General features: G+C 57.0%; 45 protein-coding genes (1 of these 45 running past the window's edge). 16 read left to right on the top strand and 29 right to left on the bottom strand.

Translation table 11 applies throughout. The annotated features are described in order from the left end of the window. The 12 genes from FE784_RS17470 to pxpB form a co-directional block, all read right to left on the bottom strand. Positions 1–1,497: the 5' portion of a copper resistance CopC/CopD family protein gene (locus FE784_RS17470; RefSeq protein WP_176706302.1), read on the bottom strand. 138 nt of this gene lie to the left of the window's left edge; 1,497 of the gene's 1,635 nt are visible here — the first part of the coding sequence; its start codon is at positions 1,495–1,497; its stop codon lies beyond the left edge, outside the window. Between the two features lie 38 nt (positions 1,498–1,535). Continuing rightward, positions 1,536–1,934 carry a DUF2203 domain-containing protein gene (locus tag FE784_RS17465; RefSeq protein ID WP_139603514.1) on the bottom strand — a complete coding sequence of 133 codons (399 nt, stop codon included), beginning with the start codon at positions 1,932–1,934 and terminating at the stop codon, positions 1,536–1,538. A gap of 84 nt (positions 1,935–2,018) precedes the next feature. Next, entirely contained in the window at positions 2,019–2,828 is an 810-nt protein-coding gene (locus FE784_RS17460) for a metallophosphoesterase (protein ID WP_139603513.1), read from the bottom strand. Positions 2,829–3,097: 269 nt separating this feature from the next. Further along, positions 3,098–4,834: a response regulator gene (locus tag FE784_RS17455; RefSeq protein WP_139603512.1), complete on the bottom strand. Its 1,737-nt coding sequence runs from the start codon at positions 4,832–4,834 to the stop codon at positions 3,098–3,100. Then, the gene (locus FE784_RS17450) at positions 4,827–7,853 is read right to left on the bottom strand and encodes an ATP-binding protein (RefSeq protein WP_139603511.1); all 3,027 of its coding nucleotides are present in this window, start codon (positions 7,851–7,853) and stop codon (positions 4,827–4,829) included. Before FE784_RS17450 ends, FE784_RS17455 begins: the two co-directional genes overlap by 8 nt. A gap of 22 nt (positions 7,854–7,875) precedes the next feature. Beyond that, positions 7,876–8,256 carry a response regulator gene (locus FE784_RS17445; protein ID WP_139603510.1) on the bottom strand — a complete coding sequence of 127 codons (381 nt, stop codon included), beginning with the start codon at positions 8,254–8,256 and terminating at the stop codon, positions 7,876–7,878. A 72-nt stretch (positions 8,257–8,328) separates the two neighbouring features. Beyond that, positions 8,329–8,721 carry a gamma-glutamylcyclotransferase family protein gene (locus tag FE784_RS17440; RefSeq protein ID WP_139603509.1) on the bottom strand — a complete coding sequence of 131 codons (393 nt, stop codon included), beginning with the start codon at positions 8,719–8,721 and terminating at the stop codon, positions 8,329–8,331. A 98-nt stretch (positions 8,722–8,819) separates the two neighbouring features. Further along, positions 8,820–9,110, bottom strand: coding sequence for a CD3324 family protein (locus FE784_RS17435; protein ID WP_138878799.1), 291 nt, complete (start codon positions 9,108–9,110; stop codon positions 8,820–8,822). A 469-nt stretch (positions 9,111–9,579) separates the two neighbouring features. Further along, positions 9,580–9,795, bottom strand: a complete 216-nt coding sequence (locus FE784_RS43120; RefSeq protein WP_484217483.1) for a DUF6199 family natural product biosynthesis protein — start codon at positions 9,793–9,795, stop codon at positions 9,580–9,582. Positions 9,796–10,263: 468 nt separating this feature from the next. Continuing rightward, on the bottom strand, positions 10,264–11,007 hold the full coding sequence (locus FE784_RS17430) for a LamB/YcsF family protein (protein WP_139603508.1): 744 nt from the start codon (positions 11,005–11,007) through the stop codon (positions 10,264–10,266). After that, a complete protein-coding gene (locus FE784_RS17425; protein WP_246132077.1) occupies positions 11,000–12,043 on the bottom strand; it encodes a 5-oxoprolinase subunit C family protein in 1,044 nt (347 codons plus the stop codon). Before FE784_RS17425 ends, FE784_RS17430 begins: the two co-directional genes overlap by 8 nt. After that, positions 12,027–12,863, bottom strand: coding sequence for a 5-oxoprolinase subunit PxpB (pxpB, locus tag FE784_RS17420; protein WP_246132073.1), 837 nt, complete (start codon positions 12,861–12,863; stop codon positions 12,027–12,029). Before pxpB ends, FE784_RS17425 begins: the two co-directional genes overlap by 17 nt. A gap of 423 nt (positions 12,864–13,286) precedes the next feature. On the opposite strand from pxpB, the gene FE784_RS17415 reads away from it, so the two are divergent. Beyond that, positions 13,287–14,558, top strand: coding sequence for a methyl-accepting chemotaxis protein (locus FE784_RS17415; protein WP_139603506.1), 1,272 nt, complete (start codon positions 13,287–13,289; stop codon positions 14,556–14,558). Here the strand turns inward: FE784_RS17415 and FE784_RS17410 are convergent. Beyond that, positions 14,553–16,145: a bifunctional metallophosphatase/5'-nucleotidase gene (locus FE784_RS17410; RefSeq protein WP_139603558.1), complete on the bottom strand. Its 1,593-nt coding sequence runs from the start codon at positions 16,143–16,145 to the stop codon at positions 14,553–14,555. The two genes, FE784_RS17415 and FE784_RS17410, sit on opposite strands and share 6 nt — an antisense overlap. 194 nt (positions 16,146–16,339) lie before the next feature. Between FE784_RS17410 and FE784_RS17405 the strand changes: the two genes are divergently transcribed. From FE784_RS17405 to FE784_RS17380, 6 genes are all read left to right on the top strand, one after another. Continuing rightward, positions 16,340–17,287: a phosphate/phosphite/phosphonate ABC transporter substrate-binding protein gene (locus FE784_RS17405; protein ID WP_139603505.1), complete on the top strand. Its 948-nt coding sequence runs from the start codon at positions 16,340–16,342 to the stop codon at positions 17,285–17,287. Between the two features lie 160 nt (positions 17,288–17,447). Then, entirely contained in the window at positions 17,448–18,206 is a 759-nt protein-coding gene (locus tag FE784_RS17400; protein WP_139603504.1) for a GTP cyclohydrolase II, read from the top strand. Positions 18,207–18,315: 109 nt separating this feature from the next. Continuing rightward, positions 18,316–19,122, top strand: coding sequence for a glycosyltransferase family 2 protein (locus FE784_RS17395; RefSeq protein ID WP_139603503.1), 807 nt, complete (start codon positions 18,316–18,318; stop codon positions 19,120–19,122). Further along, positions 19,119–20,597, top strand: coding sequence for an ArnT family glycosyltransferase (locus FE784_RS17390; protein ID WP_139603502.1), 1,479 nt, complete (start codon positions 19,119–19,121; stop codon positions 20,595–20,597). The genes FE784_RS17395 and FE784_RS17390 overlap by 4 nt, the downstream gene beginning before the upstream one ends. 135 nt (positions 20,598–20,732) lie before the next feature. After that, a complete protein-coding gene (locus FE784_RS17385) occupies positions 20,733–20,984 on the top strand; it encodes an AbrB/MazE/SpoVT family DNA-binding domain-containing protein (RefSeq protein ID WP_139603501.1) in 252 nt (83 codons plus the stop codon). Beyond that, entirely contained in the window at positions 20,978–21,418 is a 441-nt protein-coding gene (locus FE784_RS17380; RefSeq protein WP_139603500.1) for a type II toxin-antitoxin system VapC family toxin, read from the top strand. Before FE784_RS17385 ends, FE784_RS17380 begins: the two co-directional genes overlap by 7 nt. 251 nt (positions 21,419–21,669) lie before the next feature. Here the strand turns inward: FE784_RS17380 and phnE are convergent, their stop codons facing one another. The 6 genes from phnE to FE784_RS17345 form a co-directional block, all read right to left on the bottom strand. Further along, the gene (gene phnE / locus FE784_RS42425) at positions 21,670–23,211 is read right to left on the bottom strand and encodes a phosphonate ABC transporter, permease protein PhnE (protein WP_281287118.1); all 1,542 of its coding nucleotides are present in this window, start codon (positions 23,209–23,211) and stop codon (positions 21,670–21,672) included. Between the two features lie 32 nt (positions 23,212–23,243). Further along, positions 23,244–24,017 (bottom strand): phosphonate ABC transporter ATP-binding protein, encoded by a 774-nt coding sequence (gene phnC, locus FE784_RS17365; protein WP_139603499.1) that lies wholly within the window; start codon positions 24,015–24,017, stop codon positions 23,244–23,246. 366 nt (positions 24,018–24,383) lie between these two features. After that, positions 24,384–25,910, bottom strand: coding sequence for an extracellular solute-binding protein (locus FE784_RS17360; protein ID WP_139603498.1), 1,527 nt, complete (start codon positions 25,908–25,910; stop codon positions 24,384–24,386). Between the two features lie 22 nt (positions 25,911–25,932). Next, a complete protein-coding gene (locus tag FE784_RS17355; protein ID WP_139603497.1) occupies positions 25,933–26,805 on the bottom strand; it encodes a carbohydrate ABC transporter permease in 873 nt (290 codons plus the stop codon). Positions 26,806–26,829: 24 nt separating this feature from the next. Then, positions 26,830–27,801: an ABC transporter permease gene (locus FE784_RS17350; protein ID WP_425465550.1), complete on the bottom strand. Its 972-nt coding sequence runs from the start codon at positions 27,799–27,801 to the stop codon at positions 26,830–26,832. A 776-nt stretch (positions 27,802–28,577) separates the two neighbouring features. Beyond that, positions 28,578–30,887, bottom strand: a complete 2,310-nt coding sequence (locus tag FE784_RS17345; RefSeq protein WP_139603495.1) for a helix-turn-helix domain-containing protein — start codon at positions 30,885–30,887, stop codon at positions 28,578–28,580. A gap of 253 nt (positions 30,888–31,140) precedes the next feature. Here FE784_RS17345 and FE784_RS17340 point away from each other — a divergent pair, with 253 nt between their 5' ends. After that, a complete protein-coding gene (locus tag FE784_RS17340) occupies positions 31,141–33,531 on the top strand; it encodes a type IA DNA topoisomerase (RefSeq protein ID WP_139603494.1) in 2,391 nt (796 codons plus the stop codon). 110 nt (positions 33,532–33,641) lie between these two features. Here the strand turns inward: FE784_RS17340 and FE784_RS17335 are convergent, their stop codons facing one another. The 6 genes from FE784_RS17335 to FE784_RS17310 are packed head-to-tail and all read right to left on the bottom strand — an operon-like array spanning position 33,642 to position 39,833. Then, positions 33,642–34,787 (bottom strand): M24 family metallopeptidase, encoded by a 1,146-nt coding sequence (locus tag FE784_RS17335; protein WP_139603493.1) that lies wholly within the window; start codon positions 34,785–34,787, stop codon positions 33,642–33,644. After that, the gene (locus FE784_RS17330; RefSeq protein WP_139603492.1) at positions 34,788–35,606 is read right to left on the bottom strand and encodes a carbohydrate ABC transporter permease; all 819 of its coding nucleotides are present in this window, start codon (positions 35,604–35,606) and stop codon (positions 34,788–34,790) included. A 1-nt stretch (position 35,607) separates the two neighbouring features. After that, the gene (locus FE784_RS17325; RefSeq protein WP_139603491.1) at positions 35,608–36,492 is read right to left on the bottom strand and encodes a carbohydrate ABC transporter permease; all 885 of its coding nucleotides are present in this window, start codon (positions 36,490–36,492) and stop codon (positions 35,608–35,610) included. Positions 36,493–36,545: 53 nt separating this feature from the next. After that, entirely contained in the window at positions 36,546–37,850 is a 1,305-nt protein-coding gene (locus FE784_RS17320) for an ABC transporter substrate-binding protein (protein WP_139603490.1), read from the bottom strand. Beyond that, the gene (locus FE784_RS17315) at positions 37,847–39,040 is read right to left on the bottom strand and encodes a diphosphate--fructose-6-phosphate 1-phosphotransferase (protein WP_176706300.1); all 1,194 of its coding nucleotides are present in this window, start codon (positions 39,038–39,040) and stop codon (positions 37,847–37,849) included. Before FE784_RS17315 ends, FE784_RS17320 begins: the two co-directional genes overlap by 4 nt. A gap of 4 nt (positions 39,041–39,044) precedes the next feature. Then, complete coding sequence (locus tag FE784_RS17310) at positions 39,045–39,833, bottom strand: DeoR/GlpR family DNA-binding transcription regulator (RefSeq protein ID WP_139603488.1); 789 nt, start codon at positions 39,831–39,833, stop codon at positions 39,045–39,047. 299 nt (positions 39,834–40,132) lie between these two features. On the opposite strand from FE784_RS17310, the gene fba reads away from it, so the two are divergent. Both fba and FE784_RS17300 read left to right on the top strand, forming a co-directional pair. Continuing rightward, a complete protein-coding gene (gene fba, locus FE784_RS17305) occupies positions 40,133–40,987 on the top strand; it encodes a class II fructose-1,6-bisphosphate aldolase (RefSeq protein ID WP_139603487.1) in 855 nt (284 codons plus the stop codon). Between the two features lie 473 nt (positions 40,988–41,460). Further along, the gene (locus FE784_RS17300; RefSeq protein WP_139603486.1) at positions 41,461–41,682 is read left to right on the top strand and encodes a hypothetical protein; all 222 of its coding nucleotides are present in this window, start codon (positions 41,461–41,463) and stop codon (positions 41,680–41,682) included. A 64-nt stretch (positions 41,683–41,746) separates the two neighbouring features. Here FE784_RS17300 and FE784_RS17295 read toward each other — a convergent pair whose 3' ends face one another. Beyond that, positions 41,747–43,201, bottom strand: a complete 1,455-nt coding sequence (locus FE784_RS17295) for an esterase-like activity of phytase family protein (RefSeq protein WP_139603485.1) — start codon at positions 43,199–43,201, stop codon at positions 41,747–41,749. A 261-nt stretch (positions 43,202–43,462) separates the two neighbouring features. On the opposite strand from FE784_RS17295, the gene FE784_RS17290 reads away from it, so the two are divergent. The 5 genes from FE784_RS17290 (at position 43,463) to FE784_RS17270 (ending at position 51,001) form a co-directional block, all read left to right on the top strand. Continuing rightward, positions 43,463–45,766 carry a helix-turn-helix domain-containing protein gene (locus tag FE784_RS17290; protein ID WP_176706299.1) on the top strand — a complete coding sequence of 768 codons (2,304 nt, stop codon included), beginning with the start codon at positions 43,463–43,465 and terminating at the stop codon, positions 45,764–45,766. A gap of 208 nt (positions 45,767–45,974) precedes the next feature. After that, complete coding sequence (locus FE784_RS17285; RefSeq protein ID WP_139603483.1) at positions 45,975–46,943, top strand: ABC transporter permease; 969 nt, start codon at positions 45,975–45,977, stop codon at positions 46,941–46,943. A 14-nt stretch (positions 46,944–46,957) separates the two neighbouring features. After that, positions 46,958–47,821 carry a carbohydrate ABC transporter permease gene (locus tag FE784_RS17280; RefSeq protein WP_139603482.1) on the top strand — a complete coding sequence of 288 codons (864 nt, stop codon included), beginning with the start codon at positions 46,958–46,960 and terminating at the stop codon, positions 47,819–47,821. A gap of 33 nt (positions 47,822–47,854) precedes the next feature. After that, positions 47,855–49,378: an extracellular solute-binding protein gene (locus FE784_RS17275; RefSeq protein WP_139603481.1), complete on the top strand. Its 1,524-nt coding sequence runs from the start codon at positions 47,855–47,857 to the stop codon at positions 49,376–49,378. A 123-nt stretch (positions 49,379–49,501) separates the two neighbouring features. Next, positions 49,502–51,001 (top strand): sulfatase family protein, encoded by a 1,500-nt coding sequence (locus FE784_RS17270; RefSeq protein WP_139603480.1) that lies wholly within the window; start codon positions 49,502–49,504, stop codon positions 50,999–51,001. A gap of 172 nt (positions 51,002–51,173) precedes the next feature. Here the strand turns inward: FE784_RS17270 and FE784_RS17265 are convergent, their stop codons facing one another. The 3 genes from FE784_RS17265 to FE784_RS17255 all read right to left on the bottom strand — a co-directional run bounded on the left by FE784_RS17265 (position 51,174) and on the right by FE784_RS17255 (position 55,969). After that, the gene (locus FE784_RS17265) at positions 51,174–51,938 is read right to left on the bottom strand and encodes a 3D domain-containing protein (protein ID WP_139603479.1); all 765 of its coding nucleotides are present in this window, start codon (positions 51,936–51,938) and stop codon (positions 51,174–51,176) included. A gap of 810 nt (positions 51,939–52,748) precedes the next feature. Continuing rightward, positions 52,749–53,996 carry a Gfo/Idh/MocA family protein gene (locus FE784_RS17260; RefSeq protein WP_139603478.1) on the bottom strand — a complete coding sequence of 416 codons (1,248 nt, stop codon included), beginning with the start codon at positions 53,994–53,996 and terminating at the stop codon, positions 52,749–52,751. A 41-nt stretch (positions 53,997–54,037) separates the two neighbouring features. Beyond that, positions 54,038–55,969 carry an alpha/beta hydrolase gene (locus FE784_RS17255; RefSeq protein WP_246132076.1) on the bottom strand — a complete coding sequence of 644 codons (1,932 nt, stop codon included), beginning with the start codon at positions 55,967–55,969 and terminating at the stop codon, positions 54,038–54,040. A gap of 247 nt (positions 55,970–56,216) precedes the next feature. Between FE784_RS17255 and FE784_RS17250 the strand changes: the two genes are divergently transcribed. Then, positions 56,217–57,203 (top strand): LacI family DNA-binding transcriptional regulator, encoded by a 987-nt coding sequence (locus tag FE784_RS17250; protein WP_139603476.1) that lies wholly within the window; start codon positions 56,217–56,219, stop codon positions 57,201–57,203. Positions 57,204–57,671 lie beyond the last annotated feature (468 nt).

Below are 57,671 nucleotides of genomic sequence, written 5' to 3'. Positions count from 1 at the left end.
GGCGGTAAAGGCCGCATCCTGAGTATCGTTCTTATGCTCCGTCAGCGGAACGTCGATCGGCGCGATATCCGGCTTGTCCAAATCCTGCAGCCTCAGCTGCACCCGCTTCGGCTCGCCGAGCTCCTTCGGCAGCCAGACGTCGACCCGGAATTGATTGTCTCCCGGCACCTTCGGGGTCACTTGCACGGTCATATGCACCTTCTCGCCCATCACGTGCCAATACATCGGCTCATTCGGCGGAACCGGGCTGATGAAGGTAAGCAGCCCGACGAGCACGACGATAATGCCCATGGCGGCGAAGTCCATCCGCACCATGTCGCGCACGTCGTTCTCCTTGCGCTTTCTCATCGCCAGCCGGACGCCCAGCCCGAGCAAAATCACGATGACGACGAATACGACTTTGGCAATAAGCAGCTTGCCCCATTGGGAATACAATAAATAGTTGAGACCGGGCAAATAAATAAGCGTCATCGCCGTACCCGACAACACGAGCGCGATGATCGAGACTAGCGCCGCATTGGAAAACCTCGGCAAAAATCCGTCTATCCAAGTCCGATTCTTCTTCCACAGCGGCACGATCAGCAGCAGACCGCCTACCCATACGGCCGCCCCGAGCAAATGGATAAAGTCGAGCGGCACGGTAATCCATTGCGGATCGTGTCCCATCGCGTGCCCGTTTACGCTTTTCGCGAGCAGCAGCAAACCGATCCAGATGAAGTCGCCCGCTTTCGAGCGGCCCAGCAGCGCAAAGCCGATCAGCGCCAGAACGAACGCAGCCAGCCAGGAACGGCCGACCCACGTGCCGGTGAACAGCCCGACCAGCTCTCCCAAGCCTTGATCGCCGAGCAAATCCTGGTAGTGGAAATAGACAAAAGCGATCAATGCCAAAAAGTGGGTGCGCTGAACGCCAAGCAGCCCGTTCCGGTAATGCTCCCCGATGGAGGAACGCTGCAAACCGGCGAAAGCTCCCCAGAGCACCCAGCCCACAACGGCCAACAGTCCGAAATAATAGGCGATCCGGGATATATATTTCAAAATATCGTATACGCTCATATCCGCCGACAGCTGATGCCCGCTGTGCAGCGACGAAGAATCGGCGACCAGGCCGCCCTCGGAGCCGGGGCCGATCGACAGCACATACGTCCCTTCGACCGGATGCCCGTCCGCGGAAATGACGTGGTACGTCACCGTAAAACGCCCGTTGCCCAGCTTCGGCAGCTCGAGCGTCATAACCTTCTGATCGCTCGACATCGTCGCTTTCCGGTCGGATATGACTCTGCCGATTTCATCGTATACTTTAATATAGTGGAGCTCCGACTCCAGCCGCTCGTTGAACGTCAATTCGATTCGCTCAGGCGCCGCGTTCATCTGGCTGTTCGCCTCCGGCACCGCCTTCGTCAGCACCGCATGCGCGGATGCCGTATTCGGGGCAACCAAAACGAACGCGCAGACGAGCACAAGCGCGGTCGAAACGATCCATCTAACCATCTTGTCCATGTGTAAGTTCGTTCCCCTCATTCATACAACCGGTTGCACTAATCGATCAGCTTTCTTCCGATAAACCCTTCGCTCAGCCCGTGCCAATAGGCGATCGATTCTTCCCCGAGCCGCCAGCACAGCAGCACCTCTTCGCCGTCTCGCAACGACGGAAAGTCGACCAGCCCCATGTCGAGGTCTTTCAGCTGAGCGCCCTTCATATGAATGCTTTGGACGAGCGTGCGAGCTTCGATTTGCATAAACTCCAGCTCGCTTTCCAGCGTAAAAAACGGATCCGGCTCCTCCGGACGCGGTTTCCCCGCCCGCTCCTTCAGTAGCTTCAGGCGCAGGTAACGTTTCTCGAATTCCCGCTTGATCGATTGCAGTTCGTCGATTTCTTCGCGAATTTTCGGGAGCAGCGCATTCGCTTCCTCCAACGTGAACCATTTTTTCTCCATCCCATGTCGCCTCCTCTTCTCTCGATTGTACCAGAACGAAAGTAGCGATTCCAACTTCCCGGTCCGCTGCCGGAAATGCGGACACTATCTCGCGCCGACGACCCGGATGAGAGCGATCTCCGGTCGACAGCCTATGCGGAACGGGAGGTGAATCGTCCCGAGGCCCCGATTGATATACATGTACCGCTTGGGCGCCATTTCCTTCAGTCCCGTATGGTGGCGTCCGTAACGTCCGATCGCTTTGCCGAAAAATCGGATTTGTCCGCCATGGGTATGCCCCGCCAGCAGCAAATCGTAGCCGATGGAACGTTTGTCCATCCAACGCGCTATGCCGGGAGAATGGGCGAGTGTAAGCCGGAACGCTCCGTCGATATTTTCATTCGGAAGCGTGTGATGCTCCCGACCGTACTTCGAATTGTCGAAACCGTATACATAAACGTTGGACCGCTTCACTTCGATCAACTCGCCTTCGTTGGCGAGCACCCTCATCTTGCGTACGCCGATATCCCGCAGCACGCGGATGTGCTCCTCCTCCGTAAATCTGCGGCGCCTGAAGCCGGAACGCTCTTCCCACTCATGATTGCCGGGGACGAAAAACAAATACTCGCAATCGAGACGCGACAGCTCCTTCACGACCTCGGGCAACTGCTCCAGCCGGTTGAACAAGTCCCCGGTCACGCATACGATGTCCGGCTTCAGCGAATCGACGATTTCGCCGACCGTGCCGGTCCAGAACCGGGTCCGCCCATGCAAATCGGAAATTTGCACGATTTTCAACTCGCCGTTTACGTGCTCGGATTCCACTCTCGTTTCCGTCACTTCGGCATAAACCGTTTCATAAAACAAATAGATGACAGCCGCTACTACGGCGAACATTACTCCTACAAATATCATGTCATTCCCCTTCCGGTCTGTAAAATCCGATTTCTTCCGTCCGGATAGCCGATTCCCGCCTCAACAATATGTCGGCTATCTCAACATCGCTTGGTGATGATCACCCCTCTCCCAATACTGCTATTCTACCATCAAACGACTGGTATTGACGACAAAAATAGGAAAATAATGCATAGTTCCGATAAGAAAGTACGTGAAAGAAACAACCTCCGAGCCGCATCGACAGCGGGGACGGAGGCTTGTTATACGCAGGAGCCGCAATGCGGGATTCACTCGTTTATCCCGAGCAGATGATTCACCCGCATCTCCAGCTCGACAAGGGAAAACGGCTTGGACATGTATTCGTCGGCGCCGAGCTGCAACGCTAGGGCGATGTCCTCCTCGCGCTTTTTGCCGGACAGCATCAATATGCGGGTATTCCTTAACCGTTCGCCGGAATCCGCCTTCATCTTCTTCAACAATTCGAAACCGTCCATTCTCGGCATGACTCCGTCCAAAATGCATAAATCGACGTCATGTTCGTGCAAATAGCGGTACGCTTCCTCCCCGTCCTTCGCTTCGGCGACCTGGACCGACAGCTTCTTCAGACGGGACGCGAGAATGGAGCGGAGAATGCCGTCATCGTCTGCGACCAGTACCCGTTTCGGCTTTAATTCGCCTTCCGGCGCGAACAGCACCGCCGTCTCCGATTTGCCGCCGGCGATCAGCACGCGATCGCGTCCCTGCTGCTTCGCCCGATACATCGTTTCGTCGGCGAGCGCGATCCAGTGCGCCGTAGGCAGCCCTTTCGTCCATTCGGCAACTCCGCAGGAAAATGTAATCGAAAACGGCTGTCCCTCATATTGCGCTATCGGCTGACGATGCGTAAGCTGGAGTACTCCCTCCATGATGCGGGCTGCCTGCTCCCCCGTCGTATTCGGCATGACCGCGATGAACTCTTCACCGCCGAAGCGGGCAAGAAAATCGGTCGAGCGCAGCTGCTGCTGCAGCAAATGGGCCAGACCCTGCAGCACGAGATCGCCTATCGCATGTCCGTACGTATCGTTAATATGCTTAAACCGGTCGATATCGATGAACGCTATCGAAATCGGCGCCGGATAACGGGCGATCCGCTGCAGCTCCTGTTCGATCTGATGATCGAAATAGCGCCGGTTGAATATGCCTGTAAGCGGGTCGCGAAAGGCGAGCTGCTCGAAATTTTTCGTACGGGACAGCAGGCTGAAAATACGCGCGGCCAGTTCGTCGTACTGAAACGGCTTCGTCACGTAATCGTTCGCTCCGAGCATGAGGCACCGTACTTTGTCGTGCACGTCGTTCCGTGCCGACAGGACGATCAATGGAATCCATTTCAGCGTCGGGTCTTCCTTCAAATAATCGAACAACTCGTAGCCCGACTGCGGATGCATCATCAGGTCGAGCAAAATCAGGTCGTACGTATCCTCGCGCAGCTTCTGCTTGGCTTTGGCCACGGAGTCCGATTCGTGAACGATATAACCGTCCAGCTCGAACCGGCGGACGAGAAACGAGCGCAGCACATCGTCGTCGTCGACGACGAGCAGCTTGCCGGTCTGTCCCATTAACGGCGTACGCGCCCCTTGCTCCTTCTGATCGCTGACCTGCAGCTGGCGCTGCAAAATGATCAATTCCATCTTCAGCTGCATCAGGCTGCCCTTGCTGTTCAACGCGCTTTGCCTCGCCGAGGAGGCCGCTGCCGTCTCCGCCTTCGCCTCTTCCTGCGACCACTCCCACTCGGCTGCGAGCAGCCCGGCGACGTCGCCCACGCTGGCGAAGCCGAATACGGGGGCGCTGCCCTTCAGCGTGTGGGCATACCGGTAAAAATGTCCGGGAAGCTCTTCTTCGAAATCCTGCTCCATCCGGCACAGCATTTGCTCCATCGTGTGAATCTGCTTGTGCAGCTCCTCCAGGAAATGGGCTTTGCCTTCCTTCAACAACCTTTCGTTTCTGCGCTGCTTCTCCAATCCGTCCCGCTCCTGCGAATCAGTCATGCTTCTTCACTTCCACTTCGATAATATCCCGTTTGATCTTCAAATCGGTCACGTGAATCCCTTTCTCTTCAAGCTTCGTTGCGATCGCCTCCCGGTCCTGAACCGGAAAAACGACGGTAGGATTGCTCTGGGCGGGCTCCATCAGGCTCGCTGCCAGCTCGAGCAGCCGGTCGATCGTGAACGGCTTGCGCAAATATTTGCCCGTATCCGTCTCATGAAAATGCTTGGGCGGCTCCAGGACGGTCGACACGATGACCGGGGTGTTGCGGTATACCGGATGCTGCAACAGCTCGGCGATGAAATCCCAGCCCAGCTTCTTGCCGTCCAGCTGGATATCGACGATGCAAATAAGCGGAGCCGGCCCGGTCGTTTCCCGCAGCGACAAAACCGCATCCTCCGCACTGCGCAGCTGTACGGTCGATACGTTCAGCTTCTCGAAGGCGACGGCAATGAGCTTGGACAAGTTCTCGTCGTCTTCCACGATGACGACCTTGCCGCCCATCCCGGTCGCGCGATAAGTTTTCATCCGAATGCGGAAGGTGGAGCCGACGCCGAGCTCCGACTCGAACGTCAACGTACCGTGGTGGGACTCGATGATTTCCTTGACGATGGCGAGCCCGAGGCCGGTGCCGCCGATTTGCCGGCGATCGGAGTTGTCCACCCTATAAAACTTGTTGAACAGCTTCTCCTTGGCGTCCTCCGGAATACCCAAACCGAAATCCTGCACCTCGATAACCGCATAGTCGCGGTCCTTGGCGACACGGACTGCGATTCGGTCCGCGGTCGGCGAATATTTCACCGCATTGCTAAGCAAGTTGTGCATCACCTGCGTCATCCGGTCGATATCGGCCGTAACGAACACTTCCGGCTCGATGGCCGTGTCGATGCGATGGTCCTGCTTGCCCTGCCATTGCTCGGAGACGTCCCTCACGACCGCCGACATGTTGACGGGAATGTGCTGGTACGCCTGCTTGCCCGATTCCATCCGCTGAAGATCGAGGAAATCGTTGATCAGGTTGGACAGTCGGCTCGCTTCCTTGTAAATCGTCTCCATATATTTCTTCTGCTTTTCCTTCGGAATATCCCGGTTCAGCAAAATTTCCATAAAGCCGAGAACGCTCGCGAGCGGGGTACGCAGCTCGTGCGACACGATGCTGATGAACTCGTTCTTCATCTCGTCGGCCATTTCCTCATTGGTGCGGTCGCGGAACACGAACAGGAAGCTGCGCGTATTCTCGATCGGGTCCGTTATGGAGTTGACATACAGCTCGAAATGCTCCTCGCGTCCGTCTTCGAGCGCCAGCGTAAACCGTTCCTGCACTTGCTCAAGCGTTCCGTTCAGGACCGCCTCGGCGAATTCGCCCAGCTGCGATTTGTCCGGAGCCCCCGCTTCCAGATGCCGGCAAAAATCCCGGACATTCGATCCGGAGAAACGGTCGAAGCCGAACATCTCGTTCATGCGCTCATTGGAAAACAGAATCCGTCCGCCGCCGTCGCACATGACCATGCCTTCGTGAATCGATTCGATGATGCGCCTAACGAGATCCCGCTGCTGCTGCAAGCTGTCGCGCTCCTGGGACAGCTCCTCGTTCAGCTCTTCCAGCAAGTACGCCTGCTTGCGCCGCTCCTCGTTCGTCGTCTGCGCCAGGAATGCGAGCGCGAACTGCCGGACGAGCCCTTTGGTGAGCCGATGCAGCGTGTCGTCCACCTCGCTTGCCCCATAGGACGTAATGAGGAGCATGCCGATCACGTGCGAATATTCGTCGAGAAGCGGATAGTATTGGTCCAGCGCGGTGTCATAGCCGCCGTGAATGCCCCGTTCGTCCGCATTCAGCTGCCGCTTCCGGTAGATGGCCTGCTTCTCGTGCAGGACGCGCATGCTCGGTCCGAACAACTCTTTATAGGAAGAAGGGAGCGCGCCCTGCGGGTATCCGTACGAGTAAATGACGTCGAAAGCGGACGTCTCCGGATTCTCCGCGATAAGCACGGCCGCATCCTGATGCAGCGCCTGCAGCAGCGCTTTGACCGAATGGTTCAGGAACGCTTTGATTTCCACGTGGCCGGTCAGCTTCTCCTGATAGGTCGTAATCAGCTCCAGCTCGCGTTCCCGATCGGTCAGCTTAAGCAGCATCTCCTGCTGCTCGACCTGCTGGGCGGATATTTCTTCATTCTGCGCCTCCAGAAGGTCGCGCTGGTCGATCAGCTCTTTGTTCGATTCCTTGAGTGCGACGTGACGCTGTCTTAATTCGCCCGACATGAAATTGATGCCGCGCTCGAGCCGCCCCAGCTCGTCGTTGCGGTGGCTGAGCGCGACCTGCACATATTCGCCATCGGCAATCCGGTTGACGGCCGCGTCGGCTTGAACGATCGGGCCGATCACCTTGCGGCGCAAATAAACGACTAGCAGCCCGCCGGCTATCGCGGCGCCCGTAACGACGAGGATCGGCAGCAGGATCAGCATGTCGGTCCGTTTCCGGTTATCGTCGAGCCAGCGCTGCACGGATTCGTTCTGCGAGGACATGATCGTCTGAAAATTGCGGTTCATATCGTTCACGTTGGACGTGGTCGTCGTCTTCGACATATTCTCGATTTCTTCCATGCTGCCGCTTTTTTTAAGCTCGATTACCGTTTCGCTCGATTGTCGGTAGCTTGCCCACGCTTTAAGAATGGCGTTCCATTCGTTGGAAAATTTCTCTCCGTAGTCGCGGCTTTGGAATCGGTCGGATATATCGTTCAGCTTCGCATCGAACGTCTGCCTCATGGCGAGGAATTGGGTCAAAAAATCGGCTCTGCCGAATGCCAAATACGCCCTCAAGTCGGAAACGACCGTTTGCGAGTCGTTATACAAGCTTTCGACAAGCGCCTGGTCCTGCATTTCCAGCTCGAGGTTGTCACGGGCCTCTATGATATGGTTGTTCATCGTCAACCCGGTAGCGAGCACGAAGACGGCGAACAGCAAAATGGTCGTAAAAATCAAAACAGACACGTTCGATGCGATGCTTCTCATTTTGGTCGGCATACTGATCCGTTCCTCTCCCCGACTATTCGCCGTCCCCGAGCAGGCTTCCCACGATATCGATCAATTGGAGCGGACTGAACGGCTTGACGACGTAGGACGTGACGCCGGCCGCCTTCGCTTTTTCCTTGTCTTTCTCGAGCGCCTTGGCGGTCAGCAAAATGACCGGAATGTCGCGGTTCGGCGAATCCGATCCGCGCAGCCATTCGCATACTTCGACCCCGGTTTTCTCCGGCATCATATAATCGAGGATGACCAGATCGTACGACTCTTGCTGCAGCTTGTCTTTCGCTTGCTGTCCGTCCTCGGTTTCCGTAATGGCGTAGCCTTCGTCCGCCAGCGTTTCCGTGAGCAGGAAGCGGAGTGCCGTTTCGTCGTCGGCAAGCAGTATTTTTTTCCCCGTCATGTTGTTCTCTCCGTTCTTTCGACATGATTCTTTCAATTCTCTTCATTATAGCATTTCATTCCAGCCGTTGTACTAGAAGTTTGATTCGCGCTCCCGCCAAAATCCGGAGCGTATTTCCGCGCATCCCCTCGAATTTTGCCAGACGTACGCCCAACCGCGGCGAATGCCGTCGATATCGCGGATATGCACCCGATCGTAGTCGTTTCGGGGATCGCCGGGGCCGTAATAGTCTTCGAGCGCATCCATCGCCGGAAGCCCCTCATCGCTCACGGTCAGCCATTCGCCTCGCACGACGTTGCCGCCATCGTCGTTTCCCGTCGCTTCGACTACTAGAGCCGGATACGGTCCGGCATTGTAAAGTCTTCCTCTCACCGCGCCGGGCTCGACGGAAAACGTATGAGGCGCCGCTATGCCATGGTTCGCCTCTCCCGTCATCAATGTTCCGTACACGAAAACGCGTTTCATCGGCCATCCCTCCGTCAGGTCTCGTTTCATTATACAAACGTTTCCGCGCAAAAATCTCCGCCGCAAAGAAAAAAAGCAAGACGATAAACGTCCTGCTTTCATTTGGCCACATTTTGTACGAGTTCCCGGGTCTTGACGATAATTTTGCGGATGCTGTCCTCGGACAGATGGAAGCGCTGGATCAGCTCGATGACGCTTGCGCCGCCTTTGTACATCTGGTAAATTTCGCGGTTGCGCTTCTCGATCAGCTTGCGCGTTCCGTTATTCTCGCCCCATCCGGCCCTGGTTTGCTCGATTTTCGGAATATAGACAAGTTCGCCTTGAATGTAATTTTGCAGTTCCTTCAATAAGCTAGGCGGAAGAAAATCCTTTCCGTTTTTGTAACTCATTGATGAAAACCTCCTCTAGATTGTTGGATGCCAAAACCGACCCGACTTGAACAATGCTGAGCGCTTTCATCGTCTCACCTCCTATTTAGAATGGTCCGGATTCCCGTCCGGACGCCGCGAGCGGCGGATTAGTCCCGTAAACCTCGGAAAAAAGGGAACAAAAAAACACGATAACCCGCATCGTGCCTGTGTCGAATGTATGTATTCACGCGCATCAGGTGAAGGTTAAGTTTAGGCCGTATTCGGTTAAAAGCGGTACACCTCGATTTTGCCGTTAAACAACATGTTTTGCATGCCGTACGCCTCCTCTCACCTTAGTCGATTTTCATTGCCATTTTGGTAACATTACAATTATATGGGATGACGTTGGATTCATCAAGCCTAACATTTGGGAAAGAATGTTTATAAAGATATTCTCCTGAGGCGAAGGGAAAGGTCTGGTCTTATTGCAATGCAAAAAAACATATTGTCAGGCACCGCAGCCAGGGTAATTTCCAAATCCATTTGTAAAAACTTTGTACAATACATATAAACCGAAGGCTACCCCCGCAATTCCGGAAATCCTATAGTTACTAATGAAGGATTTGGAAGGCTTCCGATGTCGAAGGATATTGCCGAAAGTGTATCTATAAGCGAATTCAGGCTTTATATAGCTGAAAATTCCCCATGGTATTCGATCATTCATATATCCCCCACTGGTTTTAATAAACCGACATCGTTTCACCTATGCGGCAAACTAAGCGCTTCCGTAACCGGTGTGGGGATTATCGACCGGAGCCCGTATAGGAAGGCCCGCAAGGGGGCGCTGCATGAAAGACTGTCCAACCAGGCAAGCGGAACAAAAAGTTCCGTTATGCCCTTCGGAAAGCCGTAAAATGGAGCGTAGAGGAAGGATTAGTTCCTTTATTGGCAGTAACATTGTTGTTTGAATAGCGTTTTGCCCGGATAGAGGAAAAAATTGTTCCGTTCGTGCTGTTCTTACGCCCTTCCCTCGGTATTAGAGGAACTTATGCTTCCCTTCGATTCAAATAACGGAAGTAATTGTTCCGCGCTGCCGCAAGGAAATCGCCATCAAACGGAAATCCCCTCGTTTTCCTATAAAATCCAACTCAATGAAAAAGTGAAGGAGCGTTCTCTGGCCAATCTCCGCACGTCACGCTTCGCCCGCCACCGGCGCAAGCCGCCATCCCGCCTGCTGCAATCCTTGCCGGACCCGGGAAGCGAATTCGAGGGCATGCGGGCCGTCACCGTGTACGCACACTGTCTGCGCCTGTCCCGCCGCGGCGAGACGCAGCACTTGGCCGACCGCCTCGGCGGCGTCTCCGATCATCGCTCCCGGCTCCCGCCTCGGCACGAGCGTGCCGTCCTGCCGGTACCGCCGGTCCGCGAACGCTTCTGCGGCGGTTGCCAGCCCCGCAGCCGCACCGGCGCGGACCAGCTCGCTTCCGGCGAGCCCGACCAAAACGAGCGCAGCGTCCACGCGCCGCACCGCCTCCGCGATCGCTTCGGCCAGACCGGCATCGGCAGCCGCCATATTGTAAAGCGCCCCGTGCGGCTTCACATGCCGCATAACGGCCCCTTCCGCCCGGACGAAGCCGTACAGCGCCCCTAGCTGATATACCGTCATCTCGTAAGCTTCCTGCGGCGAAATCGCCATCTCTCTCCGGCCGAACCCTGTCATGTCCGGCAGCCCCGGATGCGCGCCGATCGCCACGCCGCGCTCCGCGCACAGCCTTACGGTCCGCAGCATCGTCGCCGGATCGCCCGCATGAAAGCCGCAGGCTATATTCGCCGACGTCACGACATCGAGCAGCCGCTCGTCCTCGCCGGTCCGGTATACGCCGAAGCCTTCGCCGATATCGCAGTTCAAGTCGATACGTTTGTCCGATTTATCCATAACGCTCCGTCTCCTCCCGCATCCGCATCCCGATGCCGGCCCGCAGCATGAGCTCCTCCAGCCGGACGGCCAGCAGCCATTGCCGGGATTCGGCATGACCGATCAGCTCGAATCGCACTTGCGCTCCGGGCCTCGCCTGCGCCAGCAGAGGCAGATCCGCCTCGGACACTTGAGCGATGCGCGGATAGCCGCCCGTCGTCTGTCTGTCGGCCATAAGCACGACGGGCAAACCGTCCGGCGGCACCTGAACCGTCCCGGCCGTGACCGGCTCCGACAGCAGGCTTCCGGCCCCGGCGCCAGCCAACTCCAGCCGCGGGCCGTCCAGCCGGTAGCCCATCCGGTCGGAGCGGGACGAGACGACGAACGCCGAAGCGAGGAACAGCCGCAGGCTGTCCGGCGCGAAGCGTTCGTATTCGGGGCCCGGCGTTACCCGCACGACCGGATGGTCGTCGTAAGCCGGCAGCGCGTGCGGGCTGACGCCCCAGGCGGGGGCCGCCCAAGCCGCGTCCCCGGCCTCGCCGCGCAGCTTCGCGAGCAGCGCAGCGGCAGCTGGCTCCGGCGCGCCGACAGGCAGCGCGTCCCCCGCCCGCAGAGGGCGGCCGTCCAGGCCGCCGAGCCGGGACGGGACGTGCGTGCCGCGGCTGCCGAGCACGGCGGGCACGGCGAAGCCGCCCGCGATCGCGAGGTAGGCGCGGCAGCCGGAGGCGGCGGGCGCGAAGGCGAGCTCGGCGCCGCGGCGGACGAAGACGGCGCGCCACGCGGGCAGCGGGCAGCCGTCGACGGTCGGCGAGGAGCCGCCGCCGGTGACGGCGACGAGCGCGTCGGCGTCCAGCCGCAGCGCGAAGCCGGCGAGCGTCAGCTCGAGCGCGGCCGCGCGCGGGCCGTTGCCGACGAGCGCGTTAGCCGCGCGCAGGGCATAGCCGTCCATGGCGCCGCCGACGGGCACGCCGATGCGCTGATGGCCGAAGCGGCCGTCATCCTGCACAGTCGTGAACAAGCCCGACTTAACCACGTAGGCGCTACTTTGATTTTGCATGATCAAGCTGTCCCCCTCTCCGCTCGGCGCCATCAAGGTCAGTCGTCCGTGCGGCGGAAGACGCCAATTCCTCGAACCGTTCCGGCGTAATGGGCTCGAACCTTACGCGATCTCCCGCTTGCAACAGCGAAGGCCGCTCGGCGTCCGGACGAAACAGCGGAAGCGGCGTACGTCCGATAATATTCCAGCCTCCGGGCGTTTTCAGCGAGTACATACCCGCTTGACTACCGGCAATGCCTACGCTGCCGGCCGGAACCTCGCCTCTGGGCGTTGCCCGACGGGGGGTCGCCAGCCGTTCGGGCAGTCCGGACAAGTAAGGAAAGCCCGGAGCGAATCCGATCATCGCTACGGTGTATTCCGCTCCGGCATGCAGCGCAACGGCTTCTTTTACTCCAATGCGGTGGTATGCCGCCAATTCGTCCAGATCCGGGCCGTAGCTCCCCCCATAGCAGACCGGAATCGTCACTACGGTGTCCGTCTCATCGTCATCGTCGACCGATTGCGATGCAAGAAGCGAGCGGACCGTATCGCATACGGCTTCATACACGGCTTCCTCCGCGTCGGCCCGCTTGTAGCGCAATGACCGGTACACGATCCACGGATCGTAGTAAACCGCCAGCGCGGCGTATGACGGCACCGCTTCGATAAAACCGGGAAACGGCTTCGCTTCCAGCTTGCGAACGGCCGCGCGTACTTTCCCGGTCGAGCCCGGCTCGATCCGTTCCCCGAAACGGATCAGCAGCGCCGAGTCGCCGAGCGGGTGCAGAGCTGCCTCATCGTCCTTGCCGAACATGTCCGTCTCCCCTTTCCGTAATTCCAAGTAACCTTATCCCTATTGTAACCCAACCTTCACCATTCGGCCATGCACCCGTATTCCGACCACCGGCATCTCTCGATCGGCAGGCCGGCTCAAACAAGCTCCCGGCTGCATGATGTTCATCGACGTTTAAGAGCTTAACTGGTATGGGACTTTCGTATCCGGCGCCTGCCGGAAACGTGTGATTTCCGTCACATCCCCTCGGCTTGCTCTCCCTTATACTTGGAAAAAAGGCTTCTGATCGAAGCCGCCCGATAAGAGTTCCTTCATTCGGATCGCACGCAGTTTCCGCATTCAATCCGCGAATCCGCACCTCGCTGTCGGGATGTCGCGCTTCGAAGCGATGCTACACAACCGCGAGCCCCGGCAATACAACGCCATAAACAACTGGAAGCGCGACAAACCGCGCGTCAAGGAGGAAACGACATGAAGTTCGGTCTAGTCCGAAAGCTGGTGCTCGGCATCTCCGGCGTTTCGATCATAACGTACGGAACAAGCGGCTTTTTCATCTTCGTGCTGAAGCCGTGGCTTGCCCCGAATATGGCCGACTGGCTCTACATCTGCGGGGTGCTGGCGCTGGGCATCCTGTGGACGAGCTTCCTCGGGTGGCTGGCGGCGCAATTTATTATCCGCCCGCTGCTGCGGCTGTCCGCCGTCGTGGATGAGGCCGCTACCGGGAATTTGAATGTGACGATTCCCGAGTACCGGTCCAACGACGAGATTTTGCAGCTTCACCGGTCGTTCGGGACGATGCTCGGCAACCTGAAGCAGATAATCGCCGAGCTGAAAGACAGCGTCGGCGTCACCGATCAAAGCGCCAATTCCCTCAGCTCCGCGATCGGCCACGCCGCGCATCAAATCGAGACGATCGCCATCACGATCGATCGGGTCGCCGAAGGCGCTTCGACGCAAGCCGAATCGGCGCAGACGATGTTCCGCTCCGTGGAGCGGGTGACGGAGACGGCGGGCGAAGTAAGCCGCCAGGCCGAGCATGCGATCGCCTTGTCGGAAGCGATGGTGAAGACGATTGCATCCAGCGGCGTTACGTTCCGCTCGCTCGTCGGGGGCATGACGGACATTTCCGTCATGAGCGAGCAGACGCTGACGATCGTCCGCAAGCTCGAGACGCATGCAAAGGAAATCGGACAAATTTCCCATCTCGTCGGGGAAATCGCCGCACAGACCCAACTGCTCGCCTTGAACGCTTCGATCGAAGCGGCGCATGCCGGCGAGCACGGACTCGGCTTCTCCGTCGTGGCGGATCAGATCCGCAAGCTGGCGACGGACAGCTCCGAAGCCGGGGAGCAGATCAACCGGCTGGTCCGGCAAATGCAGGAGCAGACTGCCAGCGTCTCCCGCGAAACGAACAATCAGGTGATGCTGATCCGCCAAGAGAAAACCAAAGGCGAAGCGGCCAACCGCGCCTTGTCCGAGATAACGGCCTCCGCGGACGAGTCGGCCCGGGCTTTGCAAAGCATCGTCGTCCATATGAACGGGCAGACGGAGCAAATCCGCCGGACGTTCGGAGACGCCAAAGAGATCGCCGATATTGCGGCGACCATATCCGAAGGCGCCTTCCGCGTCGCCGACGCAGCCCAGGAGCAGACGGCCGTCATGGAGGAAATATCCGCTTCCTCGGACGTGCTCCGCAACCAGGCGGAAGGCTTGAAACGAAAAACGGTCGTCTTCCGCTTATGACGGCGCAGACGACGTAATCACTTCCCAATTGCCGTCCACAGTGGCGGCAACGGTTTTCCGTTCCAGTATATAATTGGCGATCAGCTCGGAAACGTCGGTCGGGATATCTTTCACGACCGGCTTTCCTTGGAACATCGTGTAGTCCCCGCCGCCTCCCGCGCGATAATTGTTCATGGCGACATCGTACTCGCCGTTCGGGTCGACAGGCTCCCCCCGATGCATCAGCCGAACGACGCGGCTCCCTTCCGGACGCGATACGTCGAGCGTATATTCGATGCCTTCCCACATGTCGTAATTGTAATGCTGAGGCTTGGGCACCGCGAACTTCGGGTTGATCGCCGCTTTTCCGTTCCCGTCCGTCGTGAAATAGGTGGCGTTGCGTTCCAGAGCGTCCATCATGTCCCTGCCGGTAATGCGGATCACTTTCAGCGTGTTCGGATAAATGTAGTTCGATACGATATGGCGCATCGTCACTCGAGGCGGGAAACCGGGGGAGTCGTCGGTAAACAAAGCCGTATTGGAAATGGCGGCGCCGGAATTCTCCATCTGCACCTTGTTGATAAACTCGATCATCGCGTTGTCCTTCATGCGGATTTGCATCGGGTCGCGCACCGTCATGTCGCCTTCGATCGATCCGATCGGCGTATCCAGCCATTGCTGCGTCGCGGCTTCGTAAGGCTCGGCGATATCCAACACCTCGGGATCCGGCTCTATCCCGTTCACGGAGAGCAGCTCGGACGCCTTCTCCGCAATTCTCCATCGGTTCCCGTCCGGTACCAGCACCATTCTGACGATTCCGGCCTGCTGCCCCAAATATCCGGGCTGCACGATCGTCACGCCGTTCAACGTCTTTCCCGATATTTCCCTATGCTGGTGTCCCGTCAGCAGTACGTCGATTCCGGGAACTTCCATGCACAACCGGTAGCCTTGATTTTCTCCTGTCGGCGTTTCCGTAGCCTCGCCCGTATCCGGATCCTTCTCGAAGCCCCCGTGGTACGAGACGATAACGACATCGGCCCCTTCCTCCCGGCGCAAATAAGGGACCCATCGGTCAGCCGTTTCTACCGCGTCCAAAAACGCGAGACCTTCGATATTACGCGGGTTTTCCCAATTCGGGATATACGGCGTTGTCAGACCGAGCACGGCGACCTTGACGCCATTGCAATTTTTGATCAAATACGGCTTTCCGAAATAAGGCTCTTCCGTACCCGCCTTGACGGTATTGGCCGACAGCCACGGGAATTCCGATTCCGACACCGCCTTGTCCAGAACGGACATCCCATAGTTGAATTCATGATTGCCGATGACGGCCGCATCGTATCCGAGCCTATTCAAAGCCAGCACCATCGGATCCGCCGGCGCGTTGTCGATCCGGGCGTGATAGTAGGCGAGAGGCGTCCCTTGAATCAAATCACCGTTGTCGATCGCCAGAACGAATCCGCCTTCGCTCCCGGCCCGTTCCCTTTCCCGGCGAAGCAGCGAAGCGACCTTGGCAAGACCGACTTCGTTTTGCTCATTATTTGCATAGCGAATGGGTAAAATACTCCCGTGCAAGTCACTTGTTTCCACCAGCGTAAGGCGGACCATCGCGTTCGCTTCCGGCAAATCGGTTCCCTCCTGCGATCTATTCTCATCCAACTATAGCAGGGTGGTCCCAACAATACAAACGTCGACGGTTTACGACAACTTAACATGCGATTCGTACCAAACAAATGTCGAATTGTGATATATTATTTCTGCGTTTACTCTGGGTAGGGTGTACAAAAGGGAGGACACAAAACATGTTCAAGAAAGCATCGGCTATCGGCCTATCCGTCATTCTGGCCGCAGGTCTGTCGGTAGGCTGTGCGCAAAAGGAAGCGGGCACGTCCGACAACGGCAAAACATCCGCCTCGCAAGGATACGTGCCGAAAGAACTGAAAGTACAGTTCGTGCCTTCGCAAAACGCAGAGACGCTGGAAGCGAAAGCGAAGCCGCTCGAGAAGCTGCTGGGGGACAAGCTCGGCATCACGGTCAAGGTCAGCGTATCGACCGATTACAACACCGTAATCGAGGCTATGGCTTCCAAACAGGTTGACGTAGGCTTCCTCCCTCCGACCAACTATGTCGTCGCCCATGACACGAAGAAGGCGGCCGACCTGCTGCTTCAGGCTACCCGTCTCGGCGTCGACGACAAAACCGGTCAACCGACGCAGGATCTCGTCGATTCGTACAAATCGATGATCGTCGTCAAGGCCGATTCCCCGATCAAAGAAATCAAAGACCTGAAGGGCAAAAAGATAGGCTGGCAAGGCACGACATCCGCCGCCGGTTACACATATCCCGCCCTATTAATGAAGAAGAACGGAATCGATCCCGTTTCCGACGTGCAAGGCGTCCAGTTCCAAGGCCACGACAAAGCGATTATCGGGCTGCTGAACGGTCAGGTCGACGCCGTCGCGGTGTTCCAGGACATCCGCGCGCAAATGCAGAAGGACGTACCGGACGTTATGCAAAAAACGCGGGTTCTCGCGTTTACCGATAAAATTCCGAATGACACGATCGCCGTCCGCCCGGACATGAGTACCGAGTGGAAGAAAAAGATTTCCGACGCCTTTATCGCAATCGGCAAAGATCCGGAGGGCCAAAAAATCATTTTCGACGTCTACACGCACAAAGGGTACGTGGAAGGCAAAGACGAGAACTTCAACGTCGTACGCGACGCGAACAAGCAGCTCGGCGGCAAGTAATCCGCTATCCCGCTTCAACACGCTTGAACGATAAACAGCCATCCCGCATGTGCTTCCGCACATCGGAATGGCTGTTTTAATCCATAAGCATATTGCCGCTTTATGATTTATTCGTCTTGGGGCAACCTACAAGCGATGACAACTCAAAGGAGCGTTCGCCATGTCTGGAGTCAAAAGCCTCGATCCCGCCGTCCTTGCCCTGCTGGAGCCTAAAGTACAAGTGATTCCCGGGGAAAAAGGAGCGATTTATTTGGTCGGTCCGATTCGGCTGCCGGTCGATCTGGATGGGGAAACGGTCGAATTCAAATGGTACTGCTGGCTGAACTGCGAGGAGGTGACCGATCATTTCGAGCGAATCGTCGGTAAATTGTCCTCCGTCAATTTGGCGGAATATCAGCAATCGAGCGTACTCGTGTACGGGGATTTCGAGAACGCGGAGCATGCCTGGATCCGGCTGCATTCGATTTGCCATACCGGCGATATTTTCGGCAGCAAACGGTGCGACTGCGGCTTCCAGCTTAAGCAATCGATGAAAAAGATTGCCGGACACGGCACCGGAGCGCTATTTTATTTGGCCAATCAGGAGGGGCGGGGCATTGGACTTTTCAGCAAAGCCCTTGCCTACATTTTGCAGGAAAACGGATACGATACGGTCGACGCCAACCTGTCGCTCGGCTTTGCCGACGACTCCCGCAATTACGGCGATGCCATCCGCGTTCTCCGGACGCTGCGCAGCAAGCCGGTTACTATAATCACGAACAATCCGAAGAAGCTGGAGGCGCTGCAAAGGTCGGGAATGGCTGTGGAGGGCCGGGTTCCGTTATGGGGAGATGTGTCCGAATACAATGCGAGCTATTTGCAGACGAAAATGACTCGGTCCGGGCATATGGAGCAGGACGGCTGCTGCAATAACGACTGAGTGTTGCCCTGAATCGTTAAGGGGAATAATGGGAATGCTACAACCCATTAACCATTAACGACAAAAAACAGTTCGTCGTACACATCGATGACACTGCGGGAGAATTGACATGGACTGTAAAATCGTAATCGGCATGCCCGTCTACAATGAAGAGGCTGCTCTGCCCAAGCTGTTCGTCCGATTGAAGCAGCTGCGGCGGCATGTTGGCGATTCGCTCCACCTCTGCTTCGTGAACGACGGCAGTACGGACGGGACGGGCTCGCTCCTCGGCGAATTTGTCCGCACGTTTCCGAACGCCACATTGCTCGTTCATCCGGAGAACCGCGGGCTCGGAGAAGCGATGCAAACGATGCTCGCGCATACCGCGCGGCATTTCTGCGGAGCGGATATTTTGATCACACTGGATGCGGACAATACCCACAGTCCGGAGCTGGTTCCTGCCATGGTCCGGAAGCTTCGGGACGAGCGGCTGGAGCTGGTCATCGCCTCGCGATTCACTCCGGGCGGGATCGAACGCGGCGTGCCCTTTCTGCGCAAGCTCTACAGCCGGGGGGCCCGGTTGTTTTTCAAGCTGCTCTTTCCGATTCCGGGCGTAAACGACTATTCGAGCGGCTTCCGGGCTTACACGGTGCAAATCATACAGAAAGCGTTTCAGCACTATGGGGGAAATGTCGTGACGTCGAAGGGGTTCGCCTGCACGGCGGAAATTATAGCCCGGCTCGGCCAAATCGGGGTGAAAGCCGGGGAGCTCCCGCTCAGACTCGATTACGACCTGAAGGAAGGCCGCAGCAAAATGAACGTGGCCCGCACGATCGTCGGGTATTTTCGGCTTATTCGCGCCGTTAAATATACTTCAGCTCGCACTGAGCCGGAAGTATCTGCTTGGATCGAGCGGAACGGCGAAGGCGGAGCATGAAGTCCGTCCCGGTCTCCGTGCGGACTCTGCTGCGCGCAGCCATGCTGGTCGGGCTGTTTGCGCTCGTCTTTGCCGTCCGGCTGCCCTATTTGTCCGATTCCCCCTACGGGTACGACTCTTGGCGGCAGTCCGATACGGAGGCGATGGCACGGAATTTCGCGGAGCACCGGTTCAATGTATGGTTCCCCCAGTTGAACTACCAGGGTCCGATGCCGAATTACGCGCAGCTGGAGCTGCAAATTACAACCGGGCTGATCGCCGTTCTGTACGAGCTCTTCGGCTACCATTACGCGTTGGCTCGCTTGGTGCCGATTTCGTTCTTTATGGGGTCGGCTTTGTTCGTTTACCGGATCGCCCTGCGGCATTTTTCGCCTTTCGTGGCGGGTTTGTCCGTTGTTCTATACGGATTGCTGCCGTTGAACGTCCTGTATTCCCGGGCCATCATGCCGGAGTCCGCCGCTTTGTTTTTCTACACCGGCGCCTTTTATTGGTTTGGCGAATGGATCGCGAGAGGGAAACGCAGCCTGCTCTTCGTCTCGGCCCTCTTCACCGCGCTGGCCGTCTGCGAGAAAGTGCCTGCCGTCTTCGTCGGCATTCCGATGATCGTCATGGTTTTGGTAAAATACGGGTGGCGTGCCGCATTACGCTGGGAGCTATGGGCATTCGTCGCGTTGGCGCTGCTGCCCCCATACACCTATTACCGTTGGCTCGGCACCGTAGCGGAGTCCGCCTTCGTATCCGGCATCGCCTCCAAGCACATCCTGCCGGCCATGGCGAGCGCGACGCACGCGAAGGAAGCATGGGCTTTTTTTGCCTCCGAGCTGCCGAAAGCGTTTACTTGGTGCGGGCTCGCGTTATTCCTGCTCGGTTTGGCGATGGCGCTGTTCCGCCTGCGCTCTCATCTCGCCATATGCGCTTGGACGTTCGCCATGCTCGTCGAACTGGCTACGATCGTTGCCGTTATTCGGTTCAACTACTACCTCGTTTTCATAGGACCGTTAGTGGCGCTGCTCGGAGCGTATGCGCTGGGGAAATTGTTCGAGCGGGCTTGGACATCCGGCCGGGCGCGAAAGCTCCACAAGGCGGCGGCAGTCGGAATCGTTGCGGCCATCAGCGTTTTGACGTTCGAAAGCTTCGCGACCGTCGCTCCTGTCATCGGCCTGCAGAACGAAGAAGTCATCCGTCAGGCTGCCGTCGTCGGACGATATTCTGCCTCGGACGATCTCATTGTCACCGGCACGGACGATCCGTCCCTGCTGAACGCTTCACACCGGGCCGGTTGGCGCGTGACGAATTCGAATCCGGAGGACCCGATCGCCGAGCTCGATTATTTCGTACGCGAGGGGGCCGCCTATTTCGTGCCGCTCAAAGGGTACATCGACGGCGATCCGGAAGGCCGGCTGAAGATGTATTTAAACGAGCGGTTTGTCAAGCTCGAGGCGGATACGGAGTACTATATATACAAGCTCCGATGATCCGAGCGGTTCATCGGTTCGCTGCCGGCGCGTCACAGAATATAATTCCGTGACGCGTTTGTCATTTCGTTGGATCAAATCAGTAATAGTGTGATAGAATGAATAATAGTAGGATTACCAAAAGGATGGTGCGACATGAACCAGATAATGAAATTAGAAAGTGAAATTCGTACAAAATATCAAATTACAATTCCAGAGGAAATACGCGTAAAAGCAAAATTGACGGTTGGCGATAAATTGTTGTGGCAATATGATGAGGTTCGTGATGAGATCATTGTTATGCCGAAACCCAAATCATTCACTGACAAACTTTGGGGGCTTGGGAAAGAGCTATGGACAGACGAATCGAGTGATGACCATATCCGGAAGGAGCGAGAAAATTGGTAATCGCCTCATCCCTTTCGTCTTTTAAAAAAATCGCGCTGGATACGAATATATTTATTTATGTGTTTGAGCAACATCCGGATTTTGGCGAGAAAGCCAAGTGGCTGCTCGAGCAAGTTGAGGAAGGAGCCTATTCAGCCGTCGCTTCGACCATTTCGTTGACAGAAATCCTCGTGAAACCGATTCGGGAGGCGAACTTGGCTCTAGAGAAACAATACAAGCTATTATTCGCCCATTTCCCAAATCTTTCAGTTGTGCCTGTCGACAATCCGGTTGCCGAGCGAGCTGCTTTTCTAAGAGGAAAATACGGCATAAAAACACCGGATGCTCTTGTAATCGCTTCGGCCATCCTAGCACAAGCTGACGTTTTCGTTACGAACGATTTGCGGCTGGAACAAGTGGAAGAAATAGCTTGTAGAAGTTTATCTCAACTATAATTTTCCGTTTTTGAAAATCGGTAACAACAATTCCCGTTTACCCAGCTTCCACATCTGCATCGGCCCCACTCCCCGACGCAAATTTGAAGGGTCTCCGCGAGATCGATTTCTTCCTTTCCTCTCCATCCCCCATACCTGATCCCTTGTTAGGCAGCGATTGATGACCGGGTGACCGACAAACGACAAACAAGCCCTTCCTTTCGGAACGAAAGGCAAGCGCTTGTTCATCGCATACGCAAAGAGAAGCTCTCTCACACGATCCGTCTCCGCAGTGAGCCGGAAATGTAGTCGATGATGGATACCGTGACGATGATCCCTAGCAAAATGATGCCGACGCGCGGCCAGCTGTAGCCGTTGATCGCGAAGATGAGCGGCGTCCCGATGCCGCCCGCCCCAATGATACCTAGCAGGGTGGCCGAGCGGACGTTGATTTCGAACCGGTATAGCGCATACGACATAAAATCCGGCAGCACCTGCGGAATGATCGCGAACGCGAGCGTCTGCCACCGGTTCGCGCCGCAGGCGGTGAGCGCTTCGATGGGCCCCATGTCCATGTTCTCGATCGCTTCGGCGTACAGCTTGCCGAGCATCCCAACGGAGTGGACGCCGAGTGCGAGCACCCCGGCATACGCTCCCGGTCCTACCGCCTTGATGAAAATGATCGCCATGATCACCTCGGGGACGGTGCGGATAACGCTGAGCACGATTTTGCCGCTCCCCGACACGAGCCTCGACCGGCTCATATTCGCCGCCGCCCAGAACGCCAGCGGAATACAGACGATCATCGAGACGATATTGCCCAAATACGAGATCGACAGCGTCATGAGCAGGTTGCGGATCAAATCCTCGCCTTCCGGCAGCCAGACGTACTTCCAGTCCGGATGCAGCAAGCCCTTGATCATCGCTTTGGACATCACCTTGGCCGTTTCCTGAATGCCTTGGAATTCGAGTCCTTTCACCGACCAGGCGACGAGCAGCACGGCAGCGGCTATGCCGGCAACCCATCCCCAACGGCCGGCGGCCGGGGACATCGGCTTTTTCGTGCCTCTCAGCAGCAGGGTGCGGATCCGCGTACTAATCGTATCGATCACGATAACGACGACCAGCGTCATGAAAATAAGGACAAACGCCTGATCGTAGCGGAACAGATCGAGCACGTTTTTCAGCAGCAGCCCGATGCCTCCGGCCCCGACGAGACCAAGGATGGCGGACGCGCGGATGCTGACCTCGAACGTATAGAGCAAATGAGCCAGAAACGTGGGCGCCACCTGCGGAAGCACCCCGAAGCGGATCCATTGCAGCTTGTTCGCGCCGACCGCGGTCATCGCTTCAAGCGGACCGGGATCGATCGCTTCCACGGATTCGTAGGCGAGCTTGGAAATGATTCCATAGGTGAAGAAAAACAGGGCGAGCGTACCCGCCGTCGGGCCGAACCCGACAACGACCGCGAACAAGGCCGCGTACAGCAGATCCGGAATCGTCCGCAGCAAGTTCATGATTAGCCGGGCCGGGTAAAACAACCACGGCGAACGCGTGACGTTGCGCGCGGCCAGCAGCGCGGTCGGGAACGCGAACAGCGCGCCCAGCAGCGTGCCGACGATCGCCATCTGCAGCGTTTCCTTCATCGGCTTCCATACCTTCGGGGTAAACGACCAGTCGGGCGGGAACATTTCTTTGATGAACGCCCATATTTGCGGCGTTCCCGTAAACAGCTTCGTCAGCGTCGCTTCCGTCTGATAGACGCTGCCGATGAACAGCACGGCAAGCACGACGAGCCAGCCGTACAGCTTCATTCGGGAAGGGCGGGCGACCGGTGTGGGCGATTTCAATGTCCTGCTCCCCCCAACAGCTCGTCCCGCTTGATCGCGCGGCCGTATATGTCCGAGAACGCATCGTCCGTCGCCTCCGAGACCGGTCCGTCGAATACGACCTGGCCGGACCGCAGCCCGATGATCCGCGTCGCATATTCCCGCGCCAGATCGATAAAGTGCAGGTTGACGATCGTCGTAATGCCCAACTCCTGATTGATGCGCCTCAAATCGTCCATAACCTGCCGCGTCGTCAGCGGGTCGAGAGAGGCTACGGGCTCGTCCGCCAAAATGATCGTCGCCTCCTGCGCCAGCGCCCGGGCGATCGAGACGCGCTGCTGCTGTCCGCCGGACAATTGGTCGGCGCGAACGTAAGCCTTCTCCAATATATTGACCCGCTCCAAAGCTTTCAGCGCAAGCTCCACATCGCGCTTCGGAAACGCGGCGAACATCGTCCGCAGCGTCGAATGGTACCCGACCCGGCCGGACAGCACGTTGCGCAGCACCGTCGACCGTTTGACCAGATTGAAGCTTTGGAAAATCATCCCGATCCCCCGGCGCATTTTGCGCAGGCTCTCGCCTTTGGCCGCCGTAATCGATTTGCCTTCGATCAGAATCTCGCCTTCGGTTATATCGTGCAGCCGGTTGATCGACCGCAGCATCGTCGATTTCCCGGCTCCGGACAAGCCGACGATGACGACGAATTCGCCTTTGCCGATAGTCAGGTTAATGTCGTTCAGACCGATCGTCCCATTGGCGTATACTTTCTTGACATGCTTGAATTCGATCATCCGACTCAATCCTTCTTTGCCATGGTTTTACCACGATAGACATCATTCGACATTACGCAAATATATCCTTTTGCGTGAAACAAATTTACAAAACCTCAATGATCGAACACCGGGAATACCCGACTATACCTGTACTAGTATGCTCCAAACGGCTCGGGTACCAAACATTGCGCGTATCGATCCGGGCCTTGGCAGTATGGAGAACCTCGGCCGATGTCGGCGGAAGGAAAGCAGGCAGCGTCGAATGCGCCGACAAAAGCGAAAACCTCCGTCCTCCTCGCAAGAGGGACAGAGGTTCATCGTCGATCGCATAGGATCGGCAGCGGGCTGGATCCTTTTCGGTGAACGCGATAACGCAGCAGTTCGCTACTTCTTTTTCAGCTTCATATACGATTCCTTGTATTCGGCCATTATTTTATCGCCGCCGGCTTTTTTCCATTTGGCGATTTCGTCCTGGTAAGCGGTCTCGTCGATTTTGCCCATAATGAATTTCGTCTGCGCGTCGTTGATTTGCTGCTCCAGCTCCTGCCCTCTTTCGGAGAACGTCGCCGACGTCAGGGTCAACGCCGGATTCGAGACGATATATTTGATGCCGTCCGATTCCATCTTCGTCCCCTTCTCCCCGATCGGCACGTCCTTGAGCGGAGCGACGTTGTAGCCTTCCAGCACGGGCAGATTGTCCCGGTAAGGCTTCACCTCGCGCTGGAACATATTGAAGCCGTCGCCGATAAACTCGGTGCGCTTGTCGCCCGTATTCGCGAAATGCGTCCCTTCGAGTCCGCGCAGCAGCAGCGTCGACATGTCCGGGTCCATCAGCTTATCCAGGAAGCCGAGCACCCGTTTCAGCTCCGCCTCCGTCTTGACCGACGACTTCGGAATGACGAGGAAGCCGTTGTTGCCGTTCTCCGACGAGATGCGGATACCTTGCGGACCTTCGAAGCTCGCGACGTCGACTACGGCTGAAGGCGTCGTTTTGCTCAGCCGGTCCTGCTGGCTTTTGCCGTTCGTCGCCACCGCGAGCCGGATGCCGACGCGGCTCGTGTCGAACAGCTTCTCCGCTTCGGTCGCATCGAGCACGGCGAAGTCCTGGTTGATCAGCTTTTCCTCATACAACCTGCGGAACAGCTTGAGCACGTCGGTGAACTCCTTGGTCATAAATTCCGGCGTGAACGCCCCGTCCTTGTCGACGCCCCATTTATTGACGCCGCCCATCGCCACGGACAGCCGGGTGAGCATCGAAGCCGCTCCCTGATTGTACGTTTTGTTCAGCACGATGCCGTACGTGTCGTTTTTGCCGTTCTTGTCCGGATCGTTCAGCGCCAACGCCCGCAGTACGTTGTACCAGCCGTCGATCGACTTCGGAATCGTCAGGCCGAGCTGGTCCAGCCAGTCCTTGCGGTATACGATCGCCCCGCGCCCCATGTTGCGGTACAGCGGCACCCCGTATATTTTGCCCTCCACCGATATGTTTTGGAAAAACTGTTCGTTTTGCGCGCTCATGTTTTTGTACTGCTTGAGCAGCGGACCGATTTCCCAGAACAGCTGGGACTCGATCGCATTGACGACGCCCGGCGTCTGGTTCACCTTCAGCAGCTTGGGCATTTCGTTCGAAGCCAGCATCACGTTGACCTTATCGTTGTAGGCGGCGCTCGGAATCCATTGAATGTCGAGCTTCGCGTTCGTATATTTCTCGATCGCCTGCTCGACCGCATTGCCCTTCGCCGGAATGTCCCCGACCTGCGCGATGGCGATGCTCAGATTCAGCGGAGCCTCTGTTCCTTGGGCCCCCTGCGGCGTATCTCCCTGCTTGGCGGAATCGCTGCAGGCGACTGTCAGGAGCGAAGCCGCGACAACGGCCGCAGACAACATAACGAGCTTTTTATTGGATTTCATCGTACCGACCTCCCGAATCGAATTATCCTTTTACCGAGCCGAGCATGACTCCTTTGGCAAAATGCTTTTGCAAAAACGGGTATATCGCGATGATCGGCAAGGTGGCGAATACGATGACCGCCATCTTGATCGTCAGCGGCTGAATGAGCATCTCCTCGATGCCCGTATCGCCGATCCGGCTGTTGGCGTTAATGACGATCTCTCTCAACAGCACCTGGACCGGCCACTTCGTATTGTCGTTAATATACATGATCGCCTGAAAGTACCGATTCCAATGATCGACCGCGTAAAACAGCGCGAAGGTCGCCATCGCCGGCAGCGACAGAGGGAGCACGATTCGGAACCATATGCCGATATCGTTGCAGCCGTCGATTTTCGCGGAGTCTTCCAGCCCGTCGGGAATTTGCTGGAAAAAGTTTTTCAGCACGATAAGGTTAAAGGCGCTGATCGCGGTCGGGATCATGAGCGACCACAGCGTATCGATCATATGCAGCGACTTGACCACATAGTAGGTCGGGATCAAGCCTCCGCTGAACAGCATCGTGAACAGAACGCCCAGCATCATCCATTTCCGTCCTCTGAGGTTGCGGCGGGACAACGGATACGCCAGAAGCGAGGTCAGCACCAGATTGATCAGCGTCCCGAGCACCGTTACGTAGATGGAGACGCCCAAGCTGCGGACGAGCGTGCTCGTCGAGAATATATATTCGTAAGCGGCCAGTGAAAATTGCTTCGGGAACAAAATAAATCCGCCCTCGGCGACGATGTGCGGAGCCGTAAACGACACGGCCAGCACGTAGATGAACGGCAGGATGCATACGAGCGCGATCAGGATCAACAGCGCGTAGTTGACTGTATCGAACAGGCGGTTGCTCCACGTTTTATCTTGAATCATGGCACATTCTCCTTTCGCCCCCGGTCAATATATGCCTTCTTCGCCGAATCGTTTGGCCAGCCAATTGGCCGATACGACCAGCAGCAGACCGACAAGCGACTTGAACAGCCCTACGGCGGCGCTGTAGCTGAACTGCCCTTGGGTAAGCCCTTTCACATACACGTACGTATCGAATACTTCCCCGACCTCGCGGTTCGTCGCGGTCAGCATCAGGAAAATGTGCTCGAACCCGGAGTCCAGGAAGCTCCCGAGCCTCAGGATGAGCAAAATGACGATCGTGCTGCGGATCGCGGGCAGCGTAATATGCCACAGCTGCCTCCACCTTCCGGCGCCGTCCATGCGGGCCGCTTCGTACAGCTGCAGGTCGACGCCGGCGAGCGCGGCGAGGAAAATGATCGTGCCCCAGCCGACTTCTTTCCAAATCGATTGACCGACGATCATCGTCCGGAACCAACCGGGCTCCAGCAGGAACGGAATTTTCTCGCCCGTCGCGGCATATACCAGCTCGTTGACGGCTCCTCCCTCGGTCGTGAACAAGATGTAGAAAATGCCCACGACAACGACCCACGATACGAAATGGGGAATGTAGACGAGCGTCTGGATAAACCGCTTGAACCGTTCCCGGCCGACTTCGTTCAGCATGAGCGCGAGTACGATCGGCAGCGGGAAGAAGAAAACGAGATTGTACACGGCCAGCAGAAACGTGTTGCGGAACAGCATCCAAAACTGCTCCTCGCCGAAAAAGCGCTGAAAATGTTTGAGACCGACAAAAGGACTGTCCATAAAACCGAGATGCGGCTTGAAATCCTGAAATGCCATCATGATGCCGTACATCGGAACGTACTTGAAGATCAAAAAATACGCAATGCCCGGCAAAGCCATTATATACAGCCAGCGGTCCTTGACGACGTCCTTGATCCATTGCGGTCTGTTTGCGCTTTCATTTCGTACGTCCGCATCTTGCGGATTCGCTTGGGCTTGGGCTTGCGCGTTCACCATGGCATCCTCCCTTCCATCGCTTGCTCGGGTCTTGATTTGGATTATGGGGGGTATGCCGGGAACATGCTATGCACCGAATCCAACTTGTTTGCCGAGTTTGGCGTCAATCCCGCAGCCGCGCCCGTTTTTTACGTTCCGGCATCCACCTTATTTAACCTGCCATGCACCGTTTTTAACTTTGCTCTCCCGAGGTTGGAGTATCGGACTACAGGCGGTGAATAAGTACGGATAGCCGACTATGGAGCGTGAACGACGAAGCTCGTCCTTCCGCATACGGACTGTAAAACATACAGCTAAATTTAGAAAAAAAGCAAAAATCGCCGAAATAGCTGGAAAATAGGCAGTTAAATCGAATCGAAACCGCTATACGGTCAAAAACGAACAAATCAACTGTATTTTTTCCAGCTAACCATAGTCAGTAGACGCTCGCTCCTCAAAATAACTGTATATTTTGAGGCTGATGAAAAAGTCTGCAAAGAGAGGAGGCGCCGGAGACAAGAGGTGGGGGAATGCGCTCCACATCCGTTAACATCGTGTTGTTTTTAAGATTTTAGCGGTTACAACTCGATTTAAAAGTCAACCGCTTCGCTTTCCGCACCTTTCCCCCACTTCTTTTTGTAGGGCAACTCTCTCTTTTTGACTTTTTCAACAACCTGTATGTTTTACAGTTAGTTCGAACTCATCCCCGCCCTGTTCGGAAATTCCATAGGAATGATCGCAAACAAAGCCTTCGCCGGCGGAGATCGGTCGATCCGCCGCGGCGAAGGCCCCGGTCAAGCTTTGTGGTGACGTTCCCGGTATTGTCCCGGGGTCATGCCGACCACTTTGCGGAAGATGCGGATAAACGCCGTCGTGTTGGAATAGTTGAGCCGCTCCGCGATTTCCGACAATTTCATCGTGCTCGTCTCCAGCCATTCCTTGGCCAAGCCCATCCGGAATTCGGCCAAATATTCGCTGAACGTCACGCCCATCTCCTTCTTGAACACCCGGCTCAAATAAACCGGGTGAAAGTTGAGCGTTTCCGCGCAGCCTTCCAAGGAAATGTCCTGATCGTACCTCTCCTGGACGAGCTTGACCATACGGCTCACGATGCCGATATATTGGGACTCGGCTTGACGATTCAGGAAATCGACGATCGGCGCAAGCAAATCGCGCTTGAACCATTCGCTTATATCGTGCGGCGTGCTCCGCTTCATCAGCTGCCCGTAGGATGCCTGCTCCCCCAACACTTGATGCACCGCGCCCCCTTGCTCCTGCACGATCTGGTACAAGCGCGAGACGAGCTGCATCATGAAGACGGGATATTCATTTACGCTCGCATTGTGTTCCGCCATTTCGGACATATATTTGTCGAACCATTCCGTCGCTTTCTCCGGCTCTCCCGATTTGAGCGCCTTGATCAACTGGTCTTCCGTCCCTTTCAGCTTCGTATAGGCGGCCGAGGCGGGTTCGCGATGCTCGCTCTGCACGTCTTCAACATGTACGATAATGCCGCCGCCCAAGTAAATCCGGCTGCGAAGCGCCTCCAGCCCTTCGTTATAGGCGCGCACCGCGTCCGTGGGGGCGGAGAACGGTCTGCTGATGCCGATGCTGACCTGCACCTGCAAATATTCGCGCACCTTCGTTTTGAGCTGCTCGGCTATCCCGTAATAAAACGCCTTGAGCTCCGCGGCGCTATCCAGATCGCTAGTCACCAGCGTCACCTGCGACCTGTCCAGCAGCACCGGGCTGAACCGCCGGCCGGCGGGGATCAGTTCCCCGACCATATTATGGATCGCGAACAGCAGCAGGTCTTTATCGTGATCCCGGTAGCGCGTATCCTGCAGCGTATCGATCTGCAGCGTCAGCACCGCGAGCCGCTTCCATCCGGCGGGAAAACCGAACTGCTCGCTGCGGCTGGCGAAATCCCGCTCGGACAGCTGTCCGGTGAACAGCTTCAGCATCAGAAATTCGTTCAGCTGCGTAAACTGTCCCTGCATTTGCTGCTTCAGCTGCTGCCCGGTGCTGAACAGCGTCCGGAATCGCTCCTCCATCGAGATAAACTCGTCCCGGCTTCCCGTTTCCCCGATATGGCCGATCTTGGTCACCTCGGATAAACGCTTAATCGGCGAATACATCCGCAGGCTGATGAGCAGCGCCAGTACGCCGACCACTGCAAAAATAATGCTGCAGGCCACGAACGTGGCTATGGCGATTTTGCGCGTTTGCCGGTTTATCTCGTCCAGGGAAACCGCCGATACGTATATCCAGCCGTTGGAGGAGCCGCGGTAAGCAAACATCATCTTCGTCCCGTCGATCTCGTCGTGGATGACGCCCGAGCTATGACCCGTCCGGAGAACCGTCTCCGCGATCCTGTCGTGAACCCGCCGGTGCGACTCGCCGCGCCCGGCATTGTCGCTGAGGAAGTCGCTGCCCTCCCGGTTCAGCACGTAAATGTCGCCCAGCTTGTCGTGATCCGCCGCCAGCAAATTCCGGAATTGCGTTTTCAGCATTTCGATGACGAGAAAGCCTTTGGGCTGCTCGGTAAAAGGCAAAATCGGCAGCTTGTAGACCATGCGGACCGTCGGCGGTCGCGAAGCCTCCTCGGGAAGCGGATCGATGTCCCAAAACAAATTGTTCGGATGTTTGGCGTACAGCTCTAGCTGCCTCCGCAGCGGAAATTCGTCCAGCGGGGCAACGGCCGTAAAGCTGATCACCCAATTATGCTCGCTGCCGATCAAATAGCCTTCGCTGATTCCGGAAAGCGTTTGCAAATTATACATGCCGGTATGCAGATTGCGTATCCGGACGAAGTCCGTAACGTCGACGGGTCCGTTCAGCACCGACGTGACTTGCGGGGAATTGGCGTATTGCATCGCCGTCAGCTCCAGCATCTTCATGAACTGCTCGACGCGCATTTGCGTTTGCAGCAAAACCTGCATGTTGCTTTCCTTGATCTTCTGTTCGACGTCTCCCGAGGCCGTGTAATAAGAGAACAGGCCGAGTGCGAGAACGGGGATGGTCCCGATCAGCGTACTGAATGCGAGCAGCAGCAGCATATAACGCGGTATTTTCAGAAAATGCTCTCTCCAGCCAGTCATCATACGAGAACGGATCACCTCTTCGATTGTGTACTATCGGTTCCGATGGATCGACCTCTTCTCCAAATTAGCATTACAGTCTAGATTATGCAATAACTTGTAGCCGCATGGCACCCGTTTCCTCCTCTGCCGCAGGCCGCCCGTTTATGGTAGTATGAAAAGGAACCACGAGCGGCGAACAACAAACATGCGACCGGTCTCATTGACGCGATGCGTGCCGGATTGTTCGCCGGACTTTCATACCGGGGGAAAAGCATTGAAGACATTGATTATTGCCGAGAAACCGGATATGGGCCGGAATATCGCCGCCGCAATCGAGCCGAGAGCGGCCAACAAGCGTACCCACCTCGAAGGGGAACGCTTCGTCATTACATGGGCGATCGGACATTTGATCGGACTGGCAGAGCCCGACCTTTACGATGACAAATATAAAAAATGGAATTTCAACGATTTGCCGATCATTCCCGATTCGTTCAAGCTGCTGCCGAATCCGCGGACGAAGGACCAGTTGAAGGTCATCCAGACGCTCGCCAAAGATTGCGGCGACATCGTCAACGCCTGCGACGCCGGACGCGAGGGGCAGCTCATCTTCGCCTATATCCAGCAGCATCTGAAGCTGCGCCAGCCGGTCAGGCGGCTGTGGATCTCCGACCTGACGCCGGAGACGATCCGGCGCGGCTTCGCGGAGCTGAAGGACGGCAGCGCGTACGATCCGCTGACCAGAGCCGCCCGGGCCAGAAGCGAAGCGGACTGGCTGATCGGCATGAACGGCTCGCGCGCCTTCACGACGAAGCACAACGAGCTGCTATCCGTCGGACGCGTGCAGACGCCGGTGCTGGCTCTGCTGTACGACCGGCAGAAGCAGATCGAGGCGTTCTCGTCGGCGAAATTTTACGAGGTGGAGGCGTATTTCGACCAGTCGGAGACGAGCTATCGCGGACTGTGGCAGGGAGACCGGCTGACCGACCCGGCCAAGGCGCAAGGGCTTGCCGACAAGGTGAGGGACAAGCCGGGAACGGTCGCCAGCTACGAGGTCAAGGATACGAAGGAATATCCGTTCAAGCTGTACGACTTGACGCTGCTGCAGCGCGACGCGAACGCCAAGTTCGGCTTCTCGGCGAAGAAGACGCTCGATATCGCCCAATCGCTCTATGAGAAGCATAAAGTCATTTCGTACCCGAGAACGAACTCCAACTACGTCAACGAGCAGAACATTCCGGAAATGCACCGGGCGCTCGATGCGCTTAAAGGAACGCCGTACGAAGCGTTGGCGAGCGGCGCGGACAAAAAGCTCGTCCACAAAAACAACAAAGCCGTGTGCAATCCGGCCAAGGTCGAGGATCACCACGCCATCCTGCCGACAGGCAAGCGGGCGGGCTCGCTGACGCCCGAGGAGCAGAAGCTGTACGACCTCATTATCCGCCGATTCCTGTCCCACTTCTATCCGCCCGCCGAATACAAGGTGCACACGGTGCTGACCGAGGTGGAGAAGGAAACGTTCAAGACGACGATCAAGCAGTTGATCAGCCTCGGCTGGAAGACGATTTACGAGGACGACAAGTCGTCCAGGGACGGCGGCAAAAAATCCGGCAAATCCGGCAGCAAGCCTGAAGGCGGTAAGGACAATAAGGACGGAGAGGCCGACGGACCGAGCGAGCCCGAGGAGGAGCTGGTCGAGACGCCGTTCGTGCTGGCGCCGGACGAGCCGGTGCACTGCCGCGATTCGGCCGCGAAGGAGAAGGAAACCCAGCCGCCGAAGCCGTACACCGAGGGCACGCTGCTGAAGGCGATGGAGAGCGCGGGCAAGCAGCTCGAGAACGAGGAGCTGCGCGACGCGATGAAAGATTCGGGGCTCGGCACGCCGGCTACGCGGGCGGCGATTATCGAACGGCTGAAAAACGTCGGCTACGTGACAATGCAGGGCAAGCGGATCGCGATTACGCTCAAGGGCCGTACGGCCGTCGAGCTGATCCGCGGCGCGGGCGTCGAGCTGCTCACTTCGCCGGAGATGACCGGCCAATGGGAGCGCCGGCTGCATGAAATATCGCGCGGGCAAGCTTCCGACGAGACGTTCATGGAGAACGTGAAGAAGTTTACCCGCTCCATTATCGACAAGGTGCGCACACAGCCGCGGGCGGCCAAAACCGCCTTCGAGCCGGATCAGGCCGCCGCGGGAAAAGGCGGCGCGACAGGCAAGGGCAAGTCCGCACGCGGGACGCGGGCGGGAGCCGCTGCGGCGGACAAGCCCGCGCGCGGGGCGCGTGCCGGGGGAGGGTCCGCGAGAGGCGGCGCGGCTTCCGCCTCGACCGCCGCCGAGGCGGACGGCGCCGGACAAGCCGCTCGAGCGGCGCCCGTCAAGACGGGCGAGCGCGAAACGATCGGCGCTTGTCCCCGCGAAGGGTGCGGCGGCCATATTTTCATGGGCAACAAAGGCTACGGCTGCAGCAACTACAAGCTCGGCTGCAAATTCGTCATCTGGAAGGAAAGCCTCGGCAAGACGCTCACGCCGGCCATGATCCGCAGCTTGATCGAGAAAGGGCGCACGGGCAAGCTGAAGCTGATCGACCGCTCCGGAGCGCCGATCGAAGGACGCATCGTGCTGAAGGACCCCAACGTAGGTCAAGTGGAGATCGAACCCGCTACTTAAGGGACGGTTTGGAGAATCGCACGGGGGTTGACTCAAGGGGCGACTTAGGGCTCTATACAGGTCTTTGAGTGGCGCCGGGCCGTCTGGAGCGTTAGTCTGGACGCCGACGCTTACCGCGCCCGAATCAACAAGCCCGGCCGACTCCATTTCCGGCCGTCCGCTTCAATCTCGATGCGCGGGTATATCGCGGAGGAGCGATGCGGCGGATCGGTGAGGCAAGCGGAGAAATGATCGCCGACCCACAGCGTGTCCTCGGACTTTACCCCGGGCAGCGTCGGATTCCAGGCGTACAGCTGATTCGTCTGCACGGCGCCTGTGCTTGCCGGCAGCGCCAGCTGTTCCCGGGTGGCATAGCCGGCGAGCCCGCCCTGGTGATGGCGCCGCTCTTCCCCTGGAAAACCGGCTTCGCCGTAAAATTGTTGCAGGCTGGCATACAATTCTCCCCATGTTTTCCCCGGGCGGGTCGCCGCATGGAGGCGGGCGCTTATTTCCGCGACCGCCCGATGTCGGCGGACCAGCGCCTCGGGCGGCTGTCCGAAATGCACCATCCTTGTCGCCGATACGATTTTGCCGCGCCGTCTGGCGCACAGCACGAGCATGGCGCAGCTTTCGAGCCGCCGGGAGGTCGGCAGCGGATGCCGGCGCTCGGCGATTCGCTCGTCCGCCGCCGTCAAATAGACGATCGGCTCCAGCTCCCGCTCCAGACAGTTCCGGGCGAGCATCGCCGCCAGCTCGAATTCGCTTTGTCCCGCGGCGATACGGGCCGCCGTCTCTTCAAGCGCTTCCCCGGCCAGCTCGCCCAGGCCGCTCCACTCGTCCAGCTCCAGCGGATGCAAAACCGTCCGCAGCCCCCGAAACTCCGCTTCCATATCCGCATCGGTGCCGATCCGGGAGCTGCCCGCGAGCAATTCCGCCAGCAAGCGCTCCTGCACGGCAGGCTCATGCCAAGGCCAGACGAATACGCCGCAGAGCGCCGGGGCAAAGCCCGACGGGACGAATTCTTCCTCGGCGAGACGCTCCGCTTCTATATTGCTGGCCACAAGATATACGTCCCGGGCCGTGACGACCAGCTTGCAGCAGGCCGGCTCGGACGCGGTATTGATATGGCTTCTGCTTCCGGCAAGCCAGCTTACATTTCGCTGCAAAGTTAAAACGACCGCATCCAGTTGCAGGTCCGCCAGCATATTCCGCAGCCGCTGCAGCTTGTCCCGCACGATAGGAGACAAGCCGTCGGCTTCTTTTTCCGGTTGTCGCATTTATTTCACGCTCCCCGCCGTCAGCCCTTGCAGGAAATACTTTTGTACAAACATGAAGACGATGACCAGCGGCGCGCTCGCCATAAACGAAAGAGCCATCAACTGATTCCATTGCGTCGTATATTCGCCGATCAGCATGCCGATGCCGAGCGTCAGCGGACGGGACGTAATATCCTGGGTCAGCACGACCGCGAACAAATATTCGTTCCAGGCCAGAATAAAGGTGTATACGGCCGTGGCGATCAGCCCCGGCAGGCACGGGGGCAGGATGATGCGGAAAAAGGTGCCGTACGGCCCGCAGCCGTCGATCGTCGCCGCCTCGTCCAGCTCCCGCGGAATGCTGTTGACGAAATCCCGCATCATCAGAATGGAGAAAGGAAGCGCGAACGAGGTGTAGGCGAGAATGAGCGCCGTATAAGTATTGTACAGACCCATTCCGGAAATAATCAGGAAATACGGTATGCTGAGCAGCACCATCGGGAACATTTGCGTCAGCAAGATGTACAGCACGACCAGCTTTTTGGATTTGTACTGGAAGCGGGACAGCCCGTAACCGGACAACGCCGACAGCAAAATGCACAGCAGCGTGACCAGAATCGAAACGAAGTAGCTGTTCATAAACAGCCGGACCATATCCGGATTTTGCAAAATTTGGCGAAACGCATCGAACGTCGGATGAGCCGGAATCAGCTTCAACGGAATCGAGAACACTTCCAGATTGGTCCTCAGGGCAATGGACAGCATCCAGAACATCGGGATCAGCACGATACAGATGAGCAGGGCGATCAGCCCGTACAGGCTCCATTTTTTGAGCGGCATTTCAGTCCCCCTCCTTCTTCAACGTGCTGCGGATGTAAAACAGTGAGATCAGAACCATGACGATCAGCATGAAAATCGCCAGCGCGGAAGAATACCCGAAGTCCAACGAGCGGAACGCTTTGTTGTATACATAAGTGGACAATACTTCGGTTGCATGCATCGGGCCGCCTCCGGTCATCAGGAAGACGAGGTCGAACGAACGGAAATTCCAAATAATTTCCAGGATTAAAATAGTCAGCATAATGCCTTTAATATGCGGCAGCACAATCCGGGTGAACCTGGTAAACCGTCCGGCCCCATCGACCTGCGCCGCTTCCTTGATGTCTTCCGGCACCGTTTGAAAGGCGGCCAGCAGCATTAGCATGGCGAACGGAAAGCTTCTCCAGGCATTGGCGAGAATGAGGCCCGGCATAGCGAAGCGTCCGTCGCTCAGCCAGGCTATGCTTTCTTGGATCACGCCGACTTGCAGCAAAAACCAGTTGAGCAATCCGAACGGCGCCAGCAGCAGCATCCAGATCGAGCCGACAACGCTGCTGGACAGCAGCCACGGAAACATCAGCACCGAGCGGAAAGCGCCTCTGACCTTCGGATTGATTTTCAGGTTCAGCAGCGAGGCGAACGAAAGCCCCAGCAGCATGACAAGCACGACCGTACCAAACGTGAATACAAGCGTATTGCCGAGCGCCTTCCAGAACAAAGGGTCTTTCAAAACAGCTATATAATTGGATAGCCCGAAAAAGCTCGGTTCGGCCGGATTGGCGTAATTAAAAAAGCTCATATAGACGACATTGGCCAGCGGGTAGCCCGTAAGCAGGACCAGCAGCATCATCGCCGGCAATATAAAGGACATTCTCTGTGCGGTTCTCATGGCGGAATTGGGTTTCATGATGAACTCCTTTTGGGCAGACGGAGGGCCGGGCGGCCCCCCTGCTCCGCTACTCAGTTGTACCGGCTGAAAATATCGTTCCAAGCTTTGGCCGCATCATCCAGCGCCTGCCGGGCGGTTTTTTTGTCGGTCAAAAAGTTCTGCACCTCATTGATGAACATTTTTCTCATTTCATTGGACTGAGGCATTTGCAAATCCGGGTTGACGGGATTGATGGCAAATTGGTCGGCGAACACCTTCAGCATCGGATCGCCCTGAATGAACGGATCCTGCAGCGCTTTTTTGTTGTGCGGGAAATTGTTCGTCGATTTGGCCCACATCACTTGCGCTTCCGGACCGGCCAGGAACGAAACGAACTTCCAGGCGGCTTCCTTGTTTTTGCTCTTGGCGGCAATGCCGACGGACGTTCCTCCGGCGATCGTGCCTGCGGCGACGTCTACCGGCAGCGGCACGATGCCGAATTCCAAGTTCGGATTCGCCTTCTTCTGGATGCTGATGCCCCATGGGCCTTCCAGCATAAAGGCCGTATTTTCCGAGCTGAAGTTGGCCCGTTTTTCTTTCTCGCCGGCCGACAGCTCTCCCGGAGTGGCCACTTTGCGTGTTTTGATCAGGCTTTTGTAGTATTCCAGCGCTTTAACGCCGGCATCCGAGTTGAATGCGGCCCGGTTGTTCTCGATCAGCTTGCCGCCCGCCTGCAAAATGAGCGGCCACACTTCATAAGTGACGGTGGAAGGCGGTTCGGCCCCGATATTGCCGGTTATCGCATATTTATTTTTGCCCGGATCGGACAAGGCAACGCTTGCTTTCAAAAATTCATCCCAGGTTGTCGGCGGCTTCACCCCCGCCTCCTCCAGCTTTTTCTTATTGTAGAACAGCGCGACATTGCCGGTAAAAAAGCCGATGGAATAACGCTTTCCCTGCCATGGCGTCCAGAGGGGACCTTGAGCGTTTTTCTGAAACTCCTCGGGCATGGCTTTGAAATAATTGTCCAGCGGCTCGCTGATGCCGGCAATGGCGAACTCGGCCACCCACGGCGAGGAAATCGTCAGCACGTCCGGCACATTGCCCGATGCGTTTAAGGTGACCAGCTTGTCGTGCACCTGAGCGAACGGCATATCCTGAATGTCCACCACAATGTCGGGATTTTTTGCCTCGAATGCCTGCTTCAGCTCATTGAGCGGCCCTTCGCCTACATCGCTTTTCCACCATTGCAGCCAGGTGATGACCGTTTTGCCGTCCTTGTTTTGATTCGAACCGCTCTCGCCGCCTTGAGGCGCAGCCGGTGCGGAGCAGGCCGCAACCAACGAAGTCATAAGCAGTCCCATTCCCGCCGTTTTTACGTGTTTCCAAGCTTTCATTGTGAAAACCCCTTTCTGTCCAAGTCGCTCAAGCTGAATAGGCAATCCGGCGTTTCGCCGTCGATAAGAGGAAGGAGATAGTCGGCGAAGGCCGCGGTCGGCCGATGCTCGTCCGCATTCCAGTAGGCGGCGGGAAACGTCTTTTCTTGTCCGGCCACTCCGTCGAGCGCCACCCAACGAATGCGGCTCAAATAGGGCTTGGCGGATACCCGTTCCAGACTTACCATGCCGCCCGTATACCCGGCCGCCGCGTATTCGACCGCTTTCGCGCCGAGCTGGTAAGCTTCCTCGAGATCGACGGCCGATACCGCTCCCGGCGCGATGCGGTACAGCGCATAAGGGACGGTTGTGCGCGTCGGAATGCCCAGCGTCCGGGTAATATGCTGCGACAACCGAAAACCGATTCCCGTATTATTCCCCCGCAATCGGTCCTCTACCGCCAGCGGATCCGTAGGCAGCCCGTTCACCCGAAGGTGATCCGGCACCATCATCATGATGCTTTCCTTTCTTTGGAAAACGCTTTCAACATCATTCAAGATCGTCGTCGCCTCGACCGGCTTATCCGGCAAATAGACCAGATTCGGGTAGCCGCTTCGGGTTTTGAACAGCGCGCTTGCCGCCGGAAGCCAGCCCCGGTTGCCGCCCATCACTTCGATGATTTCGATTTTGGGTACGGTTTGCAGCGAAACCATATCGACGGCGAACCATTGCGTCATATGAGAAAGAAATTTGGCGGCGCTTCCATAACCCGGAGTATGGTCCGTTCCATCCAAATCGTTGTCGATCGTTTTCGGAATATGCACAAACCGGATATCTTTTCCTTTGCTTCTGGCGTATTCCGCCAATGCCAGCACGGTGCGGGAGGAGCCGTTGCCGCCGATATAGCAGAACACTTTGGCATCGGCCTGTTCCAGATTCGCGATGATCCGCTCGTATTCCGATTCATGGAGCGGGTGTCTGGATGTGCCGAGCACGGCGCCCGGCTGCCTTGCAGCTTGCCGGATTTGCGGCAGCTTGCCGTTCAGGCCGATCAGTTCATTGCGCAGTATGCCGGACAGGCCATTGGGCGTACCGTAAATTCGATCCACCTGCTCCGCCTTGAGCGCCTGTTCCACCACGCCGCGCAAGGACGCGTTGATTACCGGCGTCGGCCCCCCCGACTGGCCGACTACCACATTGTAAGTTTTCATCGATTCACCCTCTCTTGGCCACAAGTACCCGGCATTTCTGCTCCAGCTGCCGCATAATTTCCGGCGGGAGTCCGTCATCCGTAATGATCGTGTGGTCCGGCAGGATAGGGGATACCTGAATGGTGCTGATCGAATTGATTTTGGTGGAATCGACGAGCCAATACACTTCTTTGCCCGATTTGAGCAGTTGGCGCTTGACATCCGATTCCAGAAAATCGTTGCCGGTAAAGCCTCGGTTTACCGATACCGCCGTCACTCCGATAAACACCTTGTCGGCATAAATCTCGGTCAGCATCCGGTCCATGATCGGGTTGACCAGCGTGGTCGTCCTGGAACGAAACAACCCCCCGGTAATGATGGTCGTTACGCCTTCCCGGCCCTCCAGTTCCTCGGCGATATTAACCGTGGTGACAATCGCGGTTACGCCTTTTTTCTGATAGAGGTGCTTGGCCAGTTCCATCGCAGTCGATCCGGCATCGATCAGGATCGTCTCGTCATCCTGGACGATGGAGGCGGCCAGACTCCCGATCGCCTTTTTTTCCTGCTGCTGCACGGACGCCTGATTGTGGAAGCGGCGGTTCAAGAAGTTCGTATCTTTCTCGACATGCTCGCTGTCCAGCAGCTTGGCGCCCCCGCGAATGCGAATAATTTGATTGCTGCTCTCCAGCTGCTCCAAATCGCGGCGGACCGTAATTTGCGAAACTTGCAGCTCGGAGGCGAGATCGGCGATACTGACCTGATTTTTTTCTTTCAGCAGGCCGAGTATGCCTTGATGCCGTTGTTCAGGCAGCATGAAAGGAACACCTCGTTTCAAAACAAATCGGGACGATAGTCGATAATCATGATAATTTTTGATAACTTTTGATAATTCAACTTTCGATTCGATTATATAAACATTTACGTGTTTTGTAAACTATTTTCTCCAAAACGGATTTAAAAAATAACAGTTGCCTTTTGTTGGAGGATGAAATAATATGAACACATCGGCGATAATATTTGATAATTTATGATAATTTACACGATCTTTTTGCTAACAAAAGATATCATTTGATAATTCAACCGCTCATTATTTCAGACACAGGAGGATTCGGCATGAGTTTGGTTTCCATGAATGAAATGCTCGCAGAGGCAAAGAAGGGGCGTTACGCGGTCGGACAATTCAACCTGATCAACTTGGAATTTGCCCAGGCGATCGCCCAATCCGCGGAGGAAGAGCAATCTCCTCTAATTTTCGGCGCCGGGGAGATGGCGATTCAATATATGGGGCTTGACACGGTAGTCGCCATCGCGCAGACGCTGGCCAAGCAATCCCGCATTCCGATCGCCCTGCATCTGGACCATGGGGGCAGCTTCGACATATGCATGAAGTGCATTCGCGCCGGCTTCAGCTCGGTCATGTTCGACGGCTCCCACTTCCCCATTGAAGAAAATATCCGGCTTACACAGCAAATCGTAGCGGCCGCTCACGCAGTAGGAGTATCTGTGGAAGGCGAGCTTGGCCAAATCGGCGGCACCGAAGACGAACGCCATGTCCGCGACGAGGATGCGGCGATCACCAAAGCGGCGGATGCGATCTCATTCTGGGAGCAAACTCGCGTGGATGCGATGGCTATCGCTGTCGGAACCGCGCACGGCCTGTACCGGCAGGAGCCGCATGTGCGCTGCGACGTCATTCGCGAAGTGGCCGGGGCCATAGAAGCGCCGGTCGTGCTGCACGGGGGATCCGGCGTTCCCGATGCTACCATTCGGGATGCGATCGCGTCGGGGATCGGCAAAATCAACGTCAATACCGAGAACATGGCCGCCTTTACGGGCAGCGTGCGGCAATTCCTCGATGCCAACGGCACGGAGCTGGATCCGCGCAAATATTTGGGACCGGCGCGGGAGGCGATCCGACAGGTCGTCCAACAAAAGATTCGGCTTTTCGGCAGCAACGGCAAAGCCTGATTCGATTGCGCGATCAACAAAAGAAAAGCCCCCATTCCGCCTATATATTGCGGTATTGGGGGCTTTTTCTCTCGCCGTGCAAAAAAGATCGTTGGCCTAAATTTGTCATTGGGCGTTAGCCTGCTTCCTCTCCTATTCCCGGCATATGCTGAAGAAACACGCGACAAGGAGAGCGACCCTATGGCCTGCCGGAACAGCCGGAGCATTTTGTCCAAATCGGCTTTTCTTACCGCTGCGGACCATATCCGCGCATAGCGTTCGTCGCGGGCGATTTTCCGATAGAAGGGGATCATGAGTGCACGGCCCGGCTGCGCAGTCCGAACCTTTCGACGAACGGAATCGGTTATTTTCTTGACGTTTCGTTCCCCGCACCGCTGTACCAATATACGAACGGTACGTCCCTGCGGCCGGGCACGACGCAATTCCGGTTCAGCACGAAAGCGCACCGGGCGATCGCAGCGGCGATCCTGCCGTTGTATCGCACCATCCGGGACAACAGGCCGTTTGCATCGGCACTCGCGGCCGCCATTCGCCGCGGCAACCGCTCATTCGTGGAACGGCTCGTCCGCAGCCGGGTTCATTCGCGCCATTTACATTCCGTCACGTTAATCGAATCCGGATTCGCGATGGGCTTCCGCGTTCCGGGCGTGAAGTTTACGTATTATAACGAGTTTTTCCGCGGGTATGCGGGGTAATTCGTCAGCAAGGTTCATCTCCCCGCTTATGCGGCAGCGCTTCGAATCGCGTGCCGATTAAACGTTACTTGATCGTATAAGGCAGCTTGAACGTCCACAGCTCCGTGCCGTTCTCGGGCAAATCGCTGCCCACGCCAAAATCGTTGTCGTTGACGATGACGATCGTATCGCCGCCTACGAGCGACAGCCCTTCCACTTTCTCGTACGGGAACCGGAAAGCGACCAGATCCACCACGGTCCGTTTGGAAGGAGGCGTAATCCCGTTTGCCTTCAACTCTCCGACGCTCATTTGCTCCAACGTCTTCCCGGCCGACTGATTATCGTCGTACTTGCCGAGAATGTTCGTCGCATTCGACAAGTCGATGGCGAAGATGCGCTTCAATTGGGCGCTGTCTCCCGCGTTTTTGTCGCGTTCGTCGATGAGCAGCACGTTCTCGTTCACGGCGACGAGATCGGATATGACGATATCGCCCTGCTTCAGCCCTTTGAATTGATTCGCGTCTTCGGCGACATAAGCGAACTCGGCTACCGGCTTCAGCGTCGCCAAATCGAACTTGATAATGCGCAGCTGGCGGGAGTTGTCGGTATCTTTGTTCGGATTGCGCAGCGGGCTTTGCATCGCCATGAACATGTAGCCGCCGTCCGGCGTGATGCCTACCGCCTCGGCTCCGCGGTTTTGACGCAGCTTGTTGTACGCGGCCGGCAGCGCTTCATGCGCCGTTACCAACGGGGTAGCGGCTTGCGCGGTCCAGCCCTTCGGTACGATTCGCTCGATCAGCGTGCCGTCGCGCTTCACATGCGCAATCGACGGACCGTACTCGTCGGAGATCCAGAACGTATCGTCCTTCGGATTATACGCGAGTCCTTCCACGTCGAGACCGTAAGGATCGTAGGCAAGCTCCTTTTCCCCCTTGGGATCATAAGGCGTCTCGTCCCGGCCCTTGATATTCGGCAGACCGGTAATGCCGGCTTTGCCCGTTACGGGATTCGTTCCGTTTACCTTCAGCGGGAATTGCTCCAAAATCTTGATCTGCCCGTCGGCTATTTCGATTTTATAAATCGTCGGCGTGTATTCGGCGAGCGGGAACGTGCGGACGGTTGCTCCATTCACTTCGATTTCCCCGTTGGGACCGCGGTCGGCGGTCGTATAGAACACATTGTCGGGATCGCCCGGCAAATGCGTCAGCGAGGAACCGACGCCCATCTTGATTCCTTGCGCCAAATCCGGCGCGACGAGCTTATATTTGCCGACAAGCTCGGGCTTGTCCGTCAAAGAGACGCTGCTGCGGAATTCGTCCCAATCCACGTATTTGCCGGTTGCTTCGCCGAATGCGCGGATCGGCAAGTACAGGGAACCGCCGATGTTGACCGCGTTAGCGGAAGGCGAGACCGCTTCTCCGTTGCTCGAATACTTGATTGTCTCCGCGGTAGTTCCCGCCACCTCAGCAGCGGAAGCGATTACCGTCCCCGTCGTCAGCGCGAGTGCTGTCGCAGCGGCAGCGAGCCATGTTTTGTTCATCAAATGCGCTTCCCCCTCATTAGGTTTGTCCTCATGCTTTCTCCAACCTTCCAACAGGATAGCAACCGATTGTTAACGCGGAATCATTGGATTGAAAAGATTTTGTAAAGCCGGCACACCGGGAAATCCGGAGTCCGTACGATCTCGGCGCGGTACTGGAAAATGAATCTTGTATGCCCGTCCCGGACATCGGCCCGCCGTCATGCTACAATAGGAAGACAAAAGAAAAAGAGAACCGACGGTCTACAGGGGGAACGCAACATGAAACGCACCGTTTTCGTCCGGCTGCTGATGCAGCTGACGCTGGCCATGATTTTGATAACAATCGTCTCGGGCACTGTTGTATACGGTTACATGGACCGTATGCTGAAGCGGGAGGTGTCCCGCTCCAACATCGAGGTGCTCGGGCAGACGAGGAAGCTCGTGGAGAACACGTTGGTCGAGGTCCAACGGCTGGCCTCTTCCCTCGCCTTGAACAAAGATATACAGCGGGCCATCGGGCTCGATTGGGATATGAATGCGGAGTATCGTTTCCTGGAAAGCATCAACGATTCGTTTCGCGACAAGGTCGCCTCTTCCGCCTATATCCACTCCATTTATTTATATAGCGGCCGCAACGGCAAGGTCATCTCCAACTCCGGCATCGCCGACCTCGCCGGCTTTTGGCACAAGGACGCCATCGTCCCCTTCATGAAGGAATCGAAAGCCTCCTCCTGGTACGACACGAACCCGATCTCGTACGCCGAAGGCACGAAAGAAAACGTGCTCAGCTACATGATGAGCGTTCCGCTGCATGCGTTGAACAAGTCCGGCGTGCTCGTCATCAATTTGAAGGAGGATCTGCTCTATAACGCCGTCGTCAACACGAACAACAGGAAGCTCGGCAACGTCGCCATCCTGAACGCTTCGGGCAGCGTGTTGTCTTACAAGGACAAGGAGCTGCTGTTTACCCGGTTCGAGGCGGCGGATGCCGATGCCATGAAGAACGGCCAGGAAGGCTATTTTACCCATGACGTAAACGGCACGGACACGTTCGTGTCTTATCTGACATCGGATTTTAACGGCTGGCAGTACGTCACGTTCAATCCATCGCGAGAAGTGTTCAAGCAATCCCGCGCCGTCCTCGGCGTCACGCTGACCGTATCCGGACTATGCTTCGCGATCGGCATCGCCTTGATGGTTATCGTCTCCGGCCGGTATTCCCGTCCGATCAAGCGGATGGTGCAGGCCATCGCCCAACGGGCGGAGCCGGCTGCGGGCTACAAGGACGAATTCAGCTTCATCCGCGGCTCGTTCGACAGGCTGTGGACGATGAACGACGAGTTTCAGGAAAAGCTCAAGGAAACGGAAATCGTCATGCGGGAGCATTTCCTCCTCCATCTGCTGCTCGGGAAGCCCGCTACGCAGGAAGAAACGGTTCGCGAGCTCGACTATTACCGCATTCCGCTGCAGCCGGAACGGATTGCCGTTCTGGTCGTGCAGACGTCCGCTTCCGGGGACGCCGACCATTCCGACGACTCCTACCGCAGCCTGCTGCATTACCGGATCCGCAGCATTTGCGAGCAAATCGTCGAAGAACACGGCGGCGGGGTCGTCGTAAGCCAGGTGCAGAAATACGACGTAGTCGTGCTGAACTTCGCCGAAGGTGCAAGCAAGGAATCCGCCGCACTGGCGGCCAAAACGATCGCCATGAGCATTCAGAGCGGCATCGCGGAGCAGACTGGGCTAAAAACGACGATCGGCATCGGAGGTTATTACGACAAAGTATCGGACGTCTCGCTTTCGTATCACGAAGCGATCGACGCGCTTCTGCTGGAACGGATGTCGGGGGCCGGCAGCATTGTGGCGTTTCAGGATTTGCTGGCGAACCAGGCGAACCGCAACACGTTCATCGCCTATCGCAGCCAGGCGGACAAGCTGATCGTCGAGCTGAAGAGCGGCAGCCTGGACAAGTCGCTCGCGATCAAGACCGAAATATTCGAGCGGCTGGGCGGAGACGATTCGCTCGGCTACCATTACAAAAACATGATTTTGACCCATATCGTCAACGGGATAGTGACCGTTATTTTCGAGCTGAACGGGAACGCGGAGGACGTATTCGGCACCGATCCCGCCATGTACTACGACTACGGCAAGCAGTCTTCCTTATCCGGCATCAGCGCCTGGTTCGACGATATGATCGGCCGGGCGTACCGGTTTATCCAGCATAAGAGGGATCATAAGAACGCCGATTTCATGGATAAAGTAACGGCCTATATACGCCAGCACAGCAAGGATCAGTTGAGTCTGCAATCCGTATCGGAAACGGTTTTCATGAACGCCAACTATTTCAGCAAGCTGTTCAAGGAAACGACCGGGAAAACGTTCGTGGAATATTTGACGGAGGTGCGGCTTCAGGACGCCTGCGCACTGCTGAACGAAACGGACAAGACGGTAACGGACATCGCCGAGTCGAGCGGCTTCGGCACGAAGCTCAATTTGATCCGCGCCTTCAAGAAGCATTTCGGCATGACGCCGACCGATTACCGGAAAAACGGGGTTATGGAACGACTGGAAAACGGGTGAAACCGGGCATTTGATTCCAATGTGAGAAATGGATACCGCGGCGAATGAGGATTTGACACCAATGTACGGAAAGCGATTCTTTTCGCCGCAGCCGACTCCTTATATGCTGATAACCAGAAAGACGGTCCGCCGCCATTACACGGCATGACATGACGATGCGCAGGCGGTCGCGGTCTTGAAAACGTATCCATATAAAGGAGGTCGAGCCATGAACCGTGTCGTTCCCGGCAGCCGGCCGCATCCACGAAATACTCCCAAGCCGCTAAGGCCATCGGGCGCTCTCGGGAGACATTTGTGGGCGAACCGCTACTTGTATTTGATGCTCGTACCGGCGCTGCTGTATTACGGGGTATTCCATTATTACCCGATGTACGGGGCGGTCATCGCTTTCAAGCAGTTCAGCTTTACGAAGGGGATATTGGGTAGTCCCTGGGTCGGGTTTCAGCATTTTCAATACTTGTTCTCGCTGGACAAGTTCTGGGAAGTATTCTGGAATACGATCATCATCAGCTTGTACCGTCTTACGTTCGGCTTTCCGCTGCCGATCGCCGTCGCCCTGCTGCTGAACGAAATTCGCCTGAAGACGTTCAAGCGGACGGTACAGACGATCATTTACTTGCCCCACTTCATCTCCTGGGTCATTCTCGGAGGACTTCTGATCAACCTGCTGTCGACGGACGGAGGCGTGGTCAACAAGCTGATCCAGGCGTTCGGCGGCGAGCCGGTCGGCTTCCTGAGCAGCGAGGACCATTTTCGCGATACGCTTGTCTGGTCGATGATCTGGAAAGAATTCGGGTGGAACACGATCATCTATATGGCAGCGCTTGCAGGCGTCAATCCCCAGCTGTATGAGGCGGCTGTCGTAGACGGAGCCAACCGCTGGAGGCAGATGTGGCATATTACGATCCCTTGTATCCGCGGAACGATCGTCATCCTGCTGCTGCTTCGCATCGGCTCGCTGATGGAGGCGGGCTTCGAGCAAATATTCGTCTTGTATCATCCCGTCGTCTATTCGGTTTCCGACATTATCGATACGTACGTGTACCGGATCGGTCTGACGGAAGGACGGTTCAGTCTGGCCTCGGCGGTCGGCTTGTTCAAATCGGTCATCAACTTCGTTCTGCTCGTCGTCGCCAACAAGTTGGCCCGGATGATGGGCGAGCAAGGCGTCTACTAGAGGAGGGACCTTGGATGAAGCAAAGCTTTGCGAGCCGGCTGTTCGACGTGTCGAACGTCATATTGTTAACCTGTCTGTCGATCATTACGCTGTATCCGTTCTGGGATTCGCTGATCGTGTCCATCATTCCGCTTCAGGAAAGTTTGGCCAGCAATATCCATTTGTTTCCGAAAACGATTACATGGGAAGCCTACGCTTATATTTTCAATATGAAGGAGCTATGGTCGTCCTACGGGGTCAGCCTGTTCGTCACCGGCGTCGGCACGCTGCTCAGCATGCTGATGACCGTACTGGCCGCTTATGCGCTCTCCAAATCGCACCTGAAAGGCAAGCGGACCATTATGTTCCTGATTGTATTCACGATGATGTTCAACGGCGGGTTGATTCCGACTTATCTCGTCGTCAAGCAGCTTCATCTGCTGAATACGGTTTGGGCGCTCATCATTCCGACGGCGCTCACCACCTACAACCTGATCATTATGCGCAATTTCTTCACGGCTCTTCCGGAAAGCTTGGAAGAATCGGCTCGCATCGACGGCTGCAACGATCTGGGCGTCCTGTTCCGCATCGTCGTGCCGCTGTCGATGCCGGCTATCGCCACGGTGGCGCTGTTCTACGCGGTTGCCCGCTGGAACGAATTTTTCACGGCGATCATGTACATTACGGATAAAGATAAATGGCCGCTGCAGCTGTTCCTCCGGGCGATGCTCGTTGAGAACGAGGCCAGCTTCCAGAGCGGGGGCGACAATCCGTTTCTGATGGGCCAGTCGATGAAGATGGCTTCGGTCATGGTTTCGACGATTCCGGTACTGCTCATTTACCCGTTTTTCCAAAAATATTTCGTACAGGGCGTTACGCTCGGAGCCGTTAAAGAGTAACGCTATCCGATATAACCGAAGGAGGTCGCAGCTATGAACACACAATGGAACAAAACGAAAACGACCACGATTGCGGCGGCATTGATGATCGTTCCCGTATTAAGCGCATGCGGCGGAGATTCCTCGTCCAAGGAGGGTGCGGCGGCAAATACCGGCGCCCCGGCCAAGATCGTCTTCATGACGACCGGCGACGTCGCTTCCGGCAGCATCAAGCCGGACGACCGCATCGTGGCCGAGATCAACAAGCGGCTGAATATCGATTTGACGCTGAAGATCGTGCCGGAAGGCTCTTACGATAAAATCAATGTGGCGATGGCGACCGGAGATTTGCCCGACGTCGTGACGATCAACTATCCGTCCAACTCGCTCACCCAATGGATCAACGACGGCATGATCGTCCCGATCAACGATTACTTGTCCTCGATGCCTACCGTCAAGCAGAAGCTGGAAAGTCTCTCCTGGACGGCAATCAACGGCAAATATTACGGCTACCCGTTCATCGAGAGGGAACGCTCCAACGTGCTCATCCCTTACCGGGCAGACTGGCTCGACACGCTTGGCCTGAAGCCGCCGAAAACGTTGGACGAGTTCTACGCCGCGCTGAAGGCGATCGCCACGCAGGATCCCGACAAGAACGGCAAAAACGATACGTACGGCTTCACGTCCGTCAAGCCCGGGCCGAACGCCTTCGAATTCGTCTTCTACGCCTACGGGATGCCGTACGGGGACTGGGCGCTTGACGACAAAAACAATGTCATCCCGAAATTCGAGCATCCTTCCTTCAAGCAAGGCATGGCCTATATCAAGAAGCTGTGGGACGAGAAGCTGATCGAGCCGGAATATATGCTGAACGATACGCAGATGAAGGAGCAGAAGTTTTATCAAGGCAAGGTCGGCACGATGGACGCGAGCATGTATCGTCACGTGAACCGGATCGAGACGAGTCTGCAGAAGGTCAATCCGCAAGGAAAGCTGGGTTACATGGCTCCCCCGTCCGGACCGGACGGCAAGGCGGGCATGGTCGCGATTCCGAAGAACGGCTTGTTCACGGCGGTTACGAAAGGCGCGAAAGATCCGGAGAAAGCGGCCAAATTCATCGAGTTCATGCTCTCCAAGGAAGGACGCGACCTGCTCGAGCTCGGGATCGAAGGCGTCCACTACACGAAGCAGGGCGACAAAATCACATATAATGAAGCGGAACGGGCCAAAGACAGCTTCGCCTCGGGCGGCTGGGCTCATGCTCTCGCCTGGGGAAGCGTCGCTTGGCCGCTTACGAACAACTACTTGCCGCAAACCGAGCCGCAGGCGGACCGGGCGAAGGAATCGGTCGAGATCGCCTCGAAATATATGGTGCCGAACCTCGTCAATGTGACGACCAATGCCGAGACCGAATTCGGCGGCGTCGTCAAGGAGCTGTACAACCAGGTGTTCATGAACATTTTGACCGGCAAAACGGATATCGACGCCGGCATCGCCGAGCTGTCGAAGAAATGGCGCGACCAGGGCGGCAACAAAATTTTGGAGGAAGTCAACAAAGCGTATAAGGAAAAGAAATAGCCGTCCGGTTAAGGATGGCACGGCAGAGCTCTCCGGCAATACGGAGAGCCTGCTGCGCATGTTCCGGGCCGCCGATCGTGCGGCGTTCGAACTATAGTCGGACTATAAGATGGAGGGAAACGTATGGAACAATTTGGGCGGACGCCGAATATCGTCTTTATTTTATCCGACGACCAGGGCGCCTGGGCGATGGGATGCGCGGGCAACAAAGAGGTGAAAACTCCCAATCTGGACCGGCTGGCGGCAACGGGCATGCGCTTCGACAACTTCTTCTGCGCCTCCCCCGTCTGCTCCCCGGCCCGCGCCTCGCTCATGACCGGCAAAATCCCGTCCCAGCACGGCGTTCACGACTGGATTCGGGAAGGTAACATAGGGGAACGCGCCGTTGCTTATTTGCAAGGCCATCCTACTTATGCCGAGACACTGGCCGATAACGGGTACGTTTGCGGCTTGAGCGGGAAATGGCATCTGGGCGACAATCGGCAGGCAGCGCCCGGCTTCGCCTTCTGGTACGCCCATCAAACCGGCGGCAGCCCCTACTACAACGCCCCGATGGTCCGGAACGGACATTGCTACGACGAGCCGGGTTACGTAACCGACGTCATTACGGACGAAGCGCTCGGTTTTCTCGATGCTCAGGACGGCGAGAAGCCTTTCTACTTGAGCGTTCATTACACCGCTCCTCACAGCCCGTGGGTCGGGAACCACCCCGAGGAAATCGTCCGGCTGTATGACGACTGCCCGTTCGAATCTTGCCCGCAGGAGCCGAAGCATCCTTGGACGATCCCGAATCCGCCGTGGGGCGACGACTGGAAAGCGAACCTGAAAGGATATTTCGCCGCGATCACGGCGATGGACCTGCAAATCGGGCGCATCCTCGACAAGCTCGAACGGATGGGCGCACGGGAGCATACGCTCGTCGTCTTCATGAGCGACAACGGCTTCAGCTGCGGACAGCACGGCTTCTGGGGCAAAGGAAACGGCACGTTCCCGCAGAACATGTACGACAGCTCGGTCAAGGTGCCGGCGATATTCAGCCACCCGGGCCGCATCCCGGAAGGCGTCGTCAGCGACGCGCTCCTTAGCGCTTATGACTTCATGCCGACGATATTGGAGTATGCCGGGATCGGCGGGAGAGTCGGAAGCGACGGGATTGGCGGAGCGGACGGGGGTGACGGACGGAGCGGGGCGACCGATCGGTCGGACGGCGGCCCGACAAGTGCGGCGGATGCCTGCGGGGAGCCGCACTATCGCTCGCTGCCCGGCCATAGCTTCTACCCGCTCCTGGCCGGACAGCCCCACGAGGAGAGGGAAGACGTCGTCGTCTACGACGAATACGGTCCGGTGCGGATGGTGCGTTCGAAGACCTGGAAATACATTCACCGGTATCCGTACGGACCGCACGAGCTGTACGATCTCGCGGCGGATCCCGGCGAGAAGCGAAATTTGGCGTACGAGCATCATAGCGTGGAGACGATGACGGCGATGAAAGCGAAGCTCGACGACTGGTTCGTCCGCTACGCCGATCCGGCCGTCGACGGTTCGCGCGAGCCTGTTACCGGCGCGGGTCAGATCGGCTTGGCGGGTATTCGGAGCGGCGGGAAAAACGCGTTCGCGCGTTGAGTATCCGCAGGAAGACCGAACGAGGGAAGCGGTAAACGGTTTTTGGCGGCAGCAATATCCCCTTAGCAGGGACGTCGCTGCCGCTTCTCGTACCGCTATCGCTCTATGCCTCGCTGAAGCCGGCCGCCAGTCCACCCGGCAGTTCTATCCGGCAGTTCCACCCCGCGGCCGCTCACACGCTGCTGTCCTCCAGCACGAACACCTTGACGTTTTTCTTCACTCCGAATTGCACCGCTTCTTTCAAGTCGTTCATGTATACGTCTATGCGCGCTCCGCGGATCGCGGAGCCGGTATCCTCCGCCTTGCGTATGCCGATGCCTTCGATCAATACGGTGGAGCCCAGCGGAATAATGGACGGGTCGACCGCGACCGTCCGGCCCTCCTCCGCTTTGCTGCCGCTGCGCGTAATGCCGTAGGCCGGGTGCGAGGGCGTTTTGCCCGTAGACTCCTTGCCGGCCGTGTATGCGGTCAAGGTGGAGCTCAATACCCGTTGTACGATGGGCCGTTCCCCGTCGCCGCTCCAGCCGGACTCGAGCTGGGGAATGTCAAGCCGCTGCCCGACGCTCAGCCGGTTGGGGTTATCCAGCGAATTCGCCGCCAGCAGCTCATTGACCGTAATGCCGAAAGCGCGGGATATTTGATACAGCGTATCTCCGGCGTTTACTTGATAATGCAAAATGCTCACCACAGGGGCCGCAGCACCCTCGGATGCCGCTTGCGTGTACTGCAACTCTTGCTGTTGCTGGGGCTGCTGTTGCGCCTGTGCTTCCCGCTGGGCGGGAAAAGTGAATTTCCACTCGCCCCCCGCGTATGACCAATTATCGGCTATCGCCCACTCTTCATCCTGACTGTTGTATGCCGACGCCGTCGAGCCCGCGCCGGTTGCGACCGTTACTCCCGCAACGACCGCCATGCACCATTTCATCCAGCTTCGCATTCTAGCAACATCCTCCTCGTTTCGTCAAAGTGATAGATAGATTTGGATGTTACTAGAGTTACCCGCGTGCGGATGTTTTAAACATCGGGCGGATAAAGCCTGATCTCCCCTCTAAGTCATAGACGAATAATCCATGCTCATTTATGGTAAACTTGATCGTGTTAATGCAGGGTCACGGCTCGCTTTGGGGCAAATAGCTAACTCTCTTTACTAGTAGAACGCAGCGCAAACGCTAGCTCCGTATAATTGCCGATAGCACGACGTTGGGAGTCGATTTGCTAATCGCTCCTTTCCGCCGTCGTCCTACTGGATCGGTGACTACTGATGGACTAACTGAGGGACGGACTGAGGGACAAACTGGCGGATCACGGGCTCATGGGCTAACGGACAGGAGCGACGCTATTGGGGCGAATGCCCTTCTTCGATCCGGCTAACGGACGGGAGAGCCGTTATCCCCTCGGAAACGGGCCGAAAAGCGCCTCGTTGCACGCCATAAGGTCTATGGTGTCCGTTCGGTTACGAATTCGACCCTTTTTCGCCCCATAAGGTCTGGGGTGTCCGTTATCCTGACCATTCATCTCTCACTACCTAAGCAGTAACTGTTTTCAGCATTACTTGCTCGACTATGGCAAACTGGGAATGGTTACTTTAACCAACAACGTTAATTATTAACGGCATTTCATTCACCGGCCGTAGCAATTGCGGCAATCCCCCTTCTGTTCAGACAAAATAACGGCAATGCCGCGAAGGCATTGCCGTTATGGTGCGAAGCTTTTTTGCCAAAATATTGCCGAACCCGTTCGCGTTAGCTTAACCGTTCCCCACCGCCGGCAAAGCTTCGGCCGGCTGACGCAGCAGCTCGGGAATCGAAAATGCGCGCCCGTGGGCGATGGACAAGTTCGCAGCCGCGCCTATCATCATCGACATCGCGCCTTCGCGGGAGCCGGCCTGCTGGCCGAGCGTGTCCTTCACGTCGCCGACGAAGATCATCCGACGCAGCCTGTGATCTCCTCCTCCGTGCCCGCCCTTTGCCTTGCCCGTCGCGGTGGTGATTTTCTCCCCGTTCGCGTTGTACACGTGAATGTACTGATTCGGGTCCTCCGAGCCTATGCCCCGATGGCAATCGGAAGCCTCCAGCCTGCCCTTCGAGCCGATAAACGTCGCCTTCCAGCCCTCCATCGGGTTGTAGGCGGTCAGCGAGTAGGTGAGCAGCGCGCCTTTCGCATACTTCACGTTGACGGATGCGGTATCGTAAATATCGATATCGTCGCCGAATACGCACTGGTCGCGATAATAGCCGTCGAGATGCTCGGCCTCGTAGTAGAGTGAGCGAGCGATGCCGCTCTTGCGGATATCATAGTAGAATTCGCACTCGGCCCCGTGCCCGCAAGTCAGGCACCGTTCCCCCCGCCGCTCGCGGTTCGGTCCGTAAAACCGGTTCGAGCCGAAGGCGAAGACGGTATCCGGCTCGTCGTTCAACCACCAGTTGACCATATCGAAATGATGCGTCGATTTGTGCACGAGCAGCCCTCCGCTGTTCTCCATGCGGCGGTGCCAGCGGCGGAAATAGTCCGCCCCGTGAATCCGGTCGAGGTGCCACTCCAGGTTAACGCTCTGGATCGTCCCGATGACGCCTTCGTTCAGCAGCTCCTTCACTCTGACCACGTACGGCATGAATCGGCAGTTGAACGTGACCGTTACTTTCCTGCCCGTTCTCCGCTCCGCCTCCAGTATGGCCCGGCACTTGTCGGCGTCGGTCGTCATCGGCTTCTCGGAGATGGCGTCGCAACCGGCCTCCAGCGAACGGATGATGTACTCGTGATGGATGCTGTCGGGCGTCGTCACGATCACCGCGTCCGGCTTCGCGCTGTGCAGCATATCGTCGAAATCGGTAAACACGGGAATGCCCTCCCCGATCCGTCCCATCTCCTCGGCGCGATGGCGGTTCACATCGCATATCCCGACCAGCTTGGCGTGCTCCTGCAGCTCCTGTACGAGCGGCTTCGCAAACATCGACGTTGCGCGGACTCCGGCACCTACGATCGCATATGTCTTCATCTCATCGATCTCCTCTACTCGGCTTCTAAACTCCGTTTCGTTTACAGTTCGCTCAAATCGGCCGCTTCCACAATATGCCCGAGCGTTCCCAGACTGCGGTATACGTCCTCCGTCCAGGCGTAGCCGTCCGGACGCGATCCTACGAACACCAGCTTGGTCGGCCATAGCATCGCCGCCACTTGGGGCAAATCCGCATGGCGCAAAGCGCCGATCAATTCGTTCGCGGGCCCGAAGCCTTCCGGATCGCCGGGGGCATCCAACGTTTCGGGCGGCTCCTCCAGCACGACGGCCGCCACCCGGCCATCCAGCAGCGCGGCGTATAACGCAACGACGGCCATTTCGCCTTTGCCCGCCAGCACGATCCGGTCCGGATCGACCTCCGGCATGCCGCGAACGGCGGCCAAGCCGCGCAGGGCGTCCCATACCCGCATCGATGCGATCGTCCGGCCCGCGGCGGCCGCGGCTCTGCGGATATGCCAGTTCAGCTCGGACCCCCAAGCGGTATCGCCGGTGCCGCGCGGATCGATGCGCGCCCTGAACCACACGTCCGGAGAAAGTCCCTTCAAGCTGCCCCACGACGCCGTTCCTTTGCCGTCGCCGGGCATCCGCAGACAAACCGCCGCGGGACCCGGTGCGTCCGCATGATGTCCGCGTCCGCGTATTTCACCCCACAGCCGCCAATTGTCTTCCGAAGCAAACGTAAATTGCCGGAACCAGTTGTCCGCCGCGTCCATATGCTCCTGCTCCCACACAGTGCCTAACGGCTCCGGACTCTCCGGAAATGCGGCGAAGCAATCGCGCCGCAGCCTTTCGATCAGCCGCCGCTTCTCCGTCTCCAGCCGCTCGGGGGTGTCCGGCGCAACGGATGCCGGCGCCGGTATGAACCAATCCTGCACCGTCACCGAACGATCATCCGCCGGAGGGCTGCCCCCGAACACGAGCAGCTGCTCTTCGGGCAGCCGGATTCCGTCGATGTCCGCAGCCTCCTCCGGAGCCGTCGGTTTGCCGGCCAGATGGGTCAGGAACCAGCTGAAAATCGTTTTCCGGGACTCCGGCGTATACATATGCGGAGCGCGGAATGCCAACAATCGGAGTCGGTCTTCCGCGCCCGCCTCGCGGTACACGTCCCGAAGCCGCTCGTACGCGTAACGGATCGACTCGATCCGGAATACCCGGTCGCGGTCGGGAGCGACGATAAGCACCGGGCGCGGGGCCGCGAGCGCGTACATCTCGATGAGCGACCATCCGGACGGATTGTTCGGAAAGTTGCAGTCGCAGTGCAAATCGAGCGTCCGCTCGCGGATATGCGAGGCCAGATGGCCGGTGCCGGACGAGTTCGCCATCGCCTTGATCCGGTCGTCGGCGCATGTCGTCCACCAGCTGATCGCGCCGCCCCCGGAATGGCCGGTGACGCCCAGCCGCTCGCCGTCGACCTCGCCCAGCCCTTCCAGCAGGTCCAGCGCGCGCATCGCATTCCACGTCTCGGTCGCCGCCGGCGTATAGCCTTTGCTGACCCAATTGAACAGGCCGTGGGAATACGTGCCGTGGTGCATGCCCCGCACCTCGCCGAACTGGATCGTATCGATCGCCAGCGAGACGAAGCCGAGCTTCGCGAAATGGCGCGGATGGTCCTGGTAATGGATTTTCTGCTTCTCATGATGGCCGCACAAATAAACGATGCCGGGAGCGGGACGCTCCAGCCGGTCCGGGATGTACAAATGGGCGGCAACGTACAGCCCCGGCAAGCTTTCGTAGCTGAGCTTGTCGATCCGAAAGCCGTCGCACCGGACCGTTCCCGTCACCTTCACGTTCAATGGCGTTCTCGGCCGTTCCAAGTAACGGTCAAGCCCCATCATCTCCAGAAACTGCTTCTGCCTCCGCTTGCGCCATATTTCCAGATCGGCGGGCGAAGCGAAGCCGGGCAGCGTCCGTTCCGTCATCTCCGTCGCGATTTTCAGCAAATACGATTTCATATGCACCGGACAGTCCCCCTGTATCCATCATTCAGTAATCGATTTCTAACAAATAAAAATAAAATGATCAAGGAACGGATTACTAAAACCTTTCGCAAGTTGCCGCAAGACCGCAAATTTTATATACTTTTAGAAAACGCAACCGTATATCGTTACTTTTCGCAGCGTTCCGGAACAGAGTACGTTCGACCATCAGCGCACATCCTCCGGGGTATATCCATTACGACGAATTGAGGGAATACATCTCATGGCTACCATTAAAGATATCGCCCAAGCCGCCAAAGTGACATTGGGAACGGTATCCCGGGCGCTCAATAACGAGCCGGGCGTCGGCGACAAGACGCGCGAGCGCATATTGCAAATCGCCAAGGAGCTGAACTACAGCCGGAGCGTTCCGGCCAAAAAGCAAGCCTTGCAGGCGGAAGCGAAAAGCATCGGCATCATTTGGCATCGCGGAAACGGCCTGTTTTTCGGGCATATGTGCAACGAGATGGAGCGTCAGGCAAACGCCCGCGGATATTCGACGCTGGTCAGCATCGCCAATCCGGAGAAAGCGTTTCAGCTGTTTCATCGGCATCAAGTCGATCATATCGCCTCCTGGTGTTTGCCGACATGGACTCCGACCTATGCGTTCCTGCAGACGAAGGAGCAATTCAAAGGCAACATGCTCATGCTCGGAGGCGCTCTGCTGGACCGGTCCCATCGTCTGACGATCGACCGCAAGGGCGCGATCTACGAGGGCGTGCAGCATTTGGCCGAGCTCGGGCATACGCGGCTCGCATTCGTCGGTGCCGAAACGGAGAAGCTGATCGGCTTCACGATGGGCATTCTCGACTTCCAGCTTCATTACCGTCCCGAGTCGATCGTTCTCACGGATAGGCTCGCGCCGTTTCCGGAGGAACGGCTGCTGCACTTGCTGCGTCAGCCCGAAGCGTCCCGCCCTACTGCGTTTGTCGTGGACAGTCAGGGCAATTTGTACCGCTTCGTTCATTTCATTCGCAAGCACGGCTATCGTGTCCCCGACGACTTCTCCCTCGTCGTGTACGACGCCATCTACGAGATGGAATTCGTGCTCGACGTGCCGCTGACGACGGTCGGCCCGAATGTGGAGTCGCTGGCCAAGCAAGCGATCGGCCTGCTGCTCGACGACGCTCCCGCCGGAGAGGAACAGTGGCGGAACGCTACGGCCGAATCGGAGCTGATCGCGCGGGCATCGACGGTGTCGCCGAAATAAACGAGCCGAGCCTTGCGTCTCGTCTGCGCCTGACTCCCCCCTTCAAAACGCCCCGTACAGGCGGCGCTGTCGCGGCCGAGTCGGGCTTGTTTGCCTTTCGCTTCGTCATCCGGTCCGCTCTCTGAATCGCTACCAATACTAAAACCCCCTTGATTATATGCGATATTTTAGTTTCCCTCAACAAAAAAATATTTTAGTAAAAATAATATTTTTACTAAAATGCTCTTTATAAAACTACGACCGTATAATCGGCATACAAGCTGGAAGCGTTTTGGCAGGCGTGACAAGAAGTTGCCTGTACATAGCGTCACTGGATTCCGTTATTGACTCGAATTTCGTTACACTCCTGAAAATAACGGCACAGACTTCCGTTATTTCGATCTCGCACGGTGAAAGTCGGTAATAAACAGCGGAATAGAGGAGTGGTTGCATGTAGAATAAAAAGTGGACACCCTTTAAGAGAAACGA

The sequence above is a fragment of the Paenibacillus hemerocallicola genome, from assembly GCF_006265175.1.
GTDB lineage: Bacteria > Bacillota > Bacilli > Paenibacillales > NBRC-103111 > Paenibacillus_AB > Paenibacillus_AB hemerocallicola.
The sequence above is the reverse complement of the archived record's forward strand: the minus strand, read 5'-3'. Positions and strand labels throughout refer to the sequence as shown.

Coding starts and splice junctions, on each gene's coding strand:
- FE784_RS17465 (WP_139603514.1), bottom strand. CDS start 1,934: ATGGAGAAAAAATGGTTCACGTTGGAGGAAGCGAATGCGCTGCTCCCG.
- FE784_RS17460 (WP_139603513.1), bottom strand. CDS start 2,828: ATGATATTTGTAGGAGTAATGTTCGCCGTAGTAGCGGCTGTCATCTAT.
- FE784_RS17455 (WP_139603512.1), bottom strand. CDS start 4,834: ATGACTGATTCGCAGGAGCGGGACGGATTGGAGAAGCAGCGCAGAAAC.
- FE784_RS17450 (WP_139603511.1), bottom strand. CDS start 7,853: ATGCCGACCAAAATGAGAAGCATCGCATCGAACGTGTCTGTTTTGATT.
- FE784_RS17445 (WP_139603510.1), bottom strand. CDS start 8,256: ATGACGGGGAAAAAAATACTGCTTGCCGACGACGAAACGGCACTCCGC.
- FE784_RS17440 (WP_139603509.1), bottom strand. CDS start 8,721: ATGAAACGCGTTTTCGTGTACGGAACATTGATGACGGGAGAGGCGAAC.
- FE784_RS17435 (WP_138878799.1), bottom strand. CDS start 9,110: ATGAGTTACAAAAACGGAAAGGATTTTCTTCCGCCTAGCTTATTGAAG.
- FE784_RS43120 (WP_484217483.1), bottom strand. CDS start 9,795: ATGAATGATCGAATACCATGGGGAATTTTCAGCTATATAAAGCCTGAA.
- FE784_RS17430 (WP_139603508.1), bottom strand. CDS start 11,007: ATGGATAAATCGGACAAACGTATCGACTTGAACTGCGATATCGGCGAA.
- FE784_RS17425 (WP_246132077.1), bottom strand. CDS start 12,043: ATGCAAAATCAAAGTAGCGCCTACGTGGTTAAGTCGGGCTTGTTCACG.
- FE784_RS17415 (WP_139603506.1), top strand. CDS start 13,287: ATGAAGTTCGGTCTAGTCCGAAAGCTGGTGCTCGGCATCTCCGGCGTT.
- FE784_RS17410 (WP_139603558.1), bottom strand. CDS start 16,145: ATGGTCCGCCTTACGCTGGTGGAAACAAGTGACTTGCACGGGAGTATT.
- FE784_RS17405 (WP_139603505.1), top strand. CDS start 16,340: ATGTTCAAGAAAGCATCGGCTATCGGCCTATCCGTCATTCTGGCCGCA.
- FE784_RS17400 (WP_139603504.1), top strand. CDS start 17,448: ATGTCTGGAGTCAAAAGCCTCGATCCCGCCGTCCTTGCCCTGCTGGAG.
- FE784_RS17395 (WP_139603503.1), top strand. CDS start 18,316: ATGGACTGTAAAATCGTAATCGGCATGCCCGTCTACAATGAAGAGGCT.
- FE784_RS17390 (WP_139603502.1), top strand. CDS start 19,119: ATGAAGTCCGTCCCGGTCTCCGTGCGGACTCTGCTGCGCGCAGCCATG.
- FE784_RS17385 (WP_139603501.1), top strand. CDS start 20,733: ATGAACCAGATAATGAAATTAGAAAGTGAAATTCGTACAAAATATCAA.
- phnE (WP_281287118.1), bottom strand. CDS start 23,211: ATGAAGCTGTACGGCTGGCTCGTCGTGCTTGCCGTGCTGTTCATCGGC.
- phnC (WP_139603499.1), bottom strand. CDS start 24,017: ATGATCGAATTCAAGCATGTCAAGAAAGTATACGCCAATGGGACGATC.
- FE784_RS17360 (WP_139603498.1), bottom strand. CDS start 25,910: ATGAAATCCAATAAAAAGCTCGTTATGTTGTCTGCGGCCGTTGTCGCG.
- FE784_RS17355 (WP_139603497.1), bottom strand. CDS start 26,805: ATGATTCAAGATAAAACGTGGAGCAACCGCCTGTTCGATACAGTCAAC.
- FE784_RS17345 (WP_139603495.1), bottom strand. CDS start 30,887: ATGATGACTGGCTGGAGAGAGCATTTTCTGAAAATACCGCGTTATATG.
- FE784_RS17335 (WP_139603493.1), bottom strand. CDS start 34,787: ATGCGACAACCGGAAAAAGAAGCCGACGGCTTGTCTCCTATCGTGCGG.
- FE784_RS17330 (WP_139603492.1), bottom strand. CDS start 35,606: ATGCCGCTCAAAAAATGGAGCCTGTACGGGCTGATCGCCCTGCTCATC.
- FE784_RS17325 (WP_139603491.1), bottom strand. CDS start 36,492: ATGAAACCCAATTCCGCCATGAGAACCGCACAGAGAATGTCCTTTATA.
- FE784_RS17320 (WP_139603490.1), bottom strand. CDS start 37,850: ATGAAAGCTTGGAAACACGTAAAAACGGCGGGAATGGGACTGCTTATG.
- FE784_RS17315 (WP_176706300.1), bottom strand. CDS start 39,040: ATGAAAACTTACAATGTGGTAGTCGGCCAGTCGGGGGGGCCGACGCCG.
- FE784_RS17310 (WP_139603488.1), bottom strand. CDS start 39,833: ATGCTGCCTGAACAACGGCATCAAGGCATACTCGGCCTGCTGAAAGAA.
- fba (WP_139603487.1), top strand. CDS start 40,133: ATGAGTTTGGTTTCCATGAATGAAATGCTCGCAGAGGCAAAGAAGGGG.
- FE784_RS17295 (WP_139603485.1), bottom strand. CDS start 43,201: ATGAACAAAACATGGCTCGCTGCCGCTGCGACAGCACTCGCGCTGACG.
- FE784_RS17290 (WP_176706299.1), top strand. CDS start 43,463: ATGAAACGCACCGTTTTCGTCCGGCTGCTGATGCAGCTGACGCTGGCC.
- FE784_RS17285 (WP_139603483.1), top strand. CDS start 45,975: ATGAACCGTGTCGTTCCCGGCAGCCGGCCGCATCCACGAAATACTCCC.
- FE784_RS17280 (WP_139603482.1), top strand. CDS start 46,958: ATGAAGCAAAGCTTTGCGAGCCGGCTGTTCGACGTGTCGAACGTCATA.
- FE784_RS17275 (WP_139603481.1), top strand. CDS start 47,855: ATGAACACACAATGGAACAAAACGAAAACGACCACGATTGCGGCGGCA.
- FE784_RS17270 (WP_139603480.1), top strand. CDS start 49,502: ATGGAACAATTTGGGCGGACGCCGAATATCGTCTTTATTTTATCCGAC.
- FE784_RS17265 (WP_139603479.1), bottom strand. CDS start 51,938: ATGCGAAGCTGGATGAAATGGTGCATGGCGGTCGTTGCGGGAGTAACG.
- FE784_RS17260 (WP_139603478.1), bottom strand. CDS start 53,996: ATGAAGACATATGCGATCGTAGGTGCCGGAGTCCGCGCAACGTCGATG.
- FE784_RS17255 (WP_246132076.1), bottom strand. CDS start 55,969: ATGAAATCGTATTTGCTGAAAATCGCGACGGAGATGACGGAACGGACG.
- FE784_RS17250 (WP_139603476.1), top strand. CDS start 56,217: ATGGCTACCATTAAAGATATCGCCCAAGCCGCCAAAGTGACATTGGGA.